The organism is Bradyrhizobium sp. 134 (assembly GCF_023074155.1).
GTDB lineage: Bacteria > Pseudomonadota > Alphaproteobacteria > Rhizobiales > Xanthobacteraceae > Bradyrhizobium.
Window position 1 is genome coordinate 226128 of record NZ_JADPKX010000069.1, and the last position, 56465, is coordinate 282592.

Sequence of the window (56465 nt, forward strand, 5' to 3'; positions counted from 1 at the left end):
ACGTTCACTGATGAACCGCAGAAGCTCGTATTGTTTGCGCGTTAACATCTCGACCAAAGTCCCCCGGTTGATGTCGTCCGATTCCGAGACGCTGAATTCGGCAATAAGCCGCTACATGCTCGAAACAAATCATGAACGGACACTATATGTTCGATACATGTTCCGCAACTGCTTAATTTACCGTGAACAGAGCAAAGTTCGCGGAACGTGCATTGCCGGACGCTCAGACGGGGAGCCGCAACACTTCGCAAGCCGTGCCGGCTTCGGCCTTCGGCGCGAACGGTGCGCGCACGAGAAGTACCTGTGCTGCAGCGAGATTCGCAAGCAGCGAAGAGTCCTGATGATTGACGGGAAGAACGACGCGCGTGCCATCGTCACGCTCCTCCAGATGCGCGCGCAGATAGTCCTCGCGCTGGTCGTTGGCGCCGACGTCGCGGCCGAGCACGGCGCGTTCACGGCGATGGTGAATCACCGAACGGCCCGACAGGGCGCGAATCAGCGGCACCATGAACAGGAAAGCGCACACGTAGGACGACACGGGATTGCCCGGCAGGCCGATCACACCCATTGCGCCGAGCCGCCCGTGCATCATCGGCTTGCCTGGCCGCATCGCGATCTTCCAGAACGCCATTGCGATGCCTTCGACCCGCAGTGCCTGCTGGACCAGATCGTGGTCGCCGACCGATGCGCCGCCGGTCGTGATCAGGATGTCGGCGCCGCTCTCGCGGGCGCGGCGGATGCCGGCGGCGGTCGCCTCCAGCGTGTCGGCGGCAATACCGAGGTCGATGGTCTCGGCGCCCTCGCTGCGGGCGAGCGCGTGCAGGGCGTAGCCGTTGGAATAGACGATCTGGCCGTGGCCGGGCATGGTGCCCGGCATCACCAGCTCGTCGCCGGTGGCGAGAATCGCGACTTTCGGACGCCTGAAAACGCCAAGGTGCGGATGGTTCATCCCGGCGGCGAGGGCGAGGTCGCGCTCGGTGAGACGATTTCCCTTGCGCAGGAGCACGTCGCCCTCGCGGAAATCGACGCCTGCGGGGCGGATGTGCCGACCGGCGATCGCGGCTTCCTTGATCGTGATGCGCTTGCCGGCGGCGACGGTGTCCTCCTGGATCACGACGGCGTCCGCGCCACCGGGAACGACGCCGCCGGTGAAGATCCGCACGGCCTCGCCGGCGCCGACCATCCCCGCGAACGGTCGGCCCGCCGCGACTTCGCCGATGATGGTGAGCTCCGAATCGATCGTCGCGGCATCGGCCGCGCGCACCGCGTAGCCGTCCATCGCCGACATCGCCTGCGGCGGCTGCGTGCGCCGCGCCGCCACGTCACCCGCGAGCACGCGATGGTAGGCCTGGTCGAGGGAAATCATTTCATCCGGCAGCGGCTCTGCACCCGCCAGCACCGCGGCAAGCGCGTCGGAAACCGGCATCAAGGCCACGGCGAAAACTCCTGCTCGGCACGTTCGGGCGAATGTTCCGCACGTCTTCTAGCCGAGCGCGCGCGCAGAGGCAAAAACGGCTGAGCGGGTGCAGTCATCCCACCGCATTGTTCCGGAAGGCAGGATCAAGCGCGTTGCGGCATGATCCGAAGAACGTGTCAGATCGGCAGGACAGTGGTCATGGCAAGACGAGAACGACGAGCGCCCCGGACTGCATCGATCAGCTCCCTGGCTGCCCGTGAGTTACGTCGGGCGCCTTGGGTCCCTGATCCTTGTCGGGCAGCGGATCGGCCTGGGATTTCAGGTCGGCGGCCTTGCTCACAAGCTTGGCGGAAAGGTCCGAATCTGAAGTTGTCCTCGCGAATTCAAGAAGAAGAGAGGCCTGCTTGGTGAGGTAGGTTTTGCCCAACACGATGATGCATCCGTCCGTAGAAGTCCCAACGGACTCTAAGAGTCCGGAAGGTGGTATTCCGTTCCGGGAACTCTGTATAAAAATGCACAAAGTGATCGGGTTCCTCAATTTTTCAAAATTGGTCCCGTCGGGCCGTGCCGCAGTGGGTTTCGCGACACCGGCTCGTCGTCAAATGCCCAATGCCTTAAATGCGTTCCCGACGTCACGCGGCGAGGTCACATGCACGGCTGTCAAGCCGCGCGCCCGCGCTCCCTCGATGTTTTCGGCAAGATCGTCGAAGAACACGATGCGCCCGGCGGGCACGCCGATCGCCGCAACGACGTGGTCGAAGGCCTCCGCATCCGGTTTGCGCAAGCCGATGCTGGACGACAAATACAGCTCGCGGAAATGGCCGAGGACGCCGGCATATTCCCTCGAGAAATGGTCCACATGCGGCCGGTTGGTGTTGGAGAAAGCATAGAGCGGCATCTGCTTCGCTGCGCGAGGCAGCAGCGCGGCGATGTCAGGCATTTCGCCGGCGAAGATCGCGTTCCAGCCTTCCAGGAACTGCGCATCCGAAATGCCGATTCCGAGCGAGGCTCGCAGTGAGGCGAAATAGTCCTCATCGCTGATCTTGCCCATCTCGTGCAACCGATAGGCTTCGCTGTCCCGCACATAGCGCGCGACGATGGCTTCAGGCTTGCAGCCGGCATGTCCCGCCCAACAGGCGATCGCCTTGGAGAAATCGATATCGAGCACCACGCGGCCGAGATCGAACAGAAGCGCATCCGCGCTGCCGGGAGAGAGCGATGTCACCTTCGTCCTTTCACTCAGTATCGATACGGCTCGTGGTCGAACAGCGGAAACGCGCTGAACACACTCGGCGCGTTGGTTGCGGTGGCCTGGTGCAGGCAGGATTTGTTGACCTCGGCGAACGAGGTCGCACCCAAGAGGCCGAGGCAGCGCAGCACTTCGTCTTCGAGCAGCTCCAGCATGCGGGCCACGCCGGCTTCGCCGGCCGCCGCCAGCGCCCAGCATTGCAGCCGGCCGATGCCGACGAGGTCGGCGCCCGCCGCGATCGCCTTGACGATGTCGGTGCCGCGACAGACGCCGCCATCGACCATGATCTTGGCGCGGCCGTTCACGGCGTCAACGATCTCGGGCAGCACGTGCATGGCGCCGCGACCGTGATCGAGCTGACGGCCGCCGTGGTTGGAGACGTAAATCCATTCAACGCCGTGATCGATCGCGATCAGCGCGTCCTCCGGCGTCGCGATGCCCTTGAGGATCAGCGGGATCTTGAACTTGTCCTTTATCATCTTCACCGTCCGCCACTCCAGACCCTTCTGGTAATCGCCGCCGGTGGCGCGCAGGCGGCTCTCGCGAACGTAGCGTTTGGCGATGTCACGTTCGCGACGGCTGTAATGAGCGGTATCGACGGTCAGGCAGAAGGCGGCATAGGCGTTCTTCTCAGCCCGGCTGACGACGTCGGCGACGAAGGCGTCATCGCCGCGCACATAGAGCTGGTAGAGGCGCAGCGCGTCGGGCGCAGCTTCGGCGGTCTTCTCGAGGCCGGGCTCGGACACCGAACTGAGCATGTGCGCCGCACCGAAAGTGCCGCAGGCGCGTGCCACGCTCGCCGCACCATCCGGATCGAAGATCTCGAGCGCGCCGACAGGGGCGAGTACCACCGGCAGGCGCATCTTGCGGCCGAATTGCTCGACCGAGCCGGTGACCTTGCGGACATCGCGCAGCACACGCGGGCGGAAGGCGATCTCGTCCAGCGCCATGCGGTTGCGACGCATCGTGGTCTCGGTTTCGGCCGCGCCGACGATATAATCCCAGGCATTCTGGTTGAGGTTGGAACGCGCTTTCCGGATGAATTCATGCAGATTCTGGAACGGCTCGGTGCTGGCGCCGAGCTCGACGTTCCTGTCCGGTTGGATGCGGGGTGCTTCGTTCATTGTTATCCTCCCGAGAATTTGAAGCCTTACCTCATCGCCTAACCCGTCCAGGTCGCCAAAACCATCCTAAAATGGCATGGCTGCAAGGCGTGGGCCGGCCGGCCGTCCCCGCTGGGCACGAACCGGGTCCTGCAACGTTGCCAAAAGTTTAGGTCCCGGCGAAGGGATTTTTACGGTGTACCCGCCGGCGTGGCATCCCGGCCTTGAAGAAACCAGAATGGTATTGTGAGAAGCAGGCTGGATCGCCATTTGCATGGCGGCTCTCCAGCCCCACCGAACCGCGAAGCAAAAAGGCCAGCCTATCCATGCGGAAAACCCTGCTGTTTCCACTGGGCGCGCTCACCGGAGCGTGTCTGACCCTTCTGGTAGCCAGTCCGCACGGCGGCGTGTGGGCGGCACGGGCGGCAGCGAGCGCGGATGACGCCTATTCCAAGCTCAATCTGTTCGGCGAAGTGTTCGAGCGGGTGAAGGCGAGCTATGTCGAGAAGCCTGACAATGCCAAGCTGATCGAAGGTGCGATCACCGGCATGGTGACCTCGCTCGATCCGCACTCGCGCTACATGAACGACAAGGCCTGGACCGAGATGCAGGAGACCACCTCCGGCGAATTCGGCGGGCTCGGCATCGAGGTCACGATGGAGGAGGGGCTGGTCAAGGTCGTCTCGCCGATCGACGACACGCCGGCCTCCAAGGCCGGCATCATGTCGGGCGACCTCATCAGCAAGATCGACGGCGATGCCGTGCAGGGCATGACGCTTGAGCAGGCTGTCAACAAGATGAAGGGGCCGGTCGAGACCCAGACCAAGCTCACGATCGTGCGCAAGGGGGCCGACGCCCCGCTCGACGTCGCGATCAAGCGCGAGATCATCCATGTGCGCCCCGTGCGCTTCCACGTCGAGAACGGCGACATCGGCTATATCCGCGTCACCTCGTTCAACGAGCAGACCACCGACGGCCTGAAGAAGGCGATCGCATCGATCGCCAAGGACGTTCCGCCGGAGAAGCTGGTGGGCTACGTGATGGACCTGCGCAACAATCCGGGCGGACTGCTCGACCAGGCCGTGTCGGTGTCGAGCGCGTTCCTGCAGCGTGGCGAGGTCGTCTCGACCCGCGGCCGCAATCCGGAAGAGACCCAGCGCTTCACCGCGCATGGTGGCGACCTCACCAAGGGCAAGCCGCTGGTGGTTCTCGTCAATGGCGGCTCGGCCTCGGCCTCGGAGATCGTGGCCGGCGCGCTGCATGACCACAAGCGCGCGACGCTGATCGGCACGCGCTCGTTCGGCAAGGGCTCGGTGCAGACCATCATTCCGCTCGGCACCGGCAACGGCGCGCTGGCGCTGACCACGGCGCGCTACTACACGCCCTCGGGCCGGTCGATCCAGGCCCAGGGCATCGCGCCCGACATCGAGATTCTCCAGGACGTGCCGCCCGAGCTGAAGGGCCGGATGGACACCATGGCGGAGTCCCAGATGCGCGGCCATCTCCAGGCGGCCGATGGCACCGAGCAGACCGGATCGCAGTCCTATGTCCCGCCGGAAGCGAAAGACGACAAGGCGCTGCATACGGCCTACGACTTCCTGCACGGCCAGACCGCGAACGCGGTCGCCGCCAAGCCGGCGCCGAAGACTGCGGTGCCGAACTAGGCGCTCGCGACGGTAAAGTATTGATCGCCCGGGAGCGGATAGCCGTTCCCGGGCGAATTCGTTTGGGACGCCGTCTCAGCCGAGGTTCAAGGCGCTCGGTCTCAACTGTGTCAAGGCGACGCCGGAGATCGCGAGCAGCCCGCCGATCATCAATTTTGAAGTCATGTGTTCGCCCAGGAACAACACACTCGACATCAAGGCGAACACTGGAAGCAGCAGACCGAAAGGTGCGACGCGGCCAATCGAGCAACGCCCGATTAGCCAAAACCAAAGGCCAAACCCGACAATTCCTCCGATGAAAATCGTGTAGGCGAGCGCCAGCCAACCACGTCCATCTGCCGTGACGAGGCTCGCGAGTTGTCCATGTTCAAGGAGCAGCGACATTAACATGACCTGCGGCACGGTGAGCAGCGAGGACCATCCCATCAACATCAGGGGATCAAAAGGGCCGTAGCGCTTCGTCAACACGTTGGACACCGCGAAAGCGAAGGCCGCCCCGACCACGAGCAGCAGTGGAAGCGCGTTTGCGGAGAGGCCGGGCCCTGCTGCCAACACGACCACGCCGACGAATGCAAGCGCCACTCCGGCGGACGTGGTGAGAGACGGCTTCTCCGCGAGCAGTGGCCACGCCAACAGCACGGTGAAGGGCGTGGCGAGTTGATAGGCGAGGGCCGACATGCTTCCCGAGCCGAGCCCAAGGCCAACATAGAACAGCCCGAAGTTCAGCCCACCGAGGAAAATCGAAATAGCCGCGATCGGGCCGAACTGTGGACGCGTGGGACGTTTGACGAGCGGAACGAGCAGCATTGCGATGGCCAGGAAGCGCAGCGCGAGGAAGAACAGAGGCGGAAATTCCGCAACGCCGACTTTGATGGCCACGAACTGATAACCCCAGAGCAGGGGGACGGCCACAGCGCAGACGATCTGGATGGCGGACATGGCATTCTTCCTTTAAAGACCGATCAGTCCATATATTGGCGTGCCAGCAGCAGGGGCGTCCAAACGTGTCTACCTGATGAAACGGTCGAGAAGCGCGTCAACGGTGGCTTGCGACGTGATCCGCGTCGGTGCCGTTTTGCCGACCACGCGCAGCCCCTCGACGAAACAGAGGAGAATTTTGGCGGCACTGGAAGGCTCGACGCCATCGGCCAATTTGCCCGCCGCCTTGGCACGGGACAGGGCATCAGCCACCCTGGCCTCCATGGCTTTGAAAAAGCTCGCGATGCGGCGATCGACTTCAGCGTCACGGCCAGCCAGTTCCATGGCTGTGGCCACCAGCAGGCATCCGCGCCGACCATTGGCCCCGCTCGTTCGGTCAACGTAGCCGGCGAGGTAGGCCCGCAGTCCATCGACCGGCTCTTTGTCGAATTCGACGTCCATCCGTGTCAGGGCCTCGGCGACGTAGCGATCAAGCGCACGCAGGAACAGCGAGTGCTTGTCTCCGAAAGCGGCGTAAAGGCTGCCACGCGAGAGCTGCGTCGCACGAAGCAGGTCCGGTAGCGCCGTGGCGTGATAGCCGCGTGACCAGAACACCCCCATCGCGCGTTCGACAGCGGCGTCCGTGTCGAAACTTCGGGGACGGCCACGGGGCGAGGGCACTGGGTTTTGGCGGCGCATTGCCGATATATAGACCAAACGGTCTTCAATTCAAGCGGTCGCTCGCGCCGTTTGGCTGTACGTCGATGTTTTCTAGCTTGCCTCACGGCGGCGGCTTTCGTTGCCGCCGCGCTGGGCGAGACGGCTGCGATGGAGCGCGAACAGCTCCAGCACCTTGTCGGCGGGCTTCGCGGCGCTGAATAGATAGCCCTGCATCTCGGAGCAGCCGAGTGCGCGCAGCAGCCGCTGCTGCTCCTCGGTCTCGACGCCCTCGGCCGTGGTGGTCATGCGGCGGGCGGCCGCGAGATTGACGACCGCCTGCACGATGCTGGCGGAGCCGTCGGGGCCGGCGAAGTCGTTGACGAAGCAGCGGTCGATCTTGATCTTGTCGAACGGGAAGCGGTGCAGATAGCTCAGCGAGGAGTAGCCGGTGCCGAAATCGTCCAGCGCGATGCGGACGCCGATGGCGCGGAGTTGATGCAGGATTGCAAGCGCCGTGTCGTCGTCGCGGATCAGCACCGCCTCGGTGATTTCGAGCTCGAGCCGGCTCGCCGGCAAATTGGAGGCGGCAAGCGCCGCCATGATCTTCAGCGCCAGCGTGCCGCTCTTGAACTGCACCGGCGAGACGTTGACGGCGAGGCGGATGTCGTCAGGCCAGTTCGCCGCGTCCCGGCAGGCGGTCGCCAGCACCCATTCGCCGATCTCGTTGATCAGGCCGGTGTCCTCGGCGATCGGAATGAACTCGGCCGGCGAGACCATGCCGCGCTCGGGATGGCGCCAGCGCACCAGCGCCTCGCAGCCGGTGATGCGGTCGTCCTTCAGGCCGAGGCAGGGCTGGTAATACACCTCGAGGCCGCCTTCGCGCCCGCCTTGGGCGATGGCGTGGCGCAGGTCGATCTCGAGCTGCCGCCGCTCGTGGATCTTGGCGTCCATCTCCGGCTCGAAAAAGCGGTAGGTGCGGCGCCCTGCGGCTTTGGCGGCGTACATCGCCATATCCGCGTTCTTCAGGATCTGGTCCAGCGCCGTTCCATGTTGCGGCGCCAGCGCGATGCCGATGCTGGCGTCGGTGGCAAGATGATGTCCCATGCAGTCGAACGGCGCGCGGATGGCCTCAAACACCCGCGCGACGAGTTCGTTGACCTGATCCAGCGATCTCACCGCGCTCTGGACGATGGCAAATTCGTCGCCGCCGAGGCGCGCCACGAAGTCCGCCGGCCCCGCACAGCGGTGGAGGCTCTGCGCGACCGACTTCAGGAGCTCGTCGCCGACGAGGTGCCCGAGCGCGTCGTTGACGCCCTTGAACTCGTCGATGTCGATGTAGTGCACCGCGAGTTGTTCGCCGCCGGCGACGAGATCGAGTTCCTGACGCAGATGCTCGTGGAACATGGTACGGTTGGGCAGGTCGGTCAGCGCGTCGTAATGAGCGAGATGGGTGATGCGCTCCTCGATACGCCGGCGCTCCGTGATGTCCTCATGCGTCGCCACCCAGCCGCCGTCCGTGAGCGGTTCGTTCACGATCTGGATCGAGCGACCGTCGGAGGTCTCGACCACCATGGAATTGCGCACGTGGACGTCGCGCAGGACCCGTGCGACATATTGGTCCACATCGCCGGTGAACGAGCCGGTGGCTTTGCGGTGCGCAATGATGTCGTGGAAGCTGCAGCCGGGTCTCACGATTTCGGCCGACAGCCCGTACATCTCGATGTAGCGCTGATTGCAGATCACGAGCTGCTGCGAGGCGTCGAACAGCAGCAGGCCCTGGGTCATATTGTTGACGGCGCGGTCGAGACGCTGCTTTTCCAGCGTCAGCCGTTCCCGCGAAAGACGATGCTGCTCCAGGAGCTTGCGAACGATCGCGATCAACACGCCCGCGATGGCCAGCGCGGAAGAGGCCGCGACCGAGATCAGGATGCCGATCTGCTCGCGCCAGTCCGTCAGGGCCGTCGCGCGCGTCGTGGTGGCCATCATCAGGATCGGGAAGTGAGGCAGGGCGTGTGAGGAAATCAGCCGGTCCTCGCCGTCGACGGGGCTCATGAAGCGGCCGGTAAAATGGTCGAGCCCGAAAACCCTTTGATGCGCGAACGGACCGTTCTTGAAATTCCGTCCCATCAATTCATTGGAATGGGGATAACGGGCGAGCATCGTGCCGTCCCGGTGCAGCATCGAGATCGTCGTGCTTTCGCCGAGCACGGCTGACTCGAAGAATTTTTCGAAATTTGCCGGCTCGATGCCGCGTCCGACCGCACCCATGAATTCGCCGTTCGGTCCGACGATCTTGCGCACGATCAGGATGGTCCAGGCGCCGGAGATGCGACTGTAAAGTGGCTCGATCAGGACGTCGGGAGCGTCGGGATTGTACCGGAAGGTCTGGAAATAGGCGCGATCGGCAACGTTCACGTTCGGAGCCGGCCATACCGTCGACGAATTGATCAAATTGCCTTCGGCATCGATGATATTGAGGCCGCCTATGTAGGGCAGTGCGTCGATCTTCGAACGCAGCATCCGATGGAGGTCCTGGCCGGCGAGGCGCTTGCGATAGTCCGCCGCACTGGTAATGCCGCTCGCGCGGACGTAGTCGACGAAATCCTTCTGGATGACCGCGAAATCCTGCAATTGCTGGTCGAAATGATGGGCCAGCATCAGCACGGTGTTTTCCAGCTCGCGGCCGGAGCTGCGCAGCGCACGTTCGCGGAAATTCTGCGCCATCAGCGTCGCGCCGACGGCGATCGCAGCGATCAGCAGCGTGCCGCCCACCACCAGCCAGCGGATCGGTCCGCTGCGCACGAAGGCCTGGTCAAAAAGGCGACTGCCGAATCCCGTCATCATGATCGATCGTTGTCGTGCGCACGTCAGGGTCAATTCTTGGCCCCGGAAACATCCGTTGGTTTACGGGAACGGAGTGGAGGCGAAGTTAGCAAGCTGGGTTAATGCGCCGTGAACGGACGCTCACAAAAGCAATCAATATGCGGGACGCGCGGCCTGCAGGAATTGCCGGAAGCTTCCGCGGCCGAGCAATTTCTGCCGATCATCGCGATGATCAATCGAAGCTTAACCATCTAAGGTGCTGGCGATCCTCACGTCCGTATTGGCACACGAATTGCGAACGTCTTCGCAACGACGAACGTCTTCGCAACGACGCAGAGGGATACGATCATGAAGAATGCTTTGAAGGATTTTCTCGCCGACGAAACCGGCGCAACCGCGATCGAGTATGGCCTGATCGCCGCCGGCATCGCGCTTGCGATCATCGCCGTGGTGAACGGCCTGGGCAGCAAGCTCAATTCAAAATTCGGGTCGATCAGCGCGTCGCTGAAGTAGCAGCGGCAATCAGACGCGGTAATGGCCGGACTTGCCGCCGAGCTTCTCGACCAGGTGGATGCCTTCGATGCGCACGCCGCGTTCCACCGCCTTGATCATGTCGTAGATGGTGAGACAGGCGACCGAGACGGCGGTGAGCGCTTCCATCTCGACGCCGGTCGGGCCCGTGACCTTCACGCTGGCGCGGACGAGGCAGCCCGGCAGCTTCGCGTTGGGCTCGATCTCGACCGTTACCTTCGACAGCGCGAGGGGATGGCAGAGCGGGATCAGCTCCGCGGTGCGCTTGGCAGCCATGATGCCCGCGATGCGGGCGGTGCCGAGCACGTCGCCCTTCTTGGCGTTGCCGGACACGATCAGGTCAAGCGTCGCCCTGGTCATGACAACGCGTCCTTCCGCGACCGCGAGCCGCTCGCTCGCGGGCTTATCCGACACGTCAACCATCCGCGCCTCGCCGGAGGCGCCGATATGGGTGAGGGCAGGGCCGGTCTTGGACTTGGACTTGGACTTGGACTTGGACTTGGCTGGTTTCGTCGCGCTCGGCTTGCGGGCCATGTCAGCGCGTGCCCGTCGCGCGCGCCGTCGTCTCGCGCGCCAGCAGCGTACGGGTCGCAGCGGTTACGTCGGCTTGCCGCATCAGGCTCTCGCCGACCAGGAAGGTCGACATGCCGACGCGCTCGAGCCGGGCGAGATCGGCGGGCGTAAAGATGCCGCTCTCGCCGACCATCAGCCGGTCCTGCGGAATCAGCGGCGCCAATGTTTCGCTGGTCGCAAGCGTGGTTTCGAAGGTGCGTAAATTTCGATTGTTGACGCCGATCATCGGCGAACGCAGCTTCAGTGCGCGATCAAGCTCGGCGCGGTCGTGAATCTCGATCAGCACGTCCATGCCATGGGTGATGGCGGCGTCCTCGAGCTCTTTTGCCGTGGCATCATCGAGCGCCGCCATGATGATCAGGATGCAGTCGGCGCCGTGCGCGCGGGCCTCCGCCACCTGGTAAGTGTCGAACATGAAATCCTTGCGCAGCACCGGCAGTGACGTTGCCGCGCGTGCCGCTACCATGAAGTCGAGATGGCCCTGGAACGAGGGCGTGTCCGTCAGCACCGACAGGCAGGCAGCACCGCCGGCCTCATAGGCCCTTGCGAGCAGCGGCGGATCGAAATCGGCGCGGATCAGGCCCTTTGACGGCGAGGCCTTCTTGACCTCCGCGATCAGCGCGTAGTCGCCATTGGTGTGCTTGGCCTTGATGGCGCGCAGGAAGCCGCGCGGTGCTGCTTGCGCCTTGGCCTTCGCTTCCACAGCCGACAGCGGCTGCGCGCGCTTGGCCGCCGCGATTTCCTCGCGCTTGTAGGCTTCGATCTTGGTCAAGATATCCGACATGTCAGGCTCAGCCGTTCGAGACCGCGATCAAATGTTTCAGCCGCGCGCTCGCCGCGCCGCTGTCGAGTGATTTTGCGCCGATCACGACGCCTTCCTTGAGGTCCTTGGCTCGCCCCGCCACGACCAATGCGGCAGCGGCGTTGATCAGCGCGACGTCACGGTAGGGGCTCGGCTTGCCGTCGAGCACGCTCTGCAAGGCGATAGCGTTCGCGTCGGCGTCGCCGCCTTTGAGTGCACCGGCCTCGCAGCGCGGCAGGCCCGCGTCCTCCGGCTTCACCTCGAAATTCCGGATCTCGCCGTTGTGGAGCGCGGAGACGAAGGTCGGGCCGGTGAGGGTGATTTCGTCGAGGCCATCGGAACCGTGGACGACCCAGGCGGATTCAGAGCCGAGGTTCTTGAGTACTTGCGCCAGCGGCTGCACCCATTGCCGGGAGAACACGCCGACCATCTGCCGCTTCACGCCCGCCGGATTGGACAAGGGGCCGAGCAGGTTGAAGATCGTGCGTGTCGCAAGCTCCACCCGGGTCGGGCCGACGTTCTTCATGGCGGGATGATGGGCGGGGGCGAACATGAAGCCGATGCCGCATTCGCGTATGCAGCGGCCGACCTGCTCCGGCCTCAGATCGATCTTCACCCCGAGCGAAGCCAGCACGTCGGCGGCGCCGGAGCGCGACGACAGTGCGCGGTTGCCGTGCTTGGCCACCGGCAGACCGGCGCCCGAAACGATGAAGGAGGCGCAGGTCGAGACATTGACCGAGCCGGAGCCGTCGCCGCCGGTGCCGACAATGTCGACGGCGTCCGCGGGCGCATCGACCGTGAGCATTTTGGAGCGCATTGCCGCGACCGCGCCGGTGATCTCGTCCACGGTCTCGCCGCGCACCCGCAGCGCCATCAGCAGGCCGCCCATTTGCGAGGGCGTAGCCTCGCCGGACATCACGGCGTCGAAGGCGGAAGCCGCTTCGTCACGCGACAGGCTGGCGCCGGTCGCCACTTTTCCAATGATCGATTTCAGGTCGTCCATCGCGTGCTTTCAACTCACTGGTTCGCGCCGGTCACCTGCGCGAAGGCGGCCTGATTAATGGTGGTCCCGATGTCGGTTTCGAGCTTGTTGACGTAGGAAGCGACCTGCTCCTCGGTCTGCGCGCGGTCGAGACTGTCCTTCAGCTTCTTGACCGCCTCGGAAGCGGCATCGACCGTGGGATCGACGATCTCGGTGACGCGGAACACGATCACCTCGGTGCCGCCGGTCACTGCCGTCTGCCCGACGCCGTCCTTGGCGACACGGAAGGCGGCCGACACCACGGTTACGGGCACGCTGGCGGGCGAGTCGTCGCGCTTGAAGCCGGTGGCGGTCTCGACCTTGGCGCCGATCGCGGCTGCTTCGTCGGCGAGCTTGCCGCCGGATTCGAGCTTCTGCACCATCTCGGTCGCCTTGGCTTTCAGCTTGGTCGCGATCTGGTCCTGGCGCCAGCGCGCCTCGACCTGGTCGCGGACCTCGTCGAGATTGCGATCGCGCGAGGGCGTGATGGCAAGCACGTCGTACCAGACATAGCCGCCCTTGAAGGAAATCGAATCGTTGTCGACGCCGACATCGGTGTTGAAGGCCTGCGACACCACGTCGAGGCCCTGCGGAATGCCGGAGACCGGCTGGCTGCTCGGGGCGCGGCCGGAACGGTCGACGGCGTCGATGGTGACGGCGGTGAGGCCGAGCTTCTGCGCCGCGTCGATCACGCTGGCACCGCCGCCGCGCTCGTCTTCCATCTTGTCGCGGAGATCGGCGACCTTGACCCGCGCACGCTCGGTGGCGATCTCGCGCTTGATGTCGGCGGCAACGCTCGCATAGTTCGCCTCAGCGCCCGGCTCGATCTTGTCGACCTTGACGATCGACGTGCCGAGACGGCCCTGGATCGGCTGGCTGATTTCACCGGCGGGAAGCGCGAAGACGGCGTCTCCAACTGCGGGATCGAGCGAGGATTTGGTCACGAGCCCGAGATCGACGTCGGACGCGCTCAGTCCGCGCTCCTTGCCGAGGTCCTCGAACGACGTCCCGCTGGTGAGCCGCTCGCGTGCGGCCTGCGCCTCGGCGGCGTTGGGAAATACGATCTGCTGGATCTGGCGCTTCTCCGGCGTGCCGAGCCGGTCCTTGCGCTGGTCGAACGCTTTCTTGGCATCCTCGTCCGACACCTCGCTCCACTTGCCGATCTCCTCCGGCGAGACCACGACGAACGCGATCTTGCGATATTCGGGCGCGCGGAACTGGACCTTGTGATCTTCGAAATAGGCGGCGAGCGCCTCGGGCGATGGTGCGTCGATGGTGCCGGCCTGGGCCGCGTCGAGCCTGACGAATTCAATGGCGCGCTGCTCGTTCTGGAAGCGCGTCAGCACGTCGAGCATCGCCTTCGGCGGCTCGAGGCCGGCACCGATCGTGCCGGTGATCTGCCGACGCAACGAGACCTTGCGCTGCTCCGAAACGTAGCGCTGCTCGGTATAGCCGAAATTGCGGATCACGGACTGGAAGCGGTTCGAATCGAAGTTGCCGCCGACGCCTTTGAAGTTCGGATCGTTCATGATGAGCTGGCGGATCTGGTCGTCAGACTGGCCGAGCCCAAGCCGGCGCGCCTCTTCGTCGAGGGCGGCTTCCGCGATCGTCTGCTGCAGCACCTGACGGTCGAGACCGAAGGCGCGCGCCTGTTCAGGCGACAGCGGCCGGCCGAACTGGCGGCTGATCTGCTGGAGGCGATCGGTGTAAATCTGACGGAACTCGTTCAACGAAATCTCGGTGCCGCCGACCTTGGCCACGGTGGATTGCCCGAAGCCCTTGAAGATGTCGGCAATGCCCCAAACGCCGAAGCTGATGATCAGCACGCCCATCACAACGGCCATAATGGTCTTGCCGAGCCAGTTTGATGAGGCCTTGCGCATTCCTCGAAGCATTTGGTCCAACTTGTTTGGCAGGAGGGGAACGGGAGCGCGTCTTAATGCAGATTCCGCAAAAGCGCGTCACCAAATTGATCAATCATCATAAAGTGGTGGCTTTCCCCCCGCAACCTCGGGTCCGACAGGCTTTCGATGCCTGCGGTTAAAAGCCCCTGGTCACTGGAACTGCCACGGGACCTCTGCTAGCGCATGCACAAACCAAATTTTGCTGGAATTTGACATGACCGATCCCATCCGCCCCCTGATCGCCGGCAACTGGAAAATGAACGGCCTGAAGGCCTCGACTGCCGAATTCGACGCCATGCTCAATGGTGCGGCAGAGGTGGCTGGCAAAGCCGATTTGCTGGTTTGCCCGCCAGCGACACTGATCGCAGCCTTTGCCGAGAAGGCGCGCGGCAAGAAGGTCGCGGTGGGGGCCCAAGATTGCCACCCAAAGGCCTCCGGCGCCCATACTGGCGATATTGCCGCCGAAATGCTGGCGGATTCGGGTGCGACCGCGATCATCGTCGGTCATTCCGAGCGCCGCGCCGACCATGGCGAGGGCGATGCTCTGATCCGGCAGAAGGCCGAGGCCGCCTGGCGCGCCGGGGTGACGGCGATCGTCTGCATCGGCGAGACGCAAGCTCAGCGCGATGCGAGCCAGACCCTGGACGTCCTGCGCGGCCAGCTCAACGGCTCGCTGCCGGACGGCTCCACTGCCGCAAATCTGGTCGTGGCCTATGAGCCGGTCTGGGCGATCGGCACCGGCCTGACCCCGACGTCAGGGGATGTCGAGCAGATTCATGGCTTTATCCGAGAATTCCTGACCTCCAGGTTCAAGGCGGACGGCGCCGGGATGCGCATCCTCTATGGCGGCTCGGTCAAGCCCTCGAACGCGGCCGAGCTGATGGCCGTGAAGAACGTCAACGGCGCGCTGGTCGGCGGGGCCAGCCTGAAGGCGACGGATTTCCTTGCGATTGCGCAGGGCTGTTCCTAGCTAACTCCAAACGTTAGGACCCGGCCGATCGGGGGTGGCAATGACCCGTCTGATCGTGTAACACCGCGCAACTTCAGGAAAACCCCGCGAAGCACGATTGGCCGCCGTCTCGGCGCTGTCGGCTTGTGACGGAAGGACACTATGCAGACCGTTGTCATCGTCATTCACCTCATGATCGTCACCGTCATGATCGGCGCCGTCCTGCTCCAGAAGTCGGAAGGCGGCGGCTTGGGCATGGGAGGTGGCGCAGGTTTCATGTCGAGCCGTGGCACGGCGAACCTTCTGACGCGGACCACCGCGATCCTGGCCGTCGGCTTCTTCCTCACCAGCCTGTTCCTGTCCTGGTATGCCGGCTACGACCGCAAGCCGTCGTCGATCATCGGCGCACCGGCGTCGCAGACCCAGCCGGCCGGTGGCGGGCCGATCGCGCCGCCGACCTCGGGCGGCATCCTGGATTCGCTGAAGAAGGCCGACGAGCAGCAGCAGGCGCCGGCACCGAGCGGCCCGCAGGTACCTCGTTCGCAATAAAGCAGGGGGGCCATGCAGGGCGGCTTCTACCGTCCTGCATCAACAATCCCCATCAAGGCTCTGTCACCACTCTTAGTTCTGGCTCACCCACAGCCCCGCAAAATGTTTGGGGCGGAATACGAATCGCTTTGGCGAATCGAATTCGAGGGATTAGAGGTTAAGCCCCATGGCGCGGTACATATTCATCACCGGCGGCGTGGTTTCTTCGCTCGGCAAGGGTCTGGCTTCAGCGGCACTCGGTGCCCTGTTGCAAGCCCGGGGCTACAAGGTCCGCCTCCGCAAGCTCGACCCCTATCTCAATCTCGATCCCGGAACGATGTCGCCGTATCAGCACGGCGAAGTATTCGTGACCGATGACGGCGCGGAGACCGACCTCGATCTCGGTCACTATGAGCGCTTCACGGGGCGGCCGGCGACCAAGGCCGACAACATCACGACCGGGCGCATCTACCAGGACATCATCTCCAAGGAGCGGCGCGGCGATTATCTCGGCGCCACCATCCAGGTGGTTCCGCATGTCACCAATGCCATCAAGGATTTCGTCCTCGACGGCAACGACGATTACGATTTCGTGCTGGTCGAGATCGGCGGCACTGTCGGCGATATCGAAGGCCTGCCGTTCTTCGAGGCGATCCGCCAGCTCAAGAACGAGCTGCCGCGCGATCACGCCATCTACATTCATCTGACGCTGCTGCCGTACATCCCGAGCGCCGGTGAGCTGAAGACAAAGCCGACGCAGCACTCCGTCAAGGAGCTGCGCTCGATCGGCATCCAGCCGGACATCCTGCTCTGCCGTACCGATCGCGAAATCCCCAAGGAGGAACGGCGCAAGCTCGGGCTGTTCTGTAACGTGCGCGAGAGCGCCGTCATCGAGGCGCGCGACGCCGACAGCATCTACGCTGTCCCTCAGGCTTACCATGCCGCAGGCCTCGACGACGAAGTGCTTGCCGCCTTCGGCATCGGCTCGCGGATTCCGCCGGAGCTGCGGAGCTGGCAGCAGATCAACGAGCGCATCCGCAATCCCGAGGGCAACGTTACTATCGCCATCGTCGGCAAATATACCGGCATGAAGGATGCGTATAAGTCGCTGATCGAGGCGCTCTCGCATGGCGGCATCGCCAACAAGGTGAAGGTCAATCTCGACTGGATCGAAAGCGAGATCTTCGAGAAGGAAGATCCCGCGCCGTTCCTCGAGCACGTCAATGGCATTCTGGTGCCCGGCGGCTTCGGCCAGCGCGGCGCCGAGGGCAAGATCCGCGCGGCGCAGTTCGCGCGCGAGCGCGACGTGCCGTATTTCGGCATCTGCTTCGGCATGCAGATGGCGGTGATCGAGGCTGCTCGGAATCTCGTCGGGATCGAGGAGGCCAACTCCACCGAGTTCGGCCCGACCAAGGAGCCCCTGGTCGGCCTGATGACGGAATGGCTGCGCGGCAACGAACTCGAGAAGCGCACCAACGCCGGCGATCTCGGCGGCACGATGCGCTTGGGTGCCTATCCCGCGGCGCTCAATCGCGGCAGCCGTGTCTCGGAGGTCTATGGCGGCGCGACCGAGATTTCCGAGCGCCACCGCCATCGCTACGAGGTCAACACCGCCTACAAGGATCGCCTCGAGCAGCACGGGCTGAAATTCTCGGGCCTGTCGCCCGACGGCGTGCTGCCGGAGATCGTCGAGTACGAGGATCACCCCTGGTTCATCGGCGTCCAGTTCCATCCCGAACTGAAGTCGCGCCCCTTCGAGCCGCATCCGCTGTTCGCGTCGTTCATTCGCGCGGCGATGGTGCAGAGCCGCCTGGTGTAAGCGGCTCAGGGCGTGGCCGTGCAGTCGCGTGCGAGATGCATCGGCTCCGGCGTGGCCGGCATTGACGTATCAGGCGTAAGCGATCCCGTAACGAGCTTCATCTGCGGCCGGCGCGTCAGCTTGTAGACGGCGGCCGGCGGCACGTTCAGCAGGGCACGATCCACCAGTTTTGCGCGCAAGCCCAGCCGATCGAGCACGGGCCGCGGGATAGGGCAACTCATGCCGTAGGTGAACTGGTAGAAGGCGCCGCCGGGGCGGACATGACTGAACGCGCCACCGACGATCGAGACGACCTTGCGCGTCGACATGTTGAGCAGCGGCAGGCCGCTCACGACCGCGCCGACGGGCGCGCCGTCATAGAGGCGCTCCGTTGCCAGCCGCCCCGCATCCATCCACAAGACGCGCGCGTTGGGAAAACGCATCTGGAGCACCTTCATGAAGTCGGAGCCGTATTCGATCAACGTGAGGTCCTGCTGACGCACGCCGCGTTTGAGCAGCTTGTAGGTGAACGCGCCGGTGCCGGGGCCGAGTTCGAGAACAGGGCCGGTCGATGCGGTGATCTCGCGGGTGATGAGATCGGCCAGCGCCGCGCTTGACGGCGCGATCGCGCCGACTCGGCGCGGGGCTGACATCCATGACAGAAAGAACGAGAGGAAATCGTTGGGCATGCGCACTCCGGCATCTTGGTTGCGCCTCGCAGGTCAGTGGTGAGGCGGCCGAACAATCGCTTGAGTGCATTGCGACAGCATTGCGGGCTGCATGCCGATTGCGTCAATTCTCCCGGACGGGCGGCAGTGAAATCCTGAAGCACGCGCCGCCGATCGCTGCGTCCGCGACCGAGATGTGGCCACCATGCAGGAGCACGATCTCGCGCACCATGTTGAGGCCGAGACCGGCACCGCGATCGAGCGGTGTCAGCCGGTAGAACGGCTCGAATATTTGTTCGCGCTGATCGGCCGGAATGCCGGCGCCTTCGTCCGTGACCTCGATGCTCGCGGGCCTGCTGATACGAATGCCGATGGTGCCGCGGCGAGGGCCGTGCTGGATCGCATTCTGCACGAGGTTGGTCAGCGCGCGCTCCAGCGCCGCCGCATCGCCGATCGTTTCGACCGGCGTGAAGGGGGCGTCGAGCGCCAGCTCGTAGCCGGCGGCAATGGCCAGCGGCGCGAGATCTGCGGCCGCGCTTTGCGCGATTGCGACGAGGTCGACGCGCGTGAAGGGATGACCGCAGCGATCGAGCCGCTGAATGTCCAGCAATTGCTCGGCAAGTGTCGCCAGCCGCGCGGAATCCTCCAGCAGCCGGATCTTGTCCGGCCCCGCTGGAAGCGACTCCAGCCGCGTGTTCAGGATTGCGATCGGCGTGCGCAACTCGTGTGCGGCATCTGCGACGAAGCGCTTGTGGCGGGCATAGCCCTGGTCTAGCCGCGCCAGCGCGTCGTTGACCGCAGTCACGAGCGGCACGACCTCCAGCGGAATCCGGTCCAGCGACAGCCGCGCGCCGCGTTGATGGATGTCGATGTGCCGCGCCTGGTCCGCCGTCGCATCGAGCGCCTCGAAGGCGCGCCGCACGATCATCGGCGTCGCAATGAACGTCGCCGTTCCCATGAGGAGCAGGCCGGGCAGGGCGATGCCCAGCAATGCAAGCGAGGTCATGAACAACGCCTTGGCGCCGGTGAGCTTGCCTTGTGTCGCCGTGATGATTTGCACATTGCCGGCGTCGGTATCGACCCGCTTCAGCCGCGCCGGGGCCTTGCGCGGATCGTCCTCGAACAGCTGCCAGCCGAGCCGGGCCTGGCTGATCTGGTCGAGGCCGCTGCCGATGGCGGCGAATTCGGCCGGCACGGCGCCTTCGCTGAGCGAATGTCCCTGCCTGTCGCGGACCAGGAACCAGAGATCGGGGGTCTCGCTGCGCAATTGTTTCAGCTCGGTCGTCGACCGCAGGACCAGGTCGCCTTGCGCGTCGCGTCCGAGCGCGCGCCGGACGATATCGATCACCCGATCTTCGTCGCGCCCGGCGAGCACGAACCCCGATACGCTCAACGCCCCGACGATGACGGCAACGAGCGCCGTGAGCAGCACCGCCTGGAGCGACAGCAGGCGCCAGCTCAGCCGCGAGCGCAGGCAATAGGGATCGTGGTGCTTGCTCATGGTAGCTTCTTCAAGAGATAGCCGACGCCGCGGATGCCATGGATCTCCACGTGCGCATCGGCTTCCGAGAGTTTGCGGCGCAGGCGCGACACATGCGTATCGAGCGCATTCGACTGGATCTCGTCGTCGAAACTGTAGACGGCTTCTTCCAGCGCGGAGCGCAGCACGGTCCGGCCCATGCGGCGGACCAGGGCTTCCAGCACGAGGAGCTCGCGCCGCGGCAGCTCGAGCGGAGCCCCGTCGATGCTTGCCTCGCGATGGCCGAAATCGAAGGCGAGGCGGCCGGCGTGCATGATGTCGGGATGCAGCCCGGCGGGCCGGCGCAGCACGGCGCGCAGCCGCGCCAGCAATTCCTCCACCGCGAACGGCTTTGACAGATAATCATCCGCTCCGCAGTCGAGCCCGGCGACCCGGTCGGCGAGTTCGCCGCGCGCCGTCAACACGATGATCGGTACGCCGTCGGCGCGTGCCCTGAGTTTCGGGATCAGGGTGAGACCGTCGCCATCGGGAAGCTGGCGATCGAGCAGGACGGCGGCGTGGACGTCGGCAGAAATGGCCTCTTCCGCCTCGGCGAGCGTGGGGGCGTGGTCCACGACCATGTCGTAGCGCTTCAGCGCCGACGCCAGCGCGTCGGCCATTTCGGCCTCGTCCTCGACGAGCAAAATCCGCATGATCCGCACCTCAACCTCAATCGCGTCAATCTAGCGGGCGTATCATTGCGGCAGCATTGCGGGAACCGGCTCTCCATGAAGCGGCTTTGAGCGGACCTTAGCCATGCGCGGAACGCCACAGGGGGCGGCCGAGCGGGCCTCAAGACACCGTCAGGGCCAGCCGATATAACCGCCGGACCTGATCAGGGAGGAACAAGAATGATCTACGAAATGCGCATCTATCGCTGCGTGCCCGGCCGCCTGCCGGCACTGCTCAAGCGGTTCGAGACCGTCACGCTGAAGGTGTGGGAAAAGCACGGCATCAAGCAGGCCGGGTTTTTTACGACCCTGATCGGTGAATCCAACCAGGAGCTGACCTATTTCCTGGCCTGGGAGTCGCTCGCCGAGCGCGAGAAGAAGTGGGCCGCCTTCATGACCGATCCGGACTGGATGAAAGGGCGGGCCGAGAGCGAGGCGGACGGCCAGATCGTCGGCAACATCGTCAGCCAGATCCTGGCGCCGACCGCCTTCTCGGCGGTGAAGTAGAGGGTGCCGGCGCGAGGCTTCGCGGGGGCTTGAGCGCAACCCTGATATTCTGGGAGCCCAGGCCGAATGGGGTTGATCCGCCCTTCATCGCGGCTATGGTCGCGCCGCAACGAGGGATTTGCCTTGAGCTCTTCGACGTCAGCGGCGCCGGTCGTCACCATTGGCAAGGTCAAATTCGGCAATGATCTGCCGATCTCGATCATTGCCGGGCCGTGTCAGCTCGAAAGCCGCCAGCATGCGCTGGAGGTGGCCTCCGCGCTGCAGGAGATCGCCGCGCGGCTGCAGATCGGCCTCGTCTACAAGACCTCGTTCGACAAGGCCAATCGCACCAGCGCGTCGGCTGCGCGTGGTCTCGGGCTTGCCCAGTCGCTGCCGATCTTCGCCGAAATCCGATCGTCGCTCGGCCTGCCGGTTCTGACCGACGTGCATGACGCCGCGCAGTGCGCCGATGTGGCGCAGGCCGTGGACATCCTGCAGATCCCCGCCTTCCTGTGTCGCCAGACCGATCTGTTGCTGGCGGCCGCCGCAACCGGCAAGGTCGTCAACGTCAAGAAGGGCCAGTTTCTCGCGCCCTGGGACATGGCCAATGTCGTGTCCAAGATCACGAGCGCGAATAATCCGAACGTGCTCGTCACTGAACGCGGTGCCTCCTTCGGCTACAACACGCTGGTCTCCGACATGCGCGCCTTACCGATCCTGGCGCGGACCACCGGCGCCCCCGTGATCTTCGACGCCACTCACTCGGTGCAACAGCCGGGCGGGAAGGGGACGTCTTCCGGGGGCGAGCGCGAATTCGTGCCGGTGCTCGCACGCGCAGCCGTTGCCGTCGGTGTTGCCGGTGTCTTCATCGAGACCCATCCCGACCCTGATAACGCGCCGTCCGACGGACCCAACATGGTGCCGCTGCGCGAATTCGAGGCGCTGATCCGAAAGCTGATGGCGTTCGACGCGCTCGCCAAAGATTCCACCAAAGCCGATCCGCACTGATGCAGGAAGGCGCAGCGCGGCCGCACGATCACGGCCTGCCGGCCGCGCTCTACGTCATCTCCGGTGCAAGCTTCGCCGCAGCGCTCTCCGCGCGCGCGCTCGATCCGGTGCTGCCGCACGTCGCCGAGGATTTTGGCGTCAGCATCGCGACCGCTGCCGGCTTTGCCGCGGTGTTCGCCTTCACCTTCTCGATCATCCAGCCGATCGTCGGCGCCGCCGCCGATCTGTTCGGCAAGACGCGGCTGATGATCGGCTGCCTCGCGCTGCTCGGCCTTGCCAACATCCTGGGCTCACTCTCGACCTCATTCTCGGTTCTGTTCGCGACCCGTATCCTCGCCGGCATCGGCTCCGGTGGCGTGTTTCCGGTGGCGCTCAGCCTGACCAGCGATCTCGTCGGTCCGGAGAAACGCCAGGTCGCGATCAGCCGCACGCTTGCGGGCGCGATGACCGGCAATCTCCTCGGCGCCTCGGCCTCCGGCCTGATCGGCGATTTCCTCGGCTGGCGCGGCGTGCTGGCGGTGCTCGGCGTGCTCGTGATCGTTGCGTCGATCGCGGTCGCCGCCGGTTTTCGTGGCGCCAAGGTCAAGCATCCGCCGAAGACGAGCCTGGCGGCGCTGAAGGCCGGCTATCGCACCATCTTCACCAACCCGAACGCCTATGTCTGTTATGCGGCGGTGTTCATCGAAGGCTGCTGTGTGCTCGGCCTGTTTCCCTACATCGCCTCGTTCCTGTTCGAGCTCGGGCAGACCTCGCTCTCGATCGCGGGTCTCGTCATCGCGGGCTTTGCGGTCGGCGGCTTGTTCTACACCCTGACGGTGTCGCGCCTGCTGCCATGGCTGGGCATGAAGGGAATGATGATCGCGGGCATGACACTGGTGGCCTCGCAGCTCGTTGTCGTCGCCTTTGGCCTACGCTGGGAAGTGCAGGCGCTCAATCTCATCGTGATGGGCTGGGGCTTCTACATCGCCCATGGCTGCCTTCAGATGTTTGCCAGCGAGCTCTCGGTCGAGGCGCGCGCGACCGCGCTGTCGCTGCATTCGTTCTTCTTCTTCATGGGGCAGACGGTCGGGCCGCTCGCCTATGGCCTTGGCCTCCAGCATGGCGGCAAGATGCCGACGCTGTTCGCGAGCGCTGCGATCATGGTCGCGCTCGGTTTCGTGTGCGCCCGGTTGCTCAAGCAGCGCGCGCCATCCGACGCGCGCTGAGGCCTGGACACGAGAGAGAGCTCAGCCCCGCCCGCGATAAGGCGCGACGCCCTGCTCGGGCACCCACAATCCCTTCGGCGCACGGCCGGTCTGCCAGAACACGTCGATCGGGATGCCGCCGCGCGGATACCAGTAGCCGCCGATGCGCAGGAACTTCGGCTTGATCTCGCTCGCGATGCGCTTGCCGATCATGACGGTGCAGTCCTCGTGGAAGGCGCCGTGATTGCGGAAGCTCGCGATGTAGAGTTTGAGCGACTTCGACTCCAGCAACCATTGGCCGGGGGCGTAGTCGATCATCAGATGTGCGAAATCCGGCTGTCCCGTGACCGGGCAGAGCGAGGTGAATTCCGGCACGGTGAAGCGTACCAGATAATCGGTGCCGCCTTGCGGATTGGGCACGCGGTCGAGCTTGGCTTTTTCGGGCGCATCCGGCCATTCCACGGCGCGGCCAAGCTGCAGGGCAGCTGAATCCGAGCTTGAGTTGTTCGATTTGCTGGGCTTTTTCGACATCAGGCCGCCTCCGTGGCGCCCTCTTAGCCAATCATCGTGCGGCCGTCACCCGGCCTTTTCCGCTTCGATGCATTGCGGTAGAAGCACCCCAACTGACTGCTTAGTCCCCCGAAAAGAGGCCCTCATGACCGCCATCATCGACATCATCGGACGCGAAATCCTGGATAGCCGGGGCAATCCCACCGTCGAGGTCGACGTCGTGCTGGAAGATGGCGCGCTTGGCCGTGCTGCCGTGCCGTCCGGCGCCTCCACCGGCGCCCACGAGGCGGTGGAACTGCGCGACGGCGACAAGGCCCGCTATCTCGGCAAGGGCGTCACCAAGGCGGTCGGCGCCGTCAACGGCGAGATCTTCGAGGCGCTGAACGGCCTCGATGTCGAGCAGCAGGCCCAGCTCGACCAGATCATGATCGACCTCGACGGCACGCCGAACAAGAGCCGGCTGGGAGCCAACGCCATTCTCGGCGTCTCGCTCGCCTGCGCCAAGGCGGCTGCGAACTCGCTCGACATGCCGCTGTACCGTTACGTCGGCGGCACCTCGGCGCGTCTCTTGCCGGTGCCGATGATGAACATCATCAATGGCGGCATGCACGCCGACAACCCGATCGACTTCCAGGAATTCATGATCCTGCCGGTTGGCGCGTCTTCCTTTGCCGAGGGCCTGCGCTACGGCGCCGAGGTCTTCCACACCCTGAAGTCGGAGCTGAAGAAGGCCGGCCACAACACCAATGTCGGCGACGAGGGCGGCTTTGCCCCGAACCTGCCGTCGGCGGACGCCGCGCTCGAATTCGTCATGAACGCGATCGGCAAGGCCGGTTACAAGGCGGGCTCCGACATCGTCATTGGGCTCGACTGCGCCTCGACCGAGTTCTTCAAGGACGGCAAATACGTCTACGAAGGCGAGGGCAAGACCCGCTCGATCTCCGAGCAGGCCAAGTACCTTGCCGACCTCGTCTCGCGCTATCCGATCGTGACCATCGAGGACGGCATGTCGGAAGACGACATGGACGGCTGGAAAGAGCTGACCGACCTCGTCGGCAAGAAGTGCCAGCTCGTCGGCGACGATCTCTTCGTCACCAACGTCAAGCGCCTTGCCGAAGGCATCAAGGCCGGACGGGCCAACTCGATCCTGATCAAGGTCAACCAGATCGGCACGCTGACCGAGACGCTCGCCGCCGTCGAGATGGCGCACAAGGCCGGCTACACCTCGGTGATGTCGCACCGCTCCGGCGAGACCGAGGATTCCACCATCGCCGACCTCGCGGTCGCCACCAATTGCGGACAGATCAAGACCGGCTCCCTTGCACGCTCCGATCGCACCGCCAAATACAACCAGCTCCTGCGCATCGAGCAGCAGCTCGGCAAGCAGGCGCTCTACGGCGGCAAGGCGGCACTGAAGGCTCTGGCATAAGCCAGCGGTCGGACAAAAACAGGGGAGGATCGACATGAGCGACGGCAAAAACGGCCTGCAACTGCGTTCGCTGATCAAGAAGAGCGGCGAGCTCGAAATCTCGCTGCTCGACGTGCCGACCCCCGAACCCGCCGCGGACGAGGTCGTCGTCCGCGTTGAGGCGGCGCCGATCAACCCGTCCGACCTCGGGCTCCTGATCGGCGCGGCCGACATGAGCACGGCAAAGGCTTCGGGCGACAAGGGCGCTCCCGTCATCACCGCGAAGGTGCCGGAAGGCGCGATGCGGGCGATGGCAGGCCGGCTCGACGAGTCCATGCCGGTTGGTAACGAAGGTGCGGGAGTCGTGATCAGGACCGGCTCGTCGGATGCCGCCAAGGCCCTGATGGGCAAGACCGTCGCCATGATCGGCGGCGCGATGTATACGCAGTATCGCACGCTGAAAGTACGCGAGTGCCTGCCGCTGCCCGAGGGCACCACGCCGGCCGAAGGGGCCTCCTGCTTCGTCAATCCGCTGACCGCGCTCGGCATGACCGAGACCATGCGACGCGAGGGTCACAAGGCGCTGGTGCACACTGCGGCCGCATCCAATCTCGGCCAGATGCTGAACAAGATCTGCATCAAGGACGGCATCCCGCTGGTCAACATCGTGCGCAGCAAGGAGCAGGCCGACATCCTGCACAAGATCGGCGCCAAATATGTCGTCGATTCCACCGCGCCGAGCTTCCTCGGCGATCTCACCAATGCGCTGGTCGAGACCGGCGCCACCATCGCCTTCGATGCCATCGGCGGCGGCAAGCTCGCCGGCGACATCCTCAACTGCATGGAAGTCGCGATCAACAAGACCGCGAAGGAATACAGCCGCTATGGCTCCAACGTGCACAAGCAGGTCTACGTCTATGGCGCGCTCGATGTTCGCCCGATCGAGCTGCCGCGCGGCTTCGGCATGGCCTGGGGCGTCGGCGGCTGGCTGCTGTTTCCGTTTCTGATGAAGATCGGGCAGGCGGACGGGGCTAGGCTGCGCCAGCGCGTCGTCGACGAACTGAAGACCACGTTTGCCAGCCACTACACCAAGGTGGTGTCGCTTTCGGAGGCGCTCGATCCCGCCAATATCGCGGTCTACGCCAAACGCGCCACCGGCGAAAAATTCCTCATCAACCCAAATAAATAATCGTGATGTGCAAGGGCACGTCACCAAAAGAAGGTCTTGTCTAAAGAAGGACTTGTCTAAAGAAGGTCTTGCCTTCTGAGCGAAGCGGGAGATTATTCCGCCGCCATTGAAAGCGGACAAAACCGCAAGGCGCGCTCAGAAGGGGACCTCTCCATGACCGATCTCAACCGCCGCCATTTGCTCGCAGGCGCCGCCGCCCTCGGTGCGGCGGCCGTGACCAAGCTTGGACCGACCGCCGCCAATGCCGCGGTGCCGCAAGCCGGCACGCAGGCGCCGGGCTTCTACCGCTATAAGGTCGGCAGCTACGAGTGCACCTCGATCAATGACGGCGCGCGCACTTTCCCGATGCCGGACAAGTTCGTCGTCAACGCGCCGAAGGAGGAAGCGCTGGCCGCGGGCGAGGCGGCCTACATGCCGAAGGGCATGGTCACGGTGCCGTTCAACCCGCAGCTCATCAACACCGGCTCCAAGCTCGTGCTGATCGATACCGGCAACGGTGTCGCCAATCTGGAGTCCAGCAAGGGCGCCGTCGGCCGCACTCTGCAGAACCTCCAGGCCGCCGGCATCGACCCCAAGAGCATCGACGTCGTGCTGCTCTCGCATCTGCATCCCGACCACACCAACGGCATTCGTCTCGCCGACGGCGCGCTTGCCTTCCCCAATGCGGAGATCATGGTGCCGGGCAAGGACTGGGAGTTCTGGACCAGCGAGGACAACGCCGCCAAGGCCGAGTCCAACGCGATGATGAAGAACTACTTCGCCAACGTGAAGAAGACCTTTGCCGGCCTCGAATCCAAGGTGACGAAATACGAGTGGGGCAAGGAGGTCGCGCCGGGCATCACGTCGATCGCGACGCCCGGCCACACCCCCGGGCACACCTCGTTCGCGGTCGCCTCGGGCGATGCTAAGGTGCTGATCCAGTCCGACGTCACCAACATCCCAGAGTTCTTCCTGCGCAATCCGGACTGGCATGTGATGTTCGACACCGATGCTGCGCTGGCGCAGGAGACCCGCCACAAATTCTACGACATGGCGGCAGCCGAAAAGGCGACCGTGATCGGCTTCCACTTCACCTTCCCCTCGGTCGGCCATGTCGAGAAGGACGGCGCCAAATATCGCCTGATCCCGTCGGCGTGGAATCCGACGATCTGAGCCGGTTTGCAGATTTGTGCCGAGGAGTCAGGCCGCCACTTGGCGGCCTGATTGTTTGGGCAACCGTTCAGAAACCCAGCGTTTCCAAATCCGACCGGTCCATGCACTTGCATCCATCACTCGGGACCGCTTAAGTGCCGCCCCGGCACTCCCGCTGAAGATTTCGAGGACACTCCATGGCCTACAATATCGTCACGATCGCCGGCAGCCTGCGCAAGGACAGCTTCTCGCTGAAGATCGCTCATGCGCTCGCCAAGCTCGCGCCGGCTTCGCTCAAGCTCGAGGTCATCACGCCGGCCGGCATCTCGTTCTTCAACCAGGACCTCGAGGGCGCGCCGCCGGCCGACTGGCTGTCTTTTCGCGAAAAGATCCAGAAGTCGGACGGCGTCATCTTCGTCACGCCGGAATACAATCGCGCGATCCCGGGCGTGCTGAAGAACGCCATCGACGTCGCCTCGCGGCCCTATGGCAAGAGCTCGTTCAACGGCAAGCCGGTCGGCATCGTCGCGAACTCGCCGGGTCCGCTCGGCGGCGTCAGCGCCGCCAAGACGCTGCAGAACATCCTGCCGGGCATTTCCGGTCCGATCCTGCAGCAGCCGGAGGCTTATCTGAACGGGGTGGGCGACGCCTTCGACGCCGACGGCAATCTGACGAAGGAGTCCCTGAAGCCCGTGCTCCAGGCCTATATCGACGCGTTTGCGGTGCACGTGGCGAAGCACCACGGCTGAGGCGCGATTCTCAGGACTTCGTCATGGCCGGGCAAAAGCGCGAAGCGCGTCTTCGCGCTAGATGTCCCGGCCATCCACGTGCTCGCTAAATTGACGAAGAACGTGGATGCCCGGCACAAGGCCGGGCATGACGGCTAAGTCAGGCACGGGAACGCGATGCGGGCGGGGGCAATTAGCACGCCCTTAACCAACCTGTCCCATCTTCCCAGGATGGTCTCCCGCGCGCGCCTGAAATCGATCCTGACCGGTCTTGCCCTCTATGCGATGGCGGCCGCCATCGTCGGCTATTTCGGCGTCAACGCCTATACCGGCAAATACGGCCTCAACGCCCGCCAGGAGCTCGACCAGGAGATCGTGGCGCTGACGAGCGAGCTTGCCCAGCTCAAGCGCGAGCGTGCCAGGAGCGAGCAGCGCGTTTCGCTGCTGCGCTCCGCGAAGATCGACCCCGACATGCTGGACGAGCGGGCGCGCTTCCAGCTCGACTACGTCAATCCGCGCGATCTCGTCCGGACGATCCCGGCGAACTGACAACTCTTCCGAAAGTTGAAGGCCTCCAAGTTGAAGGCCTCTAAGTTGAAGGCCTGGAACCGGACTGCCGTCTTGACGGCAGCGCCGCAACCGGCTCATGGCTTCCATCATCATGGCCAGGGTTGACGCAGATCAACCGGGCCGTGCCGGCACCGTCTAGATTGCCACCCGGAGGAAACAGTGATGAATGGGCAATCCCCCCGGCATCACGCTGCCCGTGTCGAGGCCGCCATTACGTCAGGCCAGGCGGCACGCTCGTCGCTCGTGGCCTCGTGGCGCCGTTCATCCAGATTGCATCGTCTTGATCCCGCCGGCCGTAGCTCGCCGAACCGGCTGAGCGAAGCCGAGCTGCACCGCGCGCGGGAGCGCGTCGCGCCGCTGCTCGCCGCCGCGCGGGGTGCGATGGACCGGCTCCATCAGGCGGTCGGCGCCAGCGGCTGCTGCGTGCTGCTTGCGGACGGCGAGGGCGTGCCAGTCGATCGCCGCGGCAGCCCGGCGGACGATGCGACATTTCAGTCCTGGGGCCTCTGGACCGGCGCGCTCTGGAGCGAGGAGCATGAGGGCACCAACGGCATCGGCACCTGCCTCGTCGAGCAGCGTCCGCTGACGATCGACCGCGATCAGCATTTCTTCACCCGCAACACGCTTCTGAGCTGCACCGCCGTTCCGATCTACGACCATGAGGCTGCGTTCGCGGGCGTGCTCGACGTCTCCTCCTGCCGCGCCGACCGCACCGACGTGTTTTCCAGTCTGATCGCGCTCGCGGCCGGTGAGGCGGCCAGGCGTATCGAGGCCGATCTGTTTCGCAGGGCCTTCGCCCATGCCCGCATCGTGCTGACGCAAGCTGCGGACGGCCAGTGCGGCGGCCTCGTTGCGGTCGATGCGGACGATCTCGTGATCGGCGCCACCCGGTCCGCCCGAGCGGGACTCGGGATTGCGCCCGGCCGGGCGTTGCAGCCGATGCCTGCCGCCGATCTCCTCGGCGGCGACACCGCGCGCGACCATCTTGCCGGCGGTCAGCGCGCAGTGTTGCAGCGGGCGCTCCTGCGTGCGGGCGGCAATGTCTCGGCGGCCGCCAAGGCCCTCGGCGTCAGCCGCGCCACGCTGCACAGAAAACTCAAGCGGTTCGAGCTGAACGCGCATTGAGCTGCTGGTAGATCCTCATGGTGAGGAGACCGCGAAGCGGTCGTCTCGAACCACAAGATGCCCTGCTGTCACCCCAGCCATCCTTCGAGACGCGCGCAAGAGCGCGCTCCTCAGGATGAGGTCAGTATGTGCGGCGGCGTCATTACGTGCGGCGGCACGACGTGCAGCCTCGTCACCTGTCGCAGAACTGCGACAGGTCGGCTCCGTCATCGCTCCTATCAGGGCTGACAGAAGACGCCTCCCGCGACATCGTCGGCGCAAGTCGCGACCACGCGACGAATTGCGCAAACAGCAAACATCGGGAGCGATCAATGAACAAGGTAGAATTCCTCAGCGTCACCAAAATTCCCTTCGCCGAACGTTACGACAATTTCATCGGCGGCAAATTCGTCGCGCCGATCTCCGGCAAGTATTTCGACAACGCCTCGCCGGTGACAGGCCAGATCGTCTGCAAGATCGCGCGCTCCGACGCGCAGGACGTCGAGGCAGCGCTCGACGCAGCGCATGCCGCGAAGGCCGCTTGGGGCCGCACCAGCGTCGCCGAGCGCGCCGCGATGCTGAACCGGATCGCCGACCGCATGGAAGACAATCTCGAGCGTCTCGCCATCGCCGAGACCTGGGACAACGGCAAGCCGATCCGCGAGACCCGCGCAGCGGACATCCCGCTGGCCATCGACCACTTCCGCTATTTCGCCGGCGCCATCCGTGCCCAGGAAGGCTCGATCGGCGAGATCGATCACGACACCGTTGCCTACCATTTCCACGAACCGCTCGGCGTGGTCGGCCAGATCATCCCCTGGAACTTCCCGCTGCTGATGGCCTGCTGGAAGCTCGCGCCCGCGCTCGCCGCCGGCAATTGCGTCGTGCTCAAGCCGGCCGAGCAGACCCCGGCCTCGATCATGGTCTGGGCCGAGATCATCGGCGACATTCTGCCGCCCGGCGTCCTCAACATCGTCAACGGCTTTGGTCTGGAAGCCGGCAAGCCGCTCGCGTCCAGCCCGCGCATCGCCAAGATCGCCTTCACCGGCGAGACCACGACGGGCCGGCTGATCATGCAATATGCCAGCCAGAACCTCATTCCCGTCACGCTCGAGCTCGGCGGCAAGTCGCCCAACATCTTCTTCAGCGACGTCATCGCCGAAGACGACGATTTCTTCGACAAGGCGATCGAAGGTTTCGTCATGTTCGCGCTGAATCAGGGTGAGGTCTGCACCTGTCCGAGCCGAGCGCTGGTCCATGCCGACATCTATGACCGCTTCATGGATCGGGCGCTGAAGCGCGTCGCCGCGATCAAGCAGGGCGATCCGCGCGCGGCCGACACCATGATCGGCGCGCAGGCTTCCGGCGAGCAACTCGCAAAAATCCTCTCCTACATCGACATCGGCAAGCAGGAGGGAGCCAAGGTGCTGGCCGGCGGTGGACGCGCCGAGCTCGGCGGCGATCTCGCCGGCGGCTTCTACGTCCAGCCGACCGTGTTCGAGGGCCACAACAAGATGCGCGTCTTCCAGGAGGAGATCTTCGGCCCCGTCGTTTCTGTCACGACCTTCAAGAACGACGAGGAGGCGCTCGAGATCGCCAACGACACGCCCTACGGCCTGGGGGCCGGCGTCTGGAGCCGCGACGCCAACCGCTGCTATCGCTTCGGCCGGGCAATCCAGGCCGGCCGGGTCTGGACCAACTGCTACCATGCCTATCCCGCGCATGCGGCCTTCGGCGGCTATAAGCAGTCGGGCGTCGGGCGCGAGACCCACAAGATGATGCTCGATCACTACCAGCAGACCAAGAACCTGCTGGTCAGCTACAGCCCCAAGAAGCTGGGCTTCTTCTGATCGGACGGAAGTGGGCGGCGCCGCTTCGGCGTCGCCCACTCCAAACGGCGGGACTTTATCGGCTCGACGCTTTTTGATGAGGTCACGAATCTGCGCGTGCGGCGACCGTGTCGATTTGTTGCCCGATCCGCGTCAAAGATTTTGCAATATTACGATCACGTTGCAGTGCGGCATAATGAAAGTCGTGCCATGCCGCCGCGGTGCTTTCCAAGGGCATTTGACTTGGGTTAGAGAGGGCTGAAGTTTTCTCTGACCCGGAATTCCCATGGCCGCACCCAAGAAAGCCGCCGCAAGCACTGCACAGGACAAGACCGACGGCGGTTCGCCCCCGGAATTCACCAGAGAGCAGGAGCTCAAGGCGCTCCGCGACATGCTCCTGATCCGGCGGTTCGAGGAAAAGGCCGGCCAGCTCTACGGCATGGGCGCGATCGGCGGCTTCTGCCACCTTTATATCGGCCAAGAGGCCGTGGTGGTCGGGATGCAGATGGCCCTGAAGCCGGGCGACCAGGTCATCACCGGCTATCGCGATCACGGCCATATGCTCGCCACCGGCATGGAGGCCAACGGCGTCATGGCCGAGCTCACCGGCCGTCGCGGCGGCTATTCCAAGGGCAAGGGCGGCTCCATGCACATGTTCAGCAAGGAGAAGCACTTTTACGGCGGCCACGGCATCGTCGGCGCCCAGGTCTCGCTCGGCACCGGGCTCGCTTTCGCCAATCACTATCGCGACAACGACAATGTCAGCGTCACCTATTTCGGCGACGGTGCGGCCAACCAGGGCCAGGTCTATGAGAGCTTCAACATGGCGGAGCTCTGGAAGCTGCCGGTGATCTACGTGATCGAGAACAACCGCTACGCCATGGGCACTTCGGTCTCGCGCGCCTCGGCGCAGCAGGATTTCTCCAAGCGCGGCGCTTCCTTCAACATTCCCGGCCAGCAGGTCGACGGCATGGACGTCCGTGCCGTCAAGGCCGCCGGCGACGAGGCGGCGGCCTGGTGCCGCGCCGGCAAGGGCCCCTTCATCCTGGAGATGCAGACCTACCGCTACCGCGGCCACTCGATGTCCGATCCCGCAAAGTACAGATCGCGCGAGGAGGTCGAAAAAGTCCGCCACGACCAGGATCCGATCGAGCAGGTGCGCAACCGCCTATTGGCCGCCAAGGTCAGCGAGCAGGATCTGAAGGCGATCGATGCCGAGGTGCGCGACATCGTCAACGCGTCCGCCGATTTCGCCCAGCATGATCCCGAGCCGGATGCCGCCGAGCTCTGGACCGATATTTACCGCTGAACGCGCGCAAGCTTTCTTTTGGAGTCGATATGCCAATTCAAGTGCTGATGCCCGCGTTGTCGCCCACTATGGAGAAGGGCAACCTCTCCAAATGGCTGAAAAAAGAGGGTGAGACGATCAAGTCCGGCGACGTCATCGCCGAGATCGAGACCGACAAGGCGACCATGGAGGTCGAGGCGACCGATGAAGGTACGCTCGGCAAGATCCTGATCCCCGAGGGCACCGCCGACGTGGCCGTGAACACGCCGATCGCAACGATTCTCGCCGATGGTGAGAGTGCCGCCGATCTCGCCAAGGCGCCCGCGCCTGCCCAGCAGCAGAAGGCTGCCGAATCCGCAGCTCCTGCCGCCGCGAAGGCCGAGGCTCCAGCTCCCAAAGCTGCGCCGGCGCCGCAGGCCGTCGCAGAACCCGACCCGGAAGTGCCCGCCGGCACCGAGATGGTGACGCAGACCATCCGCGAAGCCCTGCGCGATGCCATGGCAGAAGAAATGCGCCGCGACGCCGACGTCTTCGTGATGGGCGAAGAGGTCGCCGAGTACCAAGGCGCCTACAAGGTGACCCAAGGGCTGCTTCAGGAGTTCGGCGCCAAGCGCGTCATCGACACGCCGATCACCGAGCACGGCTTTGCCGGCATCGGCGTCGGCGCTGCGATGAGCGGTTTGAAGCCGATCGTCGAGTTCATGACCTTCAACTTCGCCATGCAGGCGATCGACCAGATCATCAACTCCGCGGCCAAGACGCTCTACATGTCCGGCGGCCAGATGGGCTGCTCGATCGTGTTCCGCGGGCCCAACGGCGCTGCTTCCCGCGTGGCCGCTCAGCACAGCCAGGATTATTCGTCCTGGTATTCGAACGTCCCGGGCCTCAAGGTCGTCGCGCCGTTCTCGGCCGCTGATTACAAGGGCCTACTCAAGGCTGCGATCCGCGATCCCAATCCGGTGATCTTCCTCGAGAACGAGATGCTCTACGGTCACACCGGCGAGGTGCCGAAGCTCGATGACTTCGTGATTCCGATCGGCAAGGCGCGCATCGTGCGTTCCGGCAGCCATGTCACGATCATCTCGTGGTCGAACGGCATGAGCTACGCGCTGAAAGCCGCCGACGAACTCGCCAAGGACGGCATCGAGGCCGAGGTGATCGACCTGCGCACGCTGCGTCCGATGGACACCGAGACCATCATCAACTCCGTCAAGAAGACGGGACGTGCCGTCACGGTGGAAGAGGGCTGGGCCCAGAGCGGCGTCGGCGCCGAGATCGCCGCGCGGATCATGGAGCATGCCTTCGACTATCTGGATGCGCCTGTAACCCGCGTCTCCGGCAAGGACGTGCCGATGCCCTATGCCGCGAACCTGGAAAAGCTCGCGCTGCCTTCGGCTGCCGAAGTGGTCGAGGCCGCCAAAGCCGTCTGCTACAGGTAGACCATGGCGGGCCCGAAGGAGCAGCCATTGCCACCCGACGTCCTCGTCCGCGATGATGCTGTCGAGATCCTGCGCGTGTTCGTGCTGGACGGCGGGCTGTCGATGGCGTTCCAGCGAGCCTTCGACGAGCCCGACATGTGGGGCCTACTGCTCGTCGATCTCGCCCGTCACGCCGCGCGCGCCTATGCGCGCGAGAGCGAATACACCGAGGAGGACGCGCTGAACCGGATCATCGAGATGTTCCAGGCCGAGATCGAGCGTCCTACCGACACCGGCACCACGACGCCGCGCGGGAAGGGGCACTGACCGTGGCAATCGAATCCTATCATGTCGATTTCATGCTGGAGGCGATCCGCGAGGCGGAAGCCTCAATCGCGCAAGGCGGCCTGCCGATCGGCGCCGTGCTGACCCGCGATAACAATGTGATCGCCCGCGGCCACAACAATCGCGTGCAGGAGAACAACCCGATCCTGCACGGCGAGATGAGTTGCCTGCGCGAGGCGGGTGCGATTTCGTTCCACGATACCGTCATGTACACCACGCTGTCGCCATGCGCGATGTGTGCCGGTGCGCTCGCGCTGTTCAAGGTCAAGCTCGTGGTCATCGGTGAGTCCGTCACCTTCGAGGGCTCCAAGGACATTCTCGACAAGTTCGGCATCCCGTGGATCGACCTTGCCGACGACCGCTCCATCACGATGATGAAAAATTGGCGTTCTATTCCTGCCAATGAGCGCCTGTGGCAAGGCGACATCGGCAACTAACCTGGTCTGTCCGTCTTCGGTCCGGAGACGGTTTTTGCAAAGTTCTTCTTGAGGTCAGCATGCCCATCAACATCCTGATGCCCGCTCTTTCGCCGACGATGGAGAAGGGCAACCTCGCCAAGTGGCTGAAGAAGGAAGGCGACAAGGTCAAATCCGGCGACGTCATCGCCGAGATCGAGACCGACAAGGCGACCATGGAGGTCGAGGCCATCGACGAGGGGACGATCGCCAGGATCCTCGTGCCCGAGGGCACGCAGGACGTCCCGGTCAATGACGTGATCGCGGTGCTGGCCGGCGAGGGCGAGGACGTGAAGGCGGCAGGTGCCGCCAAGCCCAGTGCTTCCACCGCACCTCCGAAAGCTGCTGAAGCTCCCGCTGCCGCAGCGGCTCCTGCGGCTGCTGCGCCCAAGGCCGCGCCGGCGCCCGCCGCAGCACCTGCACCGCAAGCCGCAGCACTGGCCGTGCAGAGCAACGGCCATGGCGGCCGCGTGTTCTCCTCGCCGCTGGCGCGCCGTCTCGCCAAAGAATCCGGCCTCGACGTGTCGATGGTGACTGGCACCGGTCCGCACGGCCGCGTGGTGGCGCGCGACGTCGAGCAGGCCAAGTCCGGCAAGGGCCTCAAGGCATCCGCCGCGACGCCGTCAGGCGCGCCCTCGAGCGCGCCGACCATGTCGGACAAGCAGATCCTGTCGCTGTTCGAGCCGGGCTCTTACGAGGTCGTCCCGCATGACGGGATGCGCCGCACGATCGCGCAGCGCCTGACCGCGTCGATCCAGAACGTCCCGCACTTCTACCTCACCATCGACTGCGACATCGGCAAGCTGCTCGCCGCGCGCGAGGAGATCAATGCGGCTGCTCCCAAGGACAAGGAGAAGAAGCCGCTCTACAAGATCTCGGTCAACGACTTCGTCATCAAGGCGATGGCGGTCGCGCTGCAGAAGATCCCGAATTGCAATGTGAGCTGGACCGAAAGCGGCATGGTCAAGCACCACCATTCCGACGTCGGCGTTGCGGTGGCGATGCCCGGCGGCCTGATCACGCCGATCATCCGCAAGGCTGAGACCAAGACGCTGTCGACCATCTCCAACGAGATGAAGGATTTTGCGACACGCGCCCGCTCGCGCAAGCTGAAGCCGGAAGAATACCAGGGCGGCACCACGGCCGTTTCCAACCTCGGCATGTTCGGCATCAGCCACTTCACCGCCGTGATCAATCCGCCGCACGCGACGATCCTCGCAGTCGGCACCAGCGAGGAGCGGCCGGTCGTCCGCGGCGGCAAGATCGAGATCGCGAACATGATGAGCGTGACCCTGTCCTGCGATCACCGTGCCATCGACGGCGCGCTCGGCGCAGAGCTGATCGGCGCCTTCAAGCAGCTGATCGAAAATCCCGTCATGATGATGGTGTAGCCCAGGGAGGCGCCGGGTGAATGCGAACGCGCTGGCCCTGGATCTCCTTGTTGCTCTCGGCTGTGGTTGCACTCATTCCTGTCGGGCTCGATATTCTGCATTCCGCGTTCTTTGCCGGCGAGCAGCTGGCACGGAGCATCGGCCAGGCGGTCGTTCTGATCGCGCTGGCTATCATGGCCGGCGCGATCCTGCTCGAATGGCTGGTCCGGGTTATCATTTCCAGGCGCCGCGTCCGCGGCGCCTCTTGAGTTGAATGGGGAGCCGCCATGGCCGACACATCCTTCGACGTCATCATCATCGGCTCCGGTCCCGGCGGCTATGTCACCGCGATTCGGGCGGCCCAGCTCGGCTTCAAGGTCGCGATCGTCGAGAAATCCTATCTCGGCGGCATCTGCCTGAACTGGGGCTGCATCCCGACCAAAGCGCTGCTGCGCTCGGCCGAGATCTACCACTACATGCAGCACGCCAAGGATTACGGCCTGTCGGCGGACAACGTCTCGTTCGATCCGAAGGCGGTGGTGCAGCGCTCGCGCGGCGTCTCGAAGCGGCTGAACGACGGCGTCGGCTTCCTGATGAAGAAGAACAAGGTCAGCGTGATCTGGGGTGCGGCCTCGATCGATGCGCCCGGCAAAGTCACCGTGAAGAAGTCCGACGTCGAGGGCCCAAAGGGCACGCTGGGTGAGGGGACGTATCAGGCCAAGCACATCATCGTCGCGACCGGCGCGCGGCCGCGCGTGCTGCCGGGCCTCGAGCCCGACAAGAAGCTGATCTGGACCTATTTCGAAGCGATGGTGCCGGAGCGGATGCCGAAATCGCTGCTGGTGGTCGGCTCCGGCGCGATCGGCATCGAGTTCGCGTCTTTCTTCCACACCATGGGTTCTGACGTCACCGTGGTTGAAGTGCTGCCGCAGATCCTGCCGGTTGAGGACGCCGAGATCGCAGGCCTGGCCCGCAAGCGTTTTGAGAAGCAGGGCATCAAGATCCTGTCCTCGACCAAGGTGACCAAGCTCGAGAAGATGGCCGATAGCGTCGTTGCTACCATTGACGACGGCAAGGGCAAGCCTGTGACGACCGAGTTCGAGCGCGTGATCTCGGCCGTCGGCGTCGTCGGCAACATCGAGAATCTCGGTCTCGAAAAGCTCGGCGTCAAAACCGATCGCGGCGTCATCGTGATCGACGGCTACGGCAAGACCAACATCCCCGGCATCTACGCCATCGGCGACGTCGCCGGCCCGCCGATGTTGGCTCACAAGGCCGAGCACGAAGGCGTGATCTGCGTCGAGGCGATCAAGGGCCTGCACCCGCACGCCATGGACAAGAACCTGATCCCAGGCTGCACCTATTGCAATCCGCAGGTCGCCTCCGTCGGCCTCACCGAAGCCAAGGCCAAGGAGAACGGCCGTGAGATCCGCGTCGGCCGCTTCCCCTTCGTCGGCAACGGCAAGGCCATCGCCCTCGGCGAGGACCAGGGGTTGGTCAAGGTGATCTTCGACAAAAAGACCGGCCAGCTGCTCGGCGCCCACATGATCGGCGCAGAGGTCACCGAGTTGATCCAGGGCTACGTCGTCGCCATGAACCTGGAGACGACGGAAGAGGAGCTGATGCACACGGTATTCCCGCATCCGACGCTGTCGGAGATGATGAAGGAAGCCGTGCTGGATGCGTATGGACGGGTGCTGAATATTTGACGAGCGCGCATCGCCGCCCGACACCGTCATTGCGAGCGAAGCTAAGCCATCCAGACTGCCTCCGCGGAAAGATTCTGGATTGCTTCGCTGCGCTCGCAATGACGAGCGGAGGGATCTGTTTGCAAAACAAGAAGGAAACCACCCCATGCACGACAACGACAACCTCACCATCGAACGCCCGACCTTCGTCACCCATCTCGAATGCGCGATGGAGGGCGACCATTACGCCGCCGACCAGGTCCATAACCTCTCCAAGGCCGGCAAGCCTTTGCTGGTGCGCTACGACCTTGCCGGCGTGAAGAAAGCGCTGACCAAGGATGCGCTTAGCCAGCGCCCCGCCGACATGTGGCGCTATCGCGAGCTCTTGCCGGTGCGGAAATGCAAGGACATCGTCTCCCTCGGCGAAGTCACGACTCCGCTGATCCGGCTGCCCAAGCTCGGCGCAAAACTCGGCGGCGGCGAGATCATCGTCAAGGACGAGGGGCGGCTGCCGACCGGCTCGTTCAAGGCGCGCGGCCTCGTGATGGCGGTGTCGATGGGCAAGGCGCTCGGCATCAAGCACATGGCGATGCCCACCAACGGCAATGCCGGCGCGGCGCTCGCGGCCTATGCCACCTCCTGCGGCATCAAGACCACGATCTTCTGTCCGGCCGATACGCCCGAGGTGAACGTCAGCGAGATCGAGCTTCAGGGCGCGACCGTCTACCGCGTCAACGGCTATATCGACGATTGCGGCAAGATCGTCGGCGAGGGCAAGGCGAAAGTCGGCTGGTTCGACACCTCGACCTTGAAGGAGCCGTACCGGATCGAAGGCAAGAAGACGATGGGGCTCGAACTGGCCGAGCAGCTCGGCTGGGACGTGCCCGACGTGATCTTCTATCCCACCGGCGGCGGCACCGGCCTGATCGGGATGTGGAAGGCCTTCGACGAGCTGGAGAAGATCGGCTTCATTGGCTCGAAGCGCCCGCGCATGGTTGCGGTGCAGGCCTCCGGCTGCGCGCCGATGGTGCGCGCCTATGAGGCCGGCACCGAGCATGCCACGCGCTGGGAGGACGCCCACACCATCGCGTCGGGCATTCGCGTGCCGCAGGCGATCGGCGACTTCCTGATCCTGCGCGCGGTGCGCGAGAGCAAGGGTTTTGCCATCGCCGTCGACGACGACAAGATCTCGTCGGCGCTGAACGAGGTCGCGCGCGAGGAGGGGCTGCTGCTGTGCCCCGAAGGCGCTGCGACCTACGCCGCCTACAAGGACAGCCTCGCCGACGGACGCGTCTCGAAGGGTGACCGCGTGATGCTGTTCAATTGCGCCACCGGCCTGAAATACCCGCTGCCGCCGGTCAACCGCACGCTCGATCGCCACAAGCCGATCGACTATTCGCAGTTCTAGCGCGGCATTTCGTCTCTTCACGAACGATCCCTCTTCCCGTACGCGGGAAGAGACAAAAACAACAATGACATCGTTGGGAGAAGACAATGAAGGCCGCCTGGGCTGCGCTGATTGCTATTCTCGCTGTTGCAGGCGCCGCGCGCGCCGACGACTATCCTTCACGTCCCATCACCATCATCGTCCCCTTCGCGGCGGGCGGGCCGTCGGATGCGATGGCGCGTGTGCTCGCCGAGCGGATGCGGACATCGCTTGGGCAACCGCTGGTGATCGAGAACGTCACTGGCGCGGGCGGCTCGATCGGCGTCGGCCGTGCCGTGCATTCGGCCCCCGACGGCTACACGATCTCATTCGGCCATCTCGGCACCCACGTTGCCAACGGCGCCGTCTACAAGCTCAACTACGACTTGGTCGCGGACCTGGAGCCGGTGGTGCTGCTGCCGAGCAATCCGATGATCGTCGTCAGCAAGAACGCGGTGCCCGCAACCTCGCTGAAGGAGCTGCTGGACTGGCTGAAGTCGCGGCCGTCGCCGCCGACCGCCGGCACCGCGGGCGCGGGCTCGGGCAGCCACATCGCCGGCGTCTATTTCGAGAGCGTCTCCGGCATCAAGCTGCAATACGTGCCGTATCGCGGCACCGCGCCCGCCCTGAACGATCTGATCGCCGGCCAGATCGACGTCATCGTCGACCAGACCTCGAACTCCATCAACCAGGTCCGCGCCGGCACCATTCGCGCCTACGCCATCACCGACGACAAGCGCCTGTCCTCGGCGCCCGACATCCCGACGGCGGAGGAGGCGGGCCTGAAGGGTTTCAACATGACGCTGTGGTCCGGGATGTGGGTGCCCAAGGGTACGCCGAAGCAGATCGTTGCCAAGCTCAACGCCGCAGCTGTGGAAGCGCTCAACGATCCCGGCGTGAAGAAGCAGCTCGAAAGCCAGGGGCTTGAGATGACACCCCAGAATCAGCTCACGCCCGAGGCCCTCGGCACCCGCCAGAAGGCTGAGATCGCGAAGTGGTGGCCGATGATCAAGGCGGCGAACATCAAGGTGGATTGAGCGCCGTGTCGCAGGGCTCGGCGCCGGCGTATCATGTCTCGGTTTGATCGGAGCCGGACAGGGCCATCCGCAGACATTCAAGCAGAGCGGGCGTGGAGAACGGCTTCGCGAGAAAGCAGATAGCGCCCGCTTTCAGCGCGCGGTCGCGCACGGCATCGTCGGGAAAAGCCGTCATGAAGATGAAGGGCGTGTGGTGACCAAGGCTGCGCATGTGCGTCAAGAGCTCAAGGCCGCCCATCAACGACATCTGCACATCCGCGATCACGCAGGACGTCGTCTTCAGTTCGGCCGATTGAAGAAATTCGTCAGCGGAGCGAAAGATGTTGACCGTGTATCCCCGCGACGTCAGCAGATTATTGGTCGCAAGGCGGACTGATCGATCATCGTCAATGACGGAAATGGCCAACGGGATTGACAAGATGATCGCTCCTGATCGGGGAGCCGCCGATCACGGTGCCGCACTTGGCGAAAGTGAGCCCTTGGAGCGAGCTTGAAAAGCATACTTAGGTTTGCATCTTTCCGCCCGGGCGTGAGATTCCGAGCGCCTCCACCATTCTGACGAGATCGGCCAACGACTTGGCGCCCATTTTCCGCATGATCTGCCCACGATAGATCTTGACGGTAATCTCGGCCAATCCAAGCTCGGCAGCGACCTGCTTGTTCATCAGGCCGGATGCCACCAGAGTGAGGATGTCGCGCTGGCGCGCGCTCAAACCCTCGAAGCGGGACCGCACTCCCGCGACCGACTCCTCTGCATTGCGTCGCTTGCGATCCCGTTCGATCGCGGCCCGCACCGCATCCAGCATGTCCTGGTCGCGCACCGGCTTGGTCAGAAAATCGATCGCGCCGCTCTTCATGGCCCTGACGGTCATCGGAATATCACCATGACCGGTGATGAAGATAATGGGCGTGTGAATGTTCGCCTTCGCTAGGTCCGACTGCAGGTCAAAGCCGCTTGAGCCCGGCAGGCGGATGTCGAGCACAAGGCAGCTGGGGACCGCCGGTGGCTTGGCTTCCATGATCTCCGCCGCGGAGCCGAAAGCCTCGACCTTGAGACCGACGGATTGAAAGAGGTTGGTGAGCGCACGGCGCATCGATGGATCGTCGTCGACGATCAAGACGATCGGATCGTCGGAACTCGTCTGCACCGTCGCCGCCTTGGGAATGTCGGTCACGACGTGTCCTCGATCGCCAAGGGCAGGGCAATCTGGAATGTTGCTCCGCTTCCGTCATTGGGGAGGGCCGAGAGCCGGCCCGCATGAGCCTCGATGATCGATCGGCAGATCGACAGTCCCATCCCCAGGCCGCTCGGCTTTGTCGTGAAGAAAGGTGTGAAGATGCGCTCCGTCGCGCTGTTGCCAAGCCCGACCCCGCGATCTGTCACGGTCAGGAGCATGCGACCTTCGCCGTGCTCGCTCACCTGGCTGGAGCGGATCGCAAGCTCGCGCGGGCGTTCCACATTGGCGTGCATAGCTTCGATCCCGTTTATGACCAGGTTGATCAGCACCTGCTGGAGCTGGATCCGGTCGCCGCAGACTCTGGGCAGAGCGGACGCCAGCTCCATTCGCACCGACACGGCATGGGTGGCAAGCTCGCGCCGGACGAGCGCCACGGTCTCCCTGACGAGCTGGTTCATGTCGACCGGAGCCATCTCGATCTCGGTCTTTTTCGCAAGCGCTCTGATCCGGCGGATCACCTCGCTGGCGCGATTGGCGTCCTCGACGATCCATTCCACGGAACGGCGCGCGGCATTCAGGTCGGCCGGTTCGCGGTCGAGCCATCCGATGCAGGCATCCGCATTGGAGATCACGGCGGCCAAGGGCTGATTGATCTCGTGGGCGATCGAGGCCGTGAGTTCGCCGAGCATCGTGACGCGCGTAACGTGAGCAAGCTCGGCTTGCGCCTTGCGCAGTGCTTCCTCGGCCTGCTCGGCGCGGATGGCCGCCGTCACGTCGCTGCTGACCCCACGATAGCCGAGAAAGTTGCCGTTCGCGTCGTGCAAGGGCTTGCCGCTGGTGCGCACGTAGATCGGAGATCCGTTGCGATCCTTGCTTCGGTAGACCAGGTCGCGAAACGGAAGGTGGGCATCGAGCGTCGCGCGATGCCGCTCCCACTTCTCTGGCTCGAGCTCGGCGTCGGGCGGAATGTCCCAACGGGCGAGGCCGATCACGCCCGTGGGCACGGGACCGGCCGTGTCGGCATGTTCCGAAATCCGTGTGATACGGTGGTCCGGCCCGCTCTCCCAAAACCAGTCCGAGGCGGTTTCGGCATAGTCGCGAAATCGCTGCTCGGACAGCTTGAGCTCGTCAAAGGCTTTTTGCAGCGCTTGTCTTGCGGCAAACTGCTCGGTGACATCGACGTGGGTGCCGATGATCTCCGTCACATCGCCGTCCCCGCCGACGACGGGATGCCCCTCCGTATGGACGTGTCGTACCGAACCGTCCGGACGCACAATCCGAAAATCAACTTCGAAAGGCTGCTTTTGCCGGATTGCCTGACGTTCCACATCGACGATCCGCTTAAAGTCTTCGGCGAGGATCCGTTGTTGGAAAGCCTGCGCCGACAGATCAATCTGGTCCGGGTTGAATCCGAACAGGCGATAGAGTTCGGCCGATCGGTAAGCGAATTCCTGACGGCGCACGTCCCAGGCCCAGCTGCTCGTGTGGCTGAGGCGCTGGGCTTCGGCCAGATAGGCTTCGCTGCGACGCAGTCGCTGTTCGGTTTCCTTTGCCGTAGTGACGTCAGTGACCGCTCCGACAAACTCGATGTGGCCGGATCCATGTCTCACCGCGAGTGCCACGGAATGGAGATATTTGATGGATCCATCGGGCATCAGCAGGCGATATTCATGGTCGAAATCGCCGACGTCACGGAAGGCCCGATCAAGGGTCTTGCTGACCGCATTGCGATCTTCCGGATGGATGCGCTGGAAAACAAAATCGAGCGTCGGTTTGACCTGCGGGTCACCCTGGAAGATGCGAAAGGTCTCCCTGGACCAGACGGCCTCGCGGGTTGCCAGGCTCAGGCCGAAGCTGCCGGTGCGGCTCAACTCCTGCGCTTGGGCAAGGTAGGCCTCGCTCTGCCGCAGCGCATCCTCCGCCTCCTTGCGCTGGGTGATGTTTTCGCAGGCGACCAGCACGATCGGCGTGCCGTCGCCGCGCCGCATGGCCTTGGCGTTCTCACGGACCCAGAGGACCGAGCCGTCCTTCCGGATCTTGCGAATCTCCCAGGTGTGCGACTGGTCCACGGTTTCCAGGCACAGCCCGACACAGCGACGGACGAAATCGCGGTCCTCTTCGAAAAAGACGTTCAGCACAGATTGGCCGGTCAACTCGGCCGCCGTGTAGCCCAGTTGCGCGGCGCCAAATGTATTCACGTTGAGCACCGTTCCGGCCGGATCGACCATGAAATACATGACCGGATTGTGCTCGAACACTTGTCGCCATTGCTTCACGGCGTCGCGCAGGTCGGCATTGTCCTGCCGCCAGCCTTCTCCAGTCGCGGACTCGTCTTTCGCCGCATTGCCGAGAGATCGAAGCGCCGCAAGGCCGCCGAGCAGGAATTGCGCGGCCGAGTTCCCTAGTTTTGCGATCTGGCCAGGCATCATCGCAAGCGTCCCGGCCCGCGTGGGGCAGGGCGAGTAGAGCACTTTGCGACAGCAGGGGCAATTCCCTGATCAAAGCAGGATTCCGCATCGAAAGTTCGCGGGCTCCGTGCAGCTTGCCAGCGTTGCGCCGTCTCGTTGCGAGCGGACGAAACTCCGGTAAATCACCGGACAAACCTATGTATAGGTCGCGCAATCCTAGTCATACGCTGCATTTACCTCCGTACAATTGAGCGGCCCGTCACATGGGGACTAGTCTCACCGGCAATCCAGTGGTGTCGATCGCGACGCATGAACACTCGAGTAGCGCGGCGTCGTGCACTCAAGAGGCCAGCTTCGCCTCCGCCGGCGCTGACTTGCCGATGATCTGGCTGGTCACGATTGAGAAGCCGCATTTCGTTGACGAACGTTATGATTGTGCATCAGCGCCCGTGGGGATCCTCGACCGCCAGAGGCGCCCATCAGAGGCCAGGAGGAGAGGATCATGTGCGATAAGCCCGAACACTCCGAGCGCCCTTCCGCCGCAAAAAGCTGCGCCGTCTGCAGCGGGAAGTTCGGCCTCGTCCGGTATTATTCCTGGCGAGCGCCGCTTTGCTCCCGGAAATGTCTCGATCGCTTCAGGGCGCGCCGCGAACGCGATCGCCGATGGCTGTTTCGGTCTCAGGCGGCGTAAGCACTAGTCACCGGATCCGCTGCGTTCGGCAATTCTGTATCGGGAGGCTGCGCGTTGAACCGTTGTTGCAAGCTCCTCTTGGCGATCACGCTGCCGCTTTCGTTGATGACGGGAGCGGAGGCGGACGAGGCCGGACAGGATGGCGCACATCGTAGTCATCCGCCTCGGGATCTGCTGCTGCACGAGCCAGTTCTATTCGAGTTGGCACATGCCGGACAATCCGGTGCTGACTTGCTGCAGCAACGCCGACTGCTACCCGACGGAGATACGGCGAGTCGAGGAAAGCATCTACGCGCTGCGCCGGGAAGACGGGAAATACATCCTCATTCCACCTCAGAAGGTCGAGCGAAACAGGGATAATCCCGACGGCCGCAACCATCTTTGCGCGCCGCCGCCGTCCGCCTCTCTCGTCGACACGGTCTACTGCTTTGCGCTCGGAGGCGCCACATGAGGTTCATACTGGTGAACGGCAGGACCCCTTTCCGCAAAACGTTCTGCCTCTGGTGCTGCGAGGAGATCAGCAGCGGCTATCTTCGCGAAGCGAAGACGCTGCTGCCCTACTGCGGCTACGAGTGCTACGCGCTTCATGGCGAAGCTGCGCCGTTGATCGAGGGACGCACGCGAGCGGCGTCCTGAACGGGCAGGAGAGCGAAACCGGCGGTGGATCTGCCGTCAGGGTGAGAGGACATGACGATGAGATTCATGCTCGTCAATCAGGAAGGGCCTCGCTGCGGCGATACCTGCAGCGCGTGCGCCCAGCCGCTGGGCGCGAGTTACGTCCGCCATGTGCGCGCTGAGCGGCGGTACTGCGACTATGATTGCTACCGTCGATATCAGCAAACGACGGTGGAAATGCTCTGGCCTTACCGCGGTTCGCTCGAGGCGATCACGGTGTCGAGCTGGAACTGGATACTGCCGACGGGCGCGCTCTCGCGCTCGCTGACGGAAGCATTTCTGCGCGCGTACGAACCCTCTGACCACGGAAGGAGGTGACGGCTCGCCAAACGATGCGGACCCGCGCAGAGAGGTCGGTCGCAGTCACTGCATCCAGCTTCACGCCGCGTCCAGCCCCGGCGTCGCGAAGCTAGGGCGCGGCGGCTGCGGCCGATGCCGTCGGCATCGCGCCCACGTTCGGCGTCGTAACGCGCTGCTCGGACTTCACCGCGACGACGCTGCTGGCCTCAAACCTCGCGCGGTAGACCAGCACGTTCTCGATCACGCGCTGGACGTAGTTGCGCGTCTCCGACAGCGGGATGCGCTCGACCCAGTCGACCGGATCGACCTTGGGATCCCTGGGGTCGCCGCGCGCCTGCACCCATTCGCGCACGCGGCCCCGGCCGGCATTGTAGCCGGCGAAGGTCATGATCTGGTTGCCGCGGTATTCCGACATCAGCGCGCTGAGCTCGGCCGCGCCCATCTGCGTGTTGTAGACGGGATCGGAGACCATTTTATCCCAGTCGTAGGTCAGGCCGAAGCGCTTTGCGGTGTCGCGGCCCGCTTCCGGCGTCACCTGCATCAGCCCGACTGCATTGGCGGCCGATTTGTCGCGCTGGTCGAACGAGCTTTCGGTGCGTGCCACCGAATAGATCACGCTGGGCTCGATCGCGGGCGCAACCTGCTTATGTTCAGGGATGCCGATGGTCGGGAAGGCGTAGTGATCGAGCGCGAGCCCGCGCGCCAGCGCCGACTTGCCGACCTCCAGCATCACGCGCGCATCGTTGCGCCGGCCGGCGAGCTCGCCGAGCGCTTCGAGTGCCGCCACGTCGGTGCTCTCCTTGGCGAAATCCTCGGCGTAGTAAAACACCATGTCGCGCTCACCGACGCCGTAGAGCATGTCGGCGGCGCGTACGCGCTCGTCCGCGGGCGGCGCGTCGACTGCTGCCAGCACAAGCGAGGGCGCGCGCAGCTCGATGCGGTCGAGGCCGAGCCTGGCGCGGGCGAGCTGGCCGTAATAGGCGGTCGGATAGCGCGCCGCTGCCTGATAGCTCAGGCGCGCATCGGCGGTTGCGGTCATCGCCTCGGCCGCGCGGCCGCGCCAATAATGCGCGCGCGACAGCGCGATCGGGTTGGCCGAGCCTTCGTCGATCGCGGCGAAGTGCGTCATCGCCGCCTTGGGATCGTCGAGATAGCGCAGCGCGATCCAGCCGCACATGAAGTGATAGTCGACGCGATAGACCTCCATCGCGGGCACGGCCGCCGAGCGCACCACGTCATAGGCGGTTTTGAACTTGCCCTGGTCGAGCAGTTTTCGCGCGAGCAGGCGGCGCTCGCGCCACCAGGCGTCGGTGTCTTGCGCCGCCATCGTATCGGGCGCGGCGGCCAGGATCACCTCGGCCGCGTCGTCGATGCGGTCATTCTGGAGATGCCATTGCGCGCGGCACAGCACATAGCCGAGGTCACGGCGCGCCTCGGCTGAGACGTCATCGAGGTAATCCTTGGCCTTGTTGGCCTTGCCGGTGACCGCGGAGCAGGCCTTGACGATCGCGAGCGCATCCTCGCCGAGCCGCTTGGCTGCGCGCCGCGCCCCCGCATAGTCCTTGGCGCCGAGGCGCTTGTCCATGCGGGCACGATGATCCTCACTGGTCAGGAGATCGCGAAACGCTTCGTAGGAATCTTCCTCGCTGCGTTCGGACAATTCGTCCGTGCGCCAGGCATTGCGCACCAGACGCGCGGCCCTGTCGCTGTCGCCCTCGGTCATCAGCACGCGGGCGAGTGCGAACTTGCCCTTGGCGCTGGTCGGCCGGTCCATCGTGAATTTGTGCACGGTCGCCGCGTCGGCCTTCTCCTGCCACAGCCGCGCCTCGGCACGGCGGCGGAGCAGCGCGCTGCTCGGCCAGTCCGGATTGGCGGCGAGGAAGGCGGCGTAGCGCTTGAAATTCGCCGTGCTTTCGGAATGGCGCAGCATGAACCAGTCGGCGAGCTTCTGCCCGGCTGGGTCGGCAATGCGGTCGCGCGCCGCGCCCGCGTCCTCGGTCTTGCCCTTCCGCGCGAGATCGATGGCATCCTTCAACGCGGCGAGATCGCCGGTCAGCGGCGGGGCTGCCGCCTTGTCTGAGGGGGCGTCGTCCTGCTTCTTCGACTTGCGCTTGGCCTCGGCATGCTTGCCGTGCCGCGCCTTGCCGGCGGAGGCATGGCGCTGCTTGCCGGCTTTCGCCTCATGCGTTTTTTTCGGCGCGGACGATTTGTGACTGCTCTTCGCTGCCAGATCTGTAGGGATGAAGGCCAAAGCGGCCACGGCAACGACACACGCGAGCGAGCGTAGGCACTGGTTCATTCCGTGCTCCCCCTGCGAAACCAGTACAAACCAAAGTCCGCGACGAGATGCGGCTCGAGAATCAAAACGGCGTCAAAAATGGTGACACGACGTCGTTTCGCATCCTCAAGCTGTTCCAACAATGCGGCGAAATACGGATGGAGCGAGGGAACCTGTGCAACGCCGGGTCGAGCGGGTCTCTTAACCTTTCATTAACGAACAGGGCTCGCGCGACGATTGCGGCGGTTCAGGACGCCACAAGCGGCCAAATTGCGCGTATTCCCGACGGCAAATCCGATGTATTGGGTTCCAAGGCCTTTTCCCTTCAGCCCATTGTCCCGCGCCCATGCCGATTTTCAACCAGTCGATCCGGCGCAAGATCGTCGGGATTGCGCTCGGCCTCATCATCCTGATGGTCGTCACCGCGATCCTGTCGATGGTGATGTCGAGCCGCGTCGGCCATCTCCTGGATGAGCTGACCGCGCGGTATATTCCGGCTTACGGCCACCTGGCGCGGTCCAATGTGCGTTCGCTGGAGCGGGCGCTGGCGATGCGGCGCATGGTGATCGCCAAAATGCAAACGCCGCCGGACGAGGAGGGCTTTGCGGCGCGGCTGAAGATCTTCAGGGAAACGGACGCCCAGGTCGAGCAGGAGGCCGAAGCCGCGCGAAAGCTGATCAACGCGATCATCGACGATGAGAGCACACCGTCGGACAACGCGGCACTCGCCCGGATCGAGACGCGCATCGAGAATGCAGTCAAGGAGCTTCGCCGCGAACTCGACGAGGAGGACGCCAAGCTGCTCCGGCTGCTCGATGCCAAGGACTTTGCGGCCACGCGCGACGTGCTCGTCCATGTGGACGCGCTCCGCGATCTCTTCACCCAGCGGATCGATGCGATCCGGGCCGAGATGCTCTCGCAGGTGTTCGTGAGCACCGCGCAGGTCATCCGCCATCAGCGCCAGGCGATCATCGTCTCGGGCATCGTGACCATCCTCGCGGCGATCGTCGGACTTGCCTTTGCAATCATGGTCTCCACCGGGATCACGCGACCGGTCCGGCTGCTGCTGGCAGGCACCCGCGAGGTCGAGGCAGGCCATTTCGACAAGACCATCACCGTCTCGACCCAGGACGAGATCGGAGAGCTCGCTGCCGCCTTCAACCGCATGGTCGAGCAGTTGCGCCAGAACGAGCGCATCCGCGAGACTTTCGGCCGCTATATCGATCCCAAGGTGGTTCAGGGCTTGATAGACCGGCCGGAGGTCGCCATCGACGGCCAGCGCCGGGTGATGACCATCATGTTCTGCGATATGAGCGGCTTCACCTCGATGAGCGAGGGCATGACCCCGCGCGGTCTCGTCAGGGTGATGAACCACTATTTCACCGTCATGTCCGGTCCGATCAGGAGCAACCGCGGCATCATCGACAAATATATCGGCGATGCCATCATGTCCTATTGGGGGCCGCCCTTCATCGAGGAGGAGGAGCAGGCTCAGCTTGCCTGCTTCGCCGCGCTCGACATGGCCGACCAGGTGCCCGCGCTCCAGAAGCAGCTCCCGGATCTCCTCGGCATCCGCGCCATGCCGGTGCCGTGCGACTTGCGGATCGGCATCGCCACCGGCGAGGTCCTGACCGGCAGCATCGGCTCCGAGCTGATGATGAGCTTCACGGTGATGGGCGACGCCGTGAACCTTGCCTCGCGGCTCGAAGCCGTCAACAAGACCTATGGTACCCGTATTCTGATCTCGCAGGCGACGGCGGATGCGATCGGCTCGCACCTCGAATTGCGCGAAGTCGATCGTCTTGCGGTCGCCGGCCAGAGCGTGCCGCAAACTATTTTCGAGGTGATGGGCCGGGGAGGCGCGCTCACTGCCGCGCATGAGAGCCTGCGTTCGCACTACGCCGGTGGCCTCGCCGCCTATCGCGCCCGCCGCTTCGACGAGGCCCGTACCGCCTTCAACGCCGCACTTGAATCCGTCCCCGGCGACGGCCCCTCGCGCGCAATGCTCGCCCGCATTACGCAATTCGAGGCCAATCCGCCGGACGAGAGCTGGGACGGCGCGTGGCGGTTGGAGCAGAAATAGCCGGCCGCGCGGAAAAATTGATTCTACTCGATAACGATGTTCGCCGTGACCTATTTCCCGGGCTTAGGTTTGGTGTCCTTGAGGCGTTTGACGGGGACACGCCGATGACAGAACTTGAGAACAGGCTCGAACGCTTCGAGACGCTCACCGCCGAATGCGAGCTGATTGCCCGGCTCGCCACCGACAGCACCAAGCGCGAGTTTTATCTGAAGCTTTCGGAGCAGTACCGCCAGCTGGCTGTGGACATGCGGCAGGCAATCGCAAGCGAGGCTGCGGCCTGACGCCGGCAATCCGTTCTTAACACTTGGCGCGCATCCTCAGTGCAGATGCGGGGACGCCTGCGGCGATTTTCCGCTGTGGAAATCGCCGGGGCTCGCTGCGGTGCAGCGCGCCTCGCGAGATTGTTTTGTCGTGCCTCACAGGGCGATCCCATGCGCCTCCTTGTAGTCATCATGTTTGGACTCATGACGGCAGCCTGCAACCAGGAGCAGGACATCACCGGCTCGACCCCGGTCTGCGCGATGCGGAACTACACCTCCTTCAATCCCCGCGACATGGCCCAGTGCGTTGCCGCCTGCAAGGCGTGCGATCACGGCAACACGGTCACCTGCAGCACGTCATGCACGCTCAAGGGCGCCCACTGAGCCGATCAGCCTCCTGGTTTGGGGCCGCGAGGGTGTCTTGACGGTGTCTTGACGGTGTTTTGGCACCGGAACGATTCACATGGGTTAATCATTGAAGGGATGGCAGGACGCGGAGTCCTTTGGAATGGGTATGCTCGATCCCGGTCGGTTCCTGGTGTCATGCTCGCATTGCGCGGCCTGGCCGATGGCGGCCAATGTGAAACGTTCGAGCTGGTCGGCTTCGCCAAATGAGGTCCGCTTCGTGTGCCCGCGCTGCCGTCGCGAGGAGACTGCGATCATCTCAGCCTCCGGCGAGTTGACGCCGATCCGGCGCGTCGACGTCCCGCCGCGCGACGTCACCGCGGCCTGGGCTCAGGCCCAGCGCGCAAGAGGGCGAGCCTAGCCCGCCCGTTTAAGGAACAAGAAGGTGAGGCGCTGAGGTCTAGTCATGGCGATGACAGACCCAGCGCCGCAAGGCGACCGCCGTCCAGACCGTCTCGACAAAGCCGAACGGCCAGGCGCCACGAAGCTGTCGCGGTTGTCCGTCGGGCAAAACATCTACCAATTCTCGACATGTCCGTGTCAAGCCGGCGCGTCCAAAATATTCTACTTTACCGAAATTCGGAAATGACGTATGTGTCGCCCATCCCGGCTCATCCTTGAGGGGCGATCTTGTGGTCGTCATGTTCGCGAGCCGGGCTTGCGGTGGACGCGGCAGCGTTCGGGTGCGAGAGGCCAAGGGCAGGGCGGATTGCTCTCCGTGAGCCCGAGGCTTCGTTCCGACGAGCGGCGCTGCTAGGCTTCGTCTCGTCTGTAAGTTTCCGGCTTTGTCGACAGGGCTGGGAAAACTGCGGCGAAATGGCGGGCCGTGCGTACGGCAAAACCGTGTGGTCCTGGCCGTCGTTGGCTACGGTCAAGCTCTTGCGGATGCGGCACTTGCGTCAACCGGCGCGGCGCCGGTGACTTTCGCGAAGGCGAGGGAGGCCAAAAGGAACTCGGCTCCCGGAAGAGCACGGCATAAGCCGTCCAACCATCGCGCAGGGAAGGCCGAGTGATTGGCTACACCTGTATCCTGCTGTGCGGTTCTTTGCGCTACATCTTCGCGCAGCGGACCGCGGGTGCCAGCCGGCACCCGGCCTTCCCTGCGCCCTCTTGGATTTGAGGGTGGAGTGACGAAGCAAAGCTCGGGCGAAACGCGCCGCGAGGATGCGAAGGCGTGTCTGCAATCTGAATGCGAGTTGGAAGAGTGCCGCTGCCGCCTCATGCTCCGTCATTGCGAGCGCAGCGAAGCAATCCAGTCTGCCGCCGCGAAGGGATTCTGGATTGCTTCCGCCTTCGCTAAAGCTTCGCGGACAAGTCGCTGCGCTCGCAATGACGATGTGGAGGGAGTGTGGGCCTCACTCTCCTCCACATACCCCGGACGCTGCGCAGCGCCTTTGCAGCGTGTCTCGGGCACGCGGTGGGAATGTGAGAGTGCGACTCATCCTGGCTGCGCCTTGGCGTCGGGCCGAAACTGGGCATAGCTGCGAGCCGCTAAATCTCAAGTTGTGGATCGTCCTCCCAGCGGGGGTATCTTGGTACGCTCGCCCGTGTCCTCCAGGCCACGATTGTGCCGTCCATGCAACACCCGCCACCGATTTAACCATCATCGCTGTCCGTTCGCATCGACGCCGCTTTTTGGCCACACCTGAACATGAATAAAATCACTCGAATGTTTTAGCGGCAGCGGTGGTCCTGGAAGGCGACGGGAAATCCCCAAGGTCGATTCAAAAGGTCGATTAAAATCTTGGCTCTGATTTTTCGGGTCTGAAAGGGTTGGCCGGGGAAACTGGTTGGCGATGGACGCGAAGAGCAACATCAAGCAGAGGCTGCCGAGCCGTCACGTGACGGAAGGCCCTGCGCGCGCGCCCCATCGGTCCTACCTCTACGCCATGGGTCTGACCACCGATCAGATTCACCAGCCCTTCGTCGGCGTCGCCTCGTGCTGGAACGAGGCTGCGCCATGCAACATCTCCCTGATGCGCCAGGCGCAGGCGGTGAAGAAGGGTGTCGCATCCGCCGGCGGCACGCCGCGGGAATTCTGCACCATCACCGTGACCGACGGCATCGCCATGGGCCATGACGGCATGCGCTCCTCGCTGCCGTCGCGCGAATGCATCGCCGATTCCGTCGAGCTGACGATCCGCGGCCACGCCTATGACGCCCTCGTTGGCCTGGCCGGCTGCGACAAGTCGCTGCCGGGCATGATGATGGCGATGGTCCGCCTCAACGTGCCCTCGATCTTCATCTATGGCGGCTCGATCCTGCCCGGCAATTTCCGGGGCCAGCAGGTCACCGTGCAGGACATGTTCGAAGCCGTCGGCAAGCACTCGGTCGGTGCGATGTCGGACGAGGACCTCGACGAGATCGAGCGCGTGGCGTGCCCTTCGGCGGGTGCCTGCGGCGCCCAGTTCACAGCCAACACGATGGCGACGGTCTCCGAGGCGATCGGCCTGGCGCTGCCGTACTCGGCCGGTGCTCCGGCTCCCTATGAAATTCGCGACGCCTTCTGCATGACCGCGGGCGAGCAGGTCATGGAGCTGATCGCCCAAAACATCCGGCCGCGCGACATCGTCACTCTCAAGGCGCTGGAGAATGCCGCCGCCGTGGTCGCCGCGTCCGGTGGCTCGACCAATGCTGCACTGCACCTGCCGGCAATCGCGCACGAGTGCGGCATCAAGTTCGATCTGTTCGACGTCGCCGAAATCTTCAAAAAGACACCGTACGTCGCGGATTTGAAGCCGGGCGGCCGTTATGTCGCCAAAGACATGTTTGAAGTAGGTGGCATACCGCTTCTGATGAAGACGCTGCTCGACAACGGATTTCTCCACGGTGACTGCATGACCGTCACCGGTCGAACGATCGCCGAAAACCTCAAAAGCGTGAAGTGGAATCCGCACCAGGACGTGGTGCACCCGGCAGACAAGCCCATCACCGTCACCGGCGGTGTGGTCGGTCTGAAGGGCAATCTGGCGCCAGAAGGTGCGATCGTGAAAGTCGCGGGAATGTCCAACCTCAGGTTCACCGGTCCGGCCAGGTGCTTCGACCGTGAGGAGGATGCTTTCGAGGCCGTGCAGAAGCGCACCTACCGCGAAGGCGAAGTCATCGTGATCCGCTACGAGGGGCCCAAGGGCGGTCCCGGGATGCGGGAAATGCTCCAGACCACCGCGGCGCTGACCGGCCAGGGCATGGGTGGCAAGATCGCGCTCATCACGGACGGCCGCTTCTCCGGCGCCACCCGCGGCTTCTGCATCGGCCACGTCGGGCCGGAAGCCGCCATCGGCGGCCCGATTGGGCTGCTCGAGGACGGCGATATCATCGAGATCGACGCGGTCGCCGGTACCCTTAACGTAAAATTGAGCGACCAGGAGCTTGCCCAACGCAAGACCAAATGGACCGCTCGCGCGACTAACCACACGACGGGCGCGCTCTGGAAATATGCTCAGCAGGTTGGACCAGCGGTCGGTGGGGCAGTGACCCACCCGGGCGGCGCGCACGAGAAACAGTGCTATGCGGACATCTAGGCGTACCATCGTTGCGTTTGTGTTGGGGGCTACTGCGCTGGCCGCGCCGGCGCTCGCCTTTGACGGCGCCCCCGTCAGCCCGAAGGATGCGACCATCCCGGTGGTCACGAGCTTGCCGGGTGCAGCAGGCAAGGTGCGTAATGTGCCGCCAGCGGTCGTGACCCAAGAAACGTCGCTCAGCGCCTTGCAATATGCCGCGGAGGGTGGCCACCCCATCGCGCAGTGGAAGCTCGGCCGCATGTATGCCAATGGCGACGGCGTCGCCCAGGACGATGTGCGTGCGTTCGAGTATTTCACCCGCATCGCCAACGCGCATGCCGAGGATAGCCCGTCGGCGCCGCAGGCGCAGATCGTCGCCAACGCCTTTGTGGCGCTCGGCCGCTATTATCTCAGCGGCATCCCGAATTCGAAGGTCAAGCCGGACCAGGAGCGGGCGCGGGAGATGTTCTCCTATGCCGCGTCCTATTTCGGCAATGCGGATGCGCAATACGATCTCGCCCGCCTGTACCTGAAGACGCCGGACGCTTCGCGCGAGGATTTTCGCTACGGCGCGCGCTGGCTTGGGCTCGCCGCGCAGAAGGGCCAGCACGAGGCCCAGGCGCTGCTCGGCCAGATGCTGTTCAACGGCGACCGCCTGCCGCGGCAGGCTGCGCGCGGCCTGATGTGGCTGACGCTGGCGCGCGACAGCGCAGGCAGCGACGAGACCTGGATCAAGGAAAACTACAACCGCGCCTTCGCAAAGGCCTCCGACGACGATCGCGCCATGTGCCTGCAGATGCTGGAGCAATGGGTGCAGGGCCGCCGGGAGTAAGTGGTTGAGGCGGCCTCACGCCGCCTCGAGATCGAGATCCGCCCACACCGGCACGTGGTCCGACGGCTTCTCCCAGCTGCGCACATAGCTGTCGATGCCGACATTGGCGAGCCGGTCGCTGGCCTGTGGCGACAGCAGCAGATGGTCGATCCGCAGGCCATGGTTCTTCTGCCAGGCACCGGCCTGGTAATCCCAGAACGTGTAGAGCCCGGGTTCGTCGGTGACGGCCCGAAGCGCATCGGTCAGGCCGAGGCCGAGCAGGGACTGAAAACTCTCCCGCGTCTCGGGCTTGAACAGGGCGTCCTCGGTCCAGGCGGCGGGATTATGGACGTCCCGGGCATGCGGGATAACGTTGAAGTCGCCTGCGAGGATCAGCGGCTCCTCGGTCTTGAGGCGCTCCTTCGAATACTCAAGAAGCCGCGACATCCATTTGAGCTTGTAGGGATATTTCTCGGTCCCGACGGGGTTGCCATTGGGCAGATAGAGGCAGGCGATGCGCAGCACGCCGGACTTGAGCGTCACCACGCCTTCGAGGAAGCGGGCATGGGCGTCCTCGTCGTCGCCGGCCAGCCCCGACTTGGTCTCGTCGAACCGGAGCTTCGAGAGCAGGGCGACACCGTTAAACGTCTTCTGCCCGTGGGTGACCACGTTGTAGCCGAGCGCCTCGATCTCCAGCCGCGGGAACGCCTCGTCGACGCATTTGATCTCCTGGAGGCAGACGATGTCCGGCTGGCACTCCTTCAGCCAGGTCAGGAGGAGATCGATCCGCTGCCGGACCGAGTTCACGTTCCAGGTGGCTATTCTGATGGGCATCTTGGCGGCTCCGGGCAGGGGCCATGGTTAGAACAAAATGCAAACGCGCCCGTCAAGGATGCTGCGAAAT

At 64.2% G+C, this 56465-nt stretch carries 54 protein-coding genes (1 of these 54 only partly in view); 33 read left to right on the forward strand and 21 right to left on the reverse strand.

Annotated features, from left to right (window positions below; translation table 11 throughout):
• The 5 genes from lexA to IVA75_RS26230 form a co-directional block, all read right to left on the reverse strand.
• Nucleotides 1–48: the 5' end (the start) of a transcriptional repressor LexA gene (gene lexA, locus IVA75_RS26210; protein WP_106945054.1), read on the reverse strand. It extends 654 nt beyond the left edge of the window; the window shows 48 of its 702 coding nt (coding positions 1–48); the start codon lies at nt 46–48; its stop codon lies off the left edge, out of view.
• A gap of 175 nt (nt 49–223) precedes the next feature.
• Complete coding sequence (glp, locus tag IVA75_RS26215) at nt 224–1435, reverse strand: gephyrin-like molybdotransferase Glp (RefSeq protein ID WP_247289614.1); 1212 nt, start codon at nt 1433–1435, stop codon at nt 224–226.
• A 220-nt stretch (nt 1436–1655) separates the two neighbouring features.
• The gene (locus IVA75_RS26220) at nt 1656–1847 is read right to left on the reverse strand and encodes a hypothetical protein (RefSeq protein ID WP_027567129.1); all 192 of its coding nucleotides are present in this window, start codon (nt 1845–1847) and stop codon (nt 1656–1658) included.
• A 168-nt stretch (nt 1848–2015) separates the two neighbouring features.
• Nucleotides 2016–2642, reverse strand: a complete 627-nt coding sequence (locus IVA75_RS26225) for an HAD family phosphatase (protein WP_247289616.1) — start codon at nt 2640–2642, stop codon at nt 2016–2018.
• Nucleotides 2643–2656: 14 nt separating this feature from the next.
• Complete coding sequence (locus IVA75_RS26230) at nt 2657–3790, reverse strand: alpha-hydroxy acid oxidase (protein ID WP_247289618.1); 1134 nt, start codon at nt 3788–3790, stop codon at nt 2657–2659.
• A gap of 305 nt (nt 3791–4095) precedes the next feature.
• Here IVA75_RS26230 and IVA75_RS26235 point away from each other — a divergent pair, with 305 nt between their 5' ends.
• A complete protein-coding gene (locus IVA75_RS26235; RefSeq protein WP_247289630.1) occupies nt 4096–5433 on the forward strand; it encodes a S41 family peptidase in 1338 nt (445 codons plus the stop codon).
• Between the two features lie 75 nt (nt 5434–5508).
• Here the strand turns inward: IVA75_RS26235 and IVA75_RS26240 are convergent, their stop codons facing one another.
• The 3 genes from IVA75_RS26240 to IVA75_RS26250 all read right to left on the reverse strand — a co-directional run bounded on the left by IVA75_RS26240 (nt 5509) and on the right by IVA75_RS26250 (nt 9855).
• On the reverse strand, nt 5509–6372 hold the full coding sequence (locus IVA75_RS26240; RefSeq protein ID WP_247289632.1) for an EamA family transporter: 864 nt from the start codon (nt 6370–6372) through the stop codon (nt 5509–5511).
• 69 nt (nt 6373–6441) lie between these two features.
• The gene (locus tag IVA75_RS26245; RefSeq protein ID WP_247289634.1) at nt 6442–6972 is read right to left on the reverse strand and encodes a TetR/AcrR family transcriptional regulator; all 531 of its coding nucleotides are present in this window, start codon (nt 6970–6972) and stop codon (nt 6442–6444) included.
• Nucleotides 6973–7122: 150 nt separating this feature from the next.
• The gene (locus IVA75_RS26250; RefSeq protein WP_247289636.1) at nt 7123–9855 is read right to left on the reverse strand and encodes an EAL domain-containing protein; all 2733 of its coding nucleotides are present in this window, start codon (nt 9853–9855) and stop codon (nt 7123–7125) included.
• A 327-nt stretch (nt 9856–10182) separates the two neighbouring features.
• Here IVA75_RS26250 and IVA75_RS26255 point away from each other — a divergent pair, with 327 nt between their 5' ends.
• Complete coding sequence (locus tag IVA75_RS26255; RefSeq protein WP_027567122.1) at nt 10183–10347, forward strand: Flp family type IVb pilin; 165 nt, start codon at nt 10183–10185, stop codon at nt 10345–10347.
• Between the two features lie 9 nt (nt 10348–10356).
• On the opposite strand, the gene moaC is transcribed toward IVA75_RS26255, so the two are convergent.
• The 4 genes from moaC to IVA75_RS26275 are packed head-to-tail and all read right to left on the reverse strand — an operon-like array spanning nt 10357 to nt 14656.
• Nucleotides 10357–10899, reverse strand: coding sequence for a cyclic pyranopterin monophosphate synthase MoaC (moaC, locus tag IVA75_RS26260; RefSeq protein ID WP_247289638.1), 543 nt, complete (start codon nt 10897–10899; stop codon nt 10357–10359).
• 1 nt (nt 10900) lies between these two features.
• Nucleotides 10901–11722 carry an indole-3-glycerol phosphate synthase TrpC gene (trpC, locus tag IVA75_RS26265; protein ID WP_247289640.1) on the reverse strand — a complete coding sequence of 274 codons (822 nt, stop codon included), beginning with the start codon at nt 11720–11722 and terminating at the stop codon, nt 10901–10903.
• 7 nt (nt 11723–11729) lie between these two features.
• Nucleotides 11730–12743 carry an anthranilate phosphoribosyltransferase gene (trpD, locus tag IVA75_RS26270; protein WP_247289643.1) on the reverse strand — a complete coding sequence of 338 codons (1014 nt, stop codon included), beginning with the start codon at nt 12741–12743 and terminating at the stop codon, nt 11730–11732.
• Between the two features lie 14 nt (nt 12744–12757).
• A complete protein-coding gene (locus tag IVA75_RS26275; RefSeq protein WP_247289645.1) occupies nt 12758–14656 on the reverse strand; it encodes a peptidylprolyl isomerase in 1899 nt (632 codons plus the stop codon).
• 223 nt (nt 14657–14879) lie between these two features.
• Here IVA75_RS26275 and tpiA point away from each other — a divergent pair, with 223 nt between their 5' ends.
• The 3 genes from tpiA to IVA75_RS26290 all read left to right on the forward strand — a co-directional run bounded on the left by tpiA (nt 14880) and on the right by IVA75_RS26290 (nt 17961).
• The gene (tpiA, locus tag IVA75_RS26280) at nt 14880–15635 is read left to right on the forward strand and encodes a triose-phosphate isomerase (RefSeq protein WP_247289647.1); all 756 of its coding nucleotides are present in this window, start codon (nt 14880–14882) and stop codon (nt 15633–15635) included.
• 141 nt (nt 15636–15776) lie between these two features.
• Nucleotides 15777–16163, forward strand: coding sequence for a preprotein translocase subunit SecG (secG, locus tag IVA75_RS26285; RefSeq protein ID WP_007590603.1), 387 nt, complete (start codon nt 15777–15779; stop codon nt 16161–16163).
• Nucleotides 16164–16329: 166 nt separating this feature from the next.
• Nucleotides 16330–17961 (forward strand): CTP synthase, encoded by a 1632-nt coding sequence (locus IVA75_RS26290; protein ID WP_007590604.1) that lies wholly within the window; start codon nt 16330–16332, stop codon nt 17959–17961.
• Between the two features lie 5 nt (nt 17962–17966).
• Here IVA75_RS26290 and IVA75_RS26295 read toward each other — a convergent pair whose 3' ends face one another.
• The 3 genes from IVA75_RS26295 to IVA75_RS26305 all read right to left on the reverse strand — a co-directional run bounded on the left by IVA75_RS26295 (nt 17967) and on the right by IVA75_RS26305 (nt 20780).
• The gene (locus IVA75_RS26295; protein ID WP_247289649.1) at nt 17967–18629 is read right to left on the reverse strand and encodes an rRNA adenine N-6-methyltransferase family protein; all 663 of its coding nucleotides are present in this window, start codon (nt 18627–18629) and stop codon (nt 17967–17969) included.
• 103 nt (nt 18630–18732) lie between these two features.
• Nucleotides 18733–20109 (reverse strand): HAMP domain-containing sensor histidine kinase, encoded by a 1377-nt coding sequence (locus tag IVA75_RS26300; RefSeq protein ID WP_247289651.1) that lies wholly within the window; start codon nt 20107–20109, stop codon nt 18733–18735.
• Nucleotides 20106–20780: a response regulator transcription factor gene (locus tag IVA75_RS26305; protein ID WP_027567114.1), complete on the reverse strand. Its 675-nt coding sequence runs from the start codon at nt 20778–20780 to the stop codon at nt 20106–20108. The genes IVA75_RS26300 and IVA75_RS26305 overlap by 4 nt, the downstream gene beginning before the upstream one ends.
• A 198-nt stretch (nt 20781–20978) precedes the next feature.
• Here IVA75_RS26305 and IVA75_RS26310 point away from each other — a divergent pair, with 198 nt between their 5' ends.
• From IVA75_RS26310 to IVA75_RS26320, 3 genes are all read left to right on the forward strand, one after another.
• Complete coding sequence (locus tag IVA75_RS26310) at nt 20979–21305, forward strand: NIPSNAP family protein (protein ID WP_007610789.1); 327 nt, start codon at nt 20979–20981, stop codon at nt 21303–21305.
• 123 nt (nt 21306–21428) lie between these two features.
• On the forward strand, nt 21429–22292 hold the full coding sequence (gene kdsA / locus IVA75_RS26315; RefSeq protein WP_247289653.1) for a 3-deoxy-8-phosphooctulonate synthase: 864 nt from the start codon (nt 21429–21431) through the stop codon (nt 22290–22292).
• Nucleotides 22292–23497 (forward strand): MFS transporter, encoded by a 1206-nt coding sequence (locus tag IVA75_RS26320; protein WP_247289655.1) that lies wholly within the window; start codon nt 22292–22294, stop codon nt 23495–23497. Before kdsA ends, IVA75_RS26320 begins: the two co-directional genes overlap by 1 nt.
• A gap of 21 nt (nt 23498–23518) precedes the next feature.
• On the opposite strand, the gene queF is transcribed toward IVA75_RS26320, so the two are convergent.
• Complete coding sequence (gene queF / locus IVA75_RS26325) at nt 23519–24007, reverse strand: preQ(1) synthase (protein ID WP_247289657.1); 489 nt, start codon at nt 24005–24007, stop codon at nt 23519–23521.
• 124 nt (nt 24008–24131) lie between these two features.
• On the opposite strand from queF, the gene eno reads away from it, so the two are divergent.
• From eno to IVA75_RS26405, 16 genes are all read left to right on the forward strand, one after another.
• Nucleotides 24132–25415, forward strand: coding sequence for a phosphopyruvate hydratase (gene eno, locus IVA75_RS26330; RefSeq protein WP_027567111.1), 1284 nt, complete (start codon nt 24132–24134; stop codon nt 25413–25415).
• Between the two features lie 34 nt (nt 25416–25449).
• Nucleotides 25450–26583, forward strand: a complete 1134-nt coding sequence (locus IVA75_RS26335) for a zinc-binding dehydrogenase (RefSeq protein WP_027518151.1) — start codon at nt 25450–25452, stop codon at nt 26581–26583.
• A 153-nt stretch (nt 26584–26736) separates the two neighbouring features.
• Nucleotides 26737–27735, forward strand: a complete 999-nt coding sequence (locus IVA75_RS26340; RefSeq protein ID WP_247289659.1) for an MBL fold metallo-hydrolase — start codon at nt 26737–26739, stop codon at nt 27733–27735.
• A 176-nt stretch (nt 27736–27911) separates the two neighbouring features.
• Nucleotides 27912–28463, forward strand: a complete 552-nt coding sequence (locus tag IVA75_RS26345; RefSeq protein ID WP_027567108.1) for an NADPH-dependent FMN reductase — start codon at nt 27912–27914, stop codon at nt 28461–28463.
• Nucleotides 28464–28673: 210 nt separating this feature from the next.
• A complete protein-coding gene (locus tag IVA75_RS26350; protein WP_007590617.1) occupies nt 28674–28991 on the forward strand; it encodes a septum formation initiator family protein in 318 nt (105 codons plus the stop codon).
• A 183-nt stretch (nt 28992–29174) separates the two neighbouring features.
• On the forward strand, nt 29175–30137 hold the full coding sequence (locus IVA75_RS26355) for a GAF domain-containing protein (protein WP_027567107.1): 963 nt from the start codon (nt 29175–29177) through the stop codon (nt 30135–30137).
• A gap of 311 nt (nt 30138–30448) precedes the next feature.
• Nucleotides 30449–31966 carry an aldehyde dehydrogenase gene (gene adh / locus IVA75_RS26360; protein ID WP_247289661.1) on the forward strand — a complete coding sequence of 506 codons (1518 nt, stop codon included), beginning with the start codon at nt 30449–30451 and terminating at the stop codon, nt 31964–31966.
• 265 nt (nt 31967–32231) lie between these two features.
• Complete coding sequence (gene pdhA, locus IVA75_RS26365; protein WP_247289663.1) at nt 32232–33254, forward strand: pyruvate dehydrogenase (acetyl-transferring) E1 component subunit alpha; 1023 nt, start codon at nt 32232–32234, stop codon at nt 33252–33254.
• A 29-nt stretch (nt 33255–33283) separates the two neighbouring features.
• Nucleotides 33284–34672, forward strand: coding sequence for a pyruvate dehydrogenase complex E1 component subunit beta (locus IVA75_RS26370; RefSeq protein ID WP_247289664.1), 1389 nt, complete (start codon nt 33284–33286; stop codon nt 34670–34672).
• 3 nt (nt 34673–34675) lie between these two features.
• Nucleotides 34676–34978 carry a DUF5076 domain-containing protein gene (locus IVA75_RS26375; RefSeq protein ID WP_007590623.1) on the forward strand — a complete coding sequence of 101 codons (303 nt, stop codon included), beginning with the start codon at nt 34676–34678 and terminating at the stop codon, nt 34976–34978.
• A 2-nt stretch (nt 34979–34980) separates the two neighbouring features.
• A complete protein-coding gene (locus tag IVA75_RS26380; RefSeq protein WP_247289666.1) occupies nt 34981–35433 on the forward strand; it encodes a nucleoside deaminase in 453 nt (150 codons plus the stop codon).
• 59 nt (nt 35434–35492) lie between these two features.
• On the forward strand, nt 35493–36842 hold the full coding sequence (locus IVA75_RS26385) for a pyruvate dehydrogenase complex dihydrolipoamide acetyltransferase (RefSeq protein ID WP_247289668.1): 1350 nt from the start codon (nt 35493–35495) through the stop codon (nt 36840–36842).
• Between the two features lie 20 nt (nt 36843–36862).
• A complete protein-coding gene (locus IVA75_RS26390; protein ID WP_247289670.1) occupies nt 36863–37090 on the forward strand; it encodes a hypothetical protein in 228 nt (75 codons plus the stop codon).
• A gap of 18 nt (nt 37091–37108) precedes the next feature.
• Entirely contained in the window at nt 37109–38530 is a 1422-nt protein-coding gene (gene lpdA / locus IVA75_RS26395; protein WP_247289672.1) for a dihydrolipoyl dehydrogenase, read from the forward strand.
• A gap of 145 nt (nt 38531–38675) precedes the next feature.
• Nucleotides 38676–39917, forward strand: coding sequence for a threonine synthase (locus tag IVA75_RS26400; RefSeq protein WP_027567101.1), 1242 nt, complete (start codon nt 38676–38678; stop codon nt 39915–39917).
• Nucleotides 39918–40003: 86 nt separating this feature from the next.
• Nucleotides 40004–40972, forward strand: coding sequence for a tripartite tricarboxylate transporter substrate binding protein BugD (locus IVA75_RS26405; RefSeq protein ID WP_247289674.1), 969 nt, complete (start codon nt 40004–40006; stop codon nt 40970–40972).
• 31 nt (nt 40973–41003) lie between these two features.
• Here IVA75_RS26405 and IVA75_RS26410 read toward each other — a convergent pair whose 3' ends face one another.
• The 3 genes from IVA75_RS26410 to IVA75_RS26420 all read right to left on the reverse strand — a co-directional run bounded on the left by IVA75_RS26410 (nt 41004) and on the right by IVA75_RS26420 (nt 44579).
• Nucleotides 41004–41390: a response regulator gene (locus IVA75_RS26410; protein ID WP_247289676.1), complete on the reverse strand. Its 387-nt coding sequence runs from the start codon at nt 41388–41390 to the stop codon at nt 41004–41006.
• Between the two features lie 85 nt (nt 41391–41475).
• Nucleotides 41476–42147 carry a response regulator transcription factor gene (locus IVA75_RS26415; RefSeq protein WP_247289678.1) on the reverse strand — a complete coding sequence of 224 codons (672 nt, stop codon included), beginning with the start codon at nt 42145–42147 and terminating at the stop codon, nt 41476–41478.
• Nucleotides 42144–44579 carry a PAS domain S-box protein gene (locus IVA75_RS26420; protein ID WP_247289680.1) on the reverse strand — a complete coding sequence of 812 codons (2436 nt, stop codon included), beginning with the start codon at nt 44577–44579 and terminating at the stop codon, nt 42144–42146. Before IVA75_RS26420 ends, IVA75_RS26415 begins: the two co-directional genes overlap by 4 nt.
• A gap of 809 nt (nt 44580–45388) precedes the next feature.
• On the opposite strand from IVA75_RS26420, the gene IVA75_RS26425 reads away from it, so the two are divergent.
• The 3 genes from IVA75_RS26425 to IVA75_RS26435 are packed head-to-tail and all read left to right on the forward strand — an operon-like array spanning nt 45389 to nt 46242.
• Complete coding sequence (locus tag IVA75_RS26425) at nt 45389–45700, forward strand: hypothetical protein (RefSeq protein ID WP_247289683.1); 312 nt, start codon at nt 45389–45391, stop codon at nt 45698–45700.
• Nucleotides 45697–45885, forward strand: a complete 189-nt coding sequence (locus IVA75_RS26430; RefSeq protein ID WP_247289685.1) for a hypothetical protein — start codon at nt 45697–45699, stop codon at nt 45883–45885. Before IVA75_RS26425 ends, IVA75_RS26430 begins: the two co-directional genes overlap by 4 nt.
• Before the next feature lie 57 nt (nt 45886–45942).
• Complete coding sequence (locus IVA75_RS26435) at nt 45943–46242, forward strand: hypothetical protein (RefSeq protein WP_247289687.1); 300 nt, start codon at nt 45943–45945, stop codon at nt 46240–46242.
• 91 nt (nt 46243–46333) lie between these two features.
• Here IVA75_RS26435 and IVA75_RS26440 read toward each other — a convergent pair whose 3' ends face one another.
• On the reverse strand, nt 46334–48523 hold the full coding sequence (locus tag IVA75_RS26440) for a lytic transglycosylase domain-containing protein (protein WP_247289688.1): 2190 nt from the start codon (nt 48521–48523) through the stop codon (nt 46334–46336).
• Between the two features lie 325 nt (nt 48524–48848).
• Here IVA75_RS26440 and IVA75_RS26445 point away from each other — a divergent pair, with 325 nt between their 5' ends.
• The 6 genes from IVA75_RS26445 (at nt 48849) to IVA75_RS26470 (ending at nt 55582) form a co-directional block, all read left to right on the forward strand.
• The gene (locus IVA75_RS26445; RefSeq protein ID WP_247289690.1) at nt 48849–50585 is read left to right on the forward strand and encodes an adenylate/guanylate cyclase domain-containing protein; all 1737 of its coding nucleotides are present in this window, start codon (nt 48849–48851) and stop codon (nt 50583–50585) included.
• Nucleotides 50564–50866, forward strand: a complete 303-nt coding sequence (locus IVA75_RS26450) for a hypothetical protein (RefSeq protein WP_247290011.1) — start codon at nt 50564–50566, stop codon at nt 50864–50866. Before IVA75_RS26445 ends, IVA75_RS26450 begins: the two co-directional genes overlap by 22 nt.
• Nucleotides 50867–51016: 150 nt before the next feature.
• Nucleotides 51017–51229 (forward strand): hypothetical protein, encoded by a 213-nt coding sequence (locus tag IVA75_RS26455; protein ID WP_247289692.1) that lies wholly within the window; start codon nt 51017–51019, stop codon nt 51227–51229.
• Between the two features lie 124 nt (nt 51230–51353).
• On the forward strand, nt 51354–51611 hold the full coding sequence (locus IVA75_RS26460) for a hypothetical protein (protein WP_007590640.1): 258 nt from the start codon (nt 51354–51356) through the stop codon (nt 51609–51611).
• Between the two features lie 1435 nt (nt 51612–53046).
• Nucleotides 53047–54771, forward strand: a complete 1725-nt coding sequence (gene ilvD / locus IVA75_RS26465; RefSeq protein WP_247289703.1) for a dihydroxy-acid dehydratase — start codon at nt 53047–53049, stop codon at nt 54769–54771.
• On the forward strand, nt 54758–55582 hold the full coding sequence (locus tag IVA75_RS26470) for a tetratricopeptide repeat protein (protein ID WP_027567095.1): 825 nt from the start codon (nt 54758–54760) through the stop codon (nt 55580–55582). Before ilvD ends, IVA75_RS26470 begins: the two co-directional genes overlap by 14 nt.
• 15 nt (nt 55583–55597) lie before the next feature.
• Here IVA75_RS26470 and xth read toward each other — a convergent pair whose 3' ends face one another.
• Nucleotides 55598–56395, reverse strand: a complete 798-nt coding sequence (xth, locus tag IVA75_RS26475) for an exodeoxyribonuclease III (protein ID WP_247289705.1) — start codon at nt 56393–56395, stop codon at nt 55598–55600.
• Between the last annotated feature and the right edge of the window lie 70 nt (nt 56396–56465).

Bases quoted from the DNA above. Each gene is read 5' to 3' on its own strand.
- IVA75_RS26230 (WP_247289618.1), bottom strand. From the start codon at position 3,790: ATGAACGAAGCACCCCGCATCCAACCGGACAGGAACGTCGAGCTCGGC.
- IVA75_RS26235 (WP_247289630.1), top strand. From the start codon at position 4,096: ATGCGGAAAACCCTGCTGTTTCCACTGGGCGCGCTCACCGGAGCGTGT.
- IVA75_RS26240 (WP_247289632.1), bottom strand. From the start codon at position 6,372: ATGTCCGCCATCCAGATCGTCTGCGCTGTGGCCGTCCCCCTGCTCTGG.
- IVA75_RS26245 (WP_247289634.1), bottom strand. From the start codon at position 6,972: ATGGGGGTGTTCTGGTCACGCGGCTATCACGCCACGGCGCTACCGGAC.
- IVA75_RS26250 (WP_247289636.1), bottom strand. From the start codon at position 9,855: ATGATGACGGGATTCGGCAGTCGCCTTTTTGACCAGGCCTTCGTGCGC.
- IVA75_RS26255 (WP_027567122.1), top strand. From the start codon at position 10,183: ATGAAGAATGCTTTGAAGGATTTTCTCGCCGACGAAACCGGCGCAACC.
- moaC (WP_247289638.1), bottom strand. From the start codon at position 10,899: ATGGCCCGCAAGCCGAGCGCGACGAAACCAGCCAAGTCCAAGTCCAAG.
- trpC (WP_247289640.1), bottom strand. From the start codon at position 11,722: ATGTCGGATATCTTGACCAAGATCGAAGCCTACAAGCGCGAGGAAATC.
- trpD (WP_247289643.1), bottom strand. From the start codon at position 12,743: ATGGACGACCTGAAATCGATCATTGGAAAAGTGGCGACCGGCGCCAGC.
- IVA75_RS26275 (WP_247289645.1), bottom strand. From the start codon at position 14,656: ATGCTTCGAGGAATGCGCAAGGCCTCATCAAACTGGCTCGGCAAGACC.
- tpiA (WP_247289647.1), top strand. From the start codon at position 14,880: ATGACCGATCCCATCCGCCCCCTGATCGCCGGCAACTGGAAAATGAAC.
- secG (WP_007590603.1), top strand. From the start codon at position 15,777: ATGCAGACCGTTGTCATCGTCATTCACCTCATGATCGTCACCGTCATG.
- IVA75_RS26290 (WP_007590604.1), top strand. From the start codon at position 16,330: ATGGCGCGGTACATATTCATCACCGGCGGCGTGGTTTCTTCGCTCGGC.
- IVA75_RS26295 (WP_247289649.1), bottom strand. From the start codon at position 18,629: ATGCCCAACGATTTCCTCTCGTTCTTTCTGTCATGGATGTCAGCCCCG.
- IVA75_RS26300 (WP_247289651.1), bottom strand. From the start codon at position 20,109: ATGAGCAAGCACCACGATCCCTATTGCCTGCGCTCGCGGCTGAGCTGG.
- IVA75_RS26305 (WP_027567114.1), bottom strand. From the start codon at position 20,780: ATGCGGATTTTGCTCGTCGAGGACGAGGCCGAAATGGCCGACGCGCTG.
- IVA75_RS26310 (WP_007610789.1), top strand. From the start codon at position 20,979: ATGATCTACGAAATGCGCATCTATCGCTGCGTGCCCGGCCGCCTGCCG.
- IVA75_RS26320 (WP_247289655.1), top strand. From the start codon at position 22,292: ATGCAGGAAGGCGCAGCGCGGCCGCACGATCACGGCCTGCCGGCCGCG.
- queF (WP_247289657.1), bottom strand. From the start codon at position 24,007: ATGTCGAAAAAGCCCAGCAAATCGAACAACTCAAGCTCGGATTCAGCT.
- eno (WP_027567111.1), top strand. From the start codon at position 24,132: ATGACCGCCATCATCGACATCATCGGACGCGAAATCCTGGATAGCCGG.
- IVA75_RS26335 (WP_027518151.1), top strand. From the start codon at position 25,450: ATGAGCGACGGCAAAAACGGCCTGCAACTGCGTTCGCTGATCAAGAAG.
- IVA75_RS26340 (WP_247289659.1), top strand. From the start codon at position 26,737: ATGACCGATCTCAACCGCCGCCATTTGCTCGCAGGCGCCGCCGCCCTC.
- IVA75_RS26345 (WP_027567108.1), top strand. From the start codon at position 27,912: ATGGCCTACAATATCGTCACGATCGCCGGCAGCCTGCGCAAGGACAGC.
- IVA75_RS26350 (WP_007590617.1), top strand. From the start codon at position 28,674: ATGGTCTCCCGCGCGCGCCTGAAATCGATCCTGACCGGTCTTGCCCTC.
- IVA75_RS26355 (WP_027567107.1), top strand. From the start codon at position 29,175: ATGAATGGGCAATCCCCCCGGCATCACGCTGCCCGTGTCGAGGCCGCC.
- adh (WP_247289661.1), top strand. From the start codon at position 30,449: ATGAACAAGGTAGAATTCCTCAGCGTCACCAAAATTCCCTTCGCCGAA.
- pdhA (WP_247289663.1), top strand. From the start codon at position 32,232: ATGGCCGCACCCAAGAAAGCCGCCGCAAGCACTGCACAGGACAAGACC.
- IVA75_RS26370 (WP_247289664.1), top strand. From the start codon at position 33,284: ATGCCAATTCAAGTGCTGATGCCCGCGTTGTCGCCCACTATGGAGAAG.
- IVA75_RS26375 (WP_007590623.1), top strand. From the start codon at position 34,676: ATGGCGGGCCCGAAGGAGCAGCCATTGCCACCCGACGTCCTCGTCCGC.
- IVA75_RS26385 (WP_247289668.1), top strand. From the start codon at position 35,493: ATGCCCATCAACATCCTGATGCCCGCTCTTTCGCCGACGATGGAGAAG.
- IVA75_RS26390 (WP_247289670.1), top strand. From the start codon at position 36,863: ATGCGAACGCGCTGGCCCTGGATCTCCTTGTTGCTCTCGGCTGTGGTT.
- lpdA (WP_247289672.1), top strand. From the start codon at position 37,109: ATGGCCGACACATCCTTCGACGTCATCATCATCGGCTCCGGTCCCGGC.
- IVA75_RS26400 (WP_027567101.1), top strand. From the start codon at position 38,676: ATGCACGACAACGACAACCTCACCATCGAACGCCCGACCTTCGTCACC.
- IVA75_RS26405 (WP_247289674.1), top strand. From the start codon at position 40,004: ATGAAGGCCGCCTGGGCTGCGCTGATTGCTATTCTCGCTGTTGCAGGC.
- IVA75_RS26420 (WP_247289680.1), bottom strand. From the start codon at position 44,579: ATGATGCCTGGCCAGATCGCAAAACTAGGGAACTCGGCCGCGCAATTC.
- IVA75_RS26425 (WP_247289683.1), top strand. From the start codon at position 45,389: ATGGCGCACATCGTAGTCATCCGCCTCGGGATCTGCTGCTGCACGAGC.
- IVA75_RS26430 (WP_247289685.1), top strand. From the start codon at position 45,697: ATGAGGTTCATACTGGTGAACGGCAGGACCCCTTTCCGCAAAACGTTC.
- IVA75_RS26435 (WP_247289687.1), top strand. From the start codon at position 45,943: ATGAGATTCATGCTCGTCAATCAGGAAGGGCCTCGCTGCGGCGATACC.
- IVA75_RS26440 (WP_247289688.1), bottom strand. From the start codon at position 48,523: ATGAACCAGTGCCTACGCTCGCTCGCGTGTGTCGTTGCCGTGGCCGCT.
- IVA75_RS26445 (WP_247289690.1), top strand. From the start codon at position 48,849: ATGCCGATTTTCAACCAGTCGATCCGGCGCAAGATCGTCGGGATTGCG.
- IVA75_RS26455 (WP_247289692.1), top strand. From the start codon at position 51,017: ATGCGCCTCCTTGTAGTCATCATGTTTGGACTCATGACGGCAGCCTGC.
- IVA75_RS26460 (WP_007590640.1), top strand. From the start codon at position 51,354: ATGGGTATGCTCGATCCCGGTCGGTTCCTGGTGTCATGCTCGCATTGC.
- ilvD (WP_247289703.1), top strand. From the start codon at position 53,047: ATGGACGCGAAGAGCAACATCAAGCAGAGGCTGCCGAGCCGTCACGTG.
- IVA75_RS26470 (WP_027567095.1), top strand. From the start codon at position 54,758: ATGCGGACATCTAGGCGTACCATCGTTGCGTTTGTGTTGGGGGCTACT.
- xth (WP_247289705.1), bottom strand. From the start codon at position 56,395: ATGCCCATCAGAATAGCCACCTGGAACGTGAACTCGGTCCGGCAGCGG.